Annotated in this window: 58 protein-coding genes and 1 other annotated feature (1 of these 59 only partly in view); of the genes, 49 read left to right on the forward strand and 9 right to left on the reverse strand. The window is 52.0% G+C overall.

The window, feature by feature from the left end; genetic code table 11:
- The first annotated feature begins 95 nt into the window (after positions 1-95).
- The 7 genes from speD to hemB all read left to right on the forward strand — a co-directional run bounded on the left by speD (position 96) and on the right by hemB (position 7,242).
- Positions 96-494, forward strand: a complete 399-nt coding sequence (speD, locus tag AC0YNX_RS01220) for an adenosylmethionine decarboxylase (RefSeq protein WP_090572841.1) — start codon at positions 96-98, stop codon at positions 492-494.
- A gap of 279 nt (positions 495-773) precedes the next feature.
- The gene (hemA, locus tag AC0YNX_RS01225; protein WP_475813837.1) at positions 774-2,162 is read left to right on the forward strand and encodes a glutamyl-tRNA reductase; all 1,389 of its coding nucleotides are present in this window, start codon (positions 774-776) and stop codon (positions 2,160-2,162) included.
- Between the two features lie 26 nt (positions 2,163-2,188).
- The gene (locus AC0YNX_RS01230; protein ID WP_475813838.1) at positions 2,189-3,007 is read left to right on the forward strand and encodes a cytochrome C assembly family protein; all 819 of its coding nucleotides are present in this window, start codon (positions 2,189-2,191) and stop codon (positions 3,005-3,007) included.
- A gap of 51 nt (positions 3,008-3,058) precedes the next feature.
- Positions 3,059-3,709 carry a precorrin-2 dehydrogenase/sirohydrochlorin ferrochelatase family protein gene (locus tag AC0YNX_RS01235; RefSeq protein WP_475813839.1) on the forward strand — a complete coding sequence of 217 codons (651 nt, stop codon included), beginning with the start codon at positions 3,059-3,061 and terminating at the stop codon, positions 3,707-3,709.
- A gap of 1 nt (position 3,710) precedes the next feature.
- The gene (gene hemC / locus AC0YNX_RS01240; protein WP_475813840.1) at positions 3,711-4,676 is read left to right on the forward strand and encodes a hydroxymethylbilane synthase; all 966 of its coding nucleotides are present in this window, start codon (positions 3,711-3,713) and stop codon (positions 4,674-4,676) included.
- A gap of 6 nt (positions 4,677-4,682) precedes the next feature.
- Positions 4,683-6,245: a uroporphyrinogen-III C-methyltransferase gene (gene cobA / locus AC0YNX_RS01245; protein ID WP_475813841.1), complete on the forward strand. Its 1,563-nt coding sequence runs from the start codon at positions 4,683-4,685 to the stop codon at positions 6,243-6,245.
- Between the two features lies 1 nt (position 6,246).
- Positions 6,247-7,242, forward strand: coding sequence for a porphobilinogen synthase (gene hemB / locus AC0YNX_RS01250; protein WP_475813842.1), 996 nt, complete (start codon positions 6,247-6,249; stop codon positions 7,240-7,242).
- Between the two features lie 43 nt (positions 7,243-7,285).
- Here the strand turns inward: hemB and AC0YNX_RS01255 are convergent, their stop codons facing one another.
- Positions 7,286-7,948: a Crp/Fnr family transcriptional regulator gene (locus tag AC0YNX_RS01255; protein ID WP_475813843.1), complete on the reverse strand. Its 663-nt coding sequence runs from the start codon at positions 7,946-7,948 to the stop codon at positions 7,286-7,288.
- Positions 7,949-8,060: 112 nt separating this feature from the next.
- On the opposite strand from AC0YNX_RS01255, the gene hemL reads away from it, so the two are divergent.
- The 6 genes from hemL to murC all read left to right on the forward strand — a co-directional run bounded on the left by hemL (position 8,061) and on the right by murC (position 17,699).
- On the forward strand, positions 8,061-9,362 hold the full coding sequence (gene hemL, locus AC0YNX_RS01260) for a glutamate-1-semialdehyde 2,1-aminomutase (protein ID WP_475813844.1): 1,302 nt from the start codon (positions 8,061-8,063) through the stop codon (positions 9,360-9,362).
- Positions 9,363-9,377: 15 nt separating this feature from the next.
- On the forward strand, positions 9,378-10,370 hold the full coding sequence (locus AC0YNX_RS01265; RefSeq protein WP_475813845.1) for an RluA family pseudouridine synthase: 993 nt from the start codon (positions 9,378-9,380) through the stop codon (positions 10,368-10,370).
- Between the two features lie 97 nt (positions 10,371-10,467).
- Positions 10,468-11,724 carry a LysM peptidoglycan-binding domain-containing protein gene (locus AC0YNX_RS01270; RefSeq protein ID WP_475813846.1) on the forward strand — a complete coding sequence of 419 codons (1,257 nt, stop codon included), beginning with the start codon at positions 10,468-10,470 and terminating at the stop codon, positions 11,722-11,724.
- A gap of 165 nt (positions 11,725-11,889) precedes the next feature.
- Positions 11,890-12,131 (forward strand) — a binding site (T-box leader).
- Between the two features lie 77 nt (positions 12,132-12,208).
- A complete protein-coding gene (locus tag AC0YNX_RS01275; RefSeq protein WP_475813847.1) occupies positions 12,209-14,866 on the forward strand; it encodes a valine--tRNA ligase in 2,658 nt (885 codons plus the stop codon).
- 63 nt (positions 14,867-14,929) lie between these two features.
- Entirely contained in the window at positions 14,930-16,297 is a 1,368-nt protein-coding gene (locus tag AC0YNX_RS01280) for a bifunctional folylpolyglutamate synthase/dihydrofolate synthase (RefSeq protein ID WP_475813848.1), read from the forward strand.
- 7 nt (positions 16,298-16,304) lie between these two features.
- Positions 16,305-17,699, forward strand: coding sequence for a UDP-N-acetylmuramate--L-alanine ligase (gene murC / locus AC0YNX_RS01285; RefSeq protein WP_475813849.1), 1,395 nt, complete (start codon positions 16,305-16,307; stop codon positions 17,697-17,699).
- 160 nt (positions 17,700-17,859) lie between these two features.
- On the opposite strand, the gene AC0YNX_RS01290 is transcribed toward murC, so the two are convergent.
- The 3 genes from AC0YNX_RS01290 to AC0YNX_RS01300 form a co-directional block, all read right to left on the reverse strand.
- A complete protein-coding gene (locus AC0YNX_RS01290; RefSeq protein ID WP_475813850.1) occupies positions 17,860-18,297 on the reverse strand; it encodes a VOC family protein in 438 nt (145 codons plus the stop codon).
- A gap of 300 nt (positions 18,298-18,597) precedes the next feature.
- Positions 18,598-19,122 carry an SRPBCC domain-containing protein gene (locus tag AC0YNX_RS01295; protein ID WP_475813851.1) on the reverse strand — a complete coding sequence of 175 codons (525 nt, stop codon included), beginning with the start codon at positions 19,120-19,122 and terminating at the stop codon, positions 18,598-18,600.
- Positions 19,123-19,163: 41 nt separating this feature from the next.
- On the reverse strand, positions 19,164-19,493 hold the full coding sequence (locus tag AC0YNX_RS01300; RefSeq protein ID WP_475813852.1) for an ArsR/SmtB family transcription factor: 330 nt from the start codon (positions 19,491-19,493) through the stop codon (positions 19,164-19,166).
- A gap of 160 nt (positions 19,494-19,653) precedes the next feature.
- Between AC0YNX_RS01300 and AC0YNX_RS01305 the strand changes: the two genes are divergently transcribed.
- The 13 genes from AC0YNX_RS01305 (at position 19,654) to AC0YNX_RS01365 (ending at position 31,387) form a co-directional block, all read left to right on the forward strand.
- Entirely contained in the window at positions 19,654-21,102 is a 1,449-nt protein-coding gene (locus AC0YNX_RS01305) for an SPOR domain-containing protein (RefSeq protein WP_475813853.1), read from the forward strand.
- Between the two features lie 61 nt (positions 21,103-21,163).
- Entirely contained in the window at positions 21,164-21,406 is a 243-nt protein-coding gene (locus AC0YNX_RS01310) for a DUF4321 domain-containing protein (RefSeq protein WP_090573494.1), read from the forward strand.
- Positions 21,407-21,439: 33 nt separating this feature from the next.
- Entirely contained in the window at positions 21,440-22,072 is a 633-nt protein-coding gene (locus AC0YNX_RS01315) for a Maf family protein (RefSeq protein ID WP_475813854.1), read from the forward strand.
- A gap of 40 nt (positions 22,073-22,112) precedes the next feature.
- On the forward strand, positions 22,113-22,802 hold the full coding sequence (radC, locus tag AC0YNX_RS01320) for a RadC family protein (protein WP_475813855.1): 690 nt from the start codon (positions 22,113-22,115) through the stop codon (positions 22,800-22,802).
- A 45-nt stretch (positions 22,803-22,847) separates the two neighbouring features.
- Positions 22,848-23,876, forward strand: coding sequence for a rod shape-determining protein (locus tag AC0YNX_RS01325; RefSeq protein WP_475813856.1), 1,029 nt, complete (start codon positions 22,848-22,850; stop codon positions 23,874-23,876).
- A 71-nt stretch (positions 23,877-23,947) separates the two neighbouring features.
- A complete protein-coding gene (mreC, locus tag AC0YNX_RS01330) occupies positions 23,948-24,859 on the forward strand; it encodes a rod shape-determining protein MreC (RefSeq protein ID WP_475813857.1) in 912 nt (303 codons plus the stop codon).
- On the forward strand, positions 24,856-25,380 hold the full coding sequence (gene mreD, locus AC0YNX_RS01335) for a rod shape-determining protein MreD (RefSeq protein ID WP_475813858.1): 525 nt from the start codon (positions 24,856-24,858) through the stop codon (positions 25,378-25,380). Before mreC ends, mreD begins: the two co-directional genes overlap by 4 nt.
- Positions 25,381-25,454: 74 nt before the next feature.
- Entirely contained in the window at positions 25,455-26,114 is a 660-nt protein-coding gene (locus AC0YNX_RS01340) for a septum site-determining protein MinC (RefSeq protein WP_475813859.1), read from the forward strand.
- A 23-nt stretch (positions 26,115-26,137) separates the two neighbouring features.
- Positions 26,138-26,929: a septum site-determining protein MinD gene (gene minD / locus AC0YNX_RS01345; protein WP_475813860.1), complete on the forward strand. Its 792-nt coding sequence runs from the start codon at positions 26,138-26,140 to the stop codon at positions 26,927-26,929.
- A gap of 7 nt (positions 26,930-26,936) precedes the next feature.
- A complete protein-coding gene (locus tag AC0YNX_RS01350) occupies positions 26,937-28,085 on the forward strand; it encodes an FtsW/RodA/SpoVE family cell cycle protein (RefSeq protein WP_475813861.1) in 1,149 nt (382 codons plus the stop codon).
- Positions 28,086-28,236: 151 nt separating this feature from the next.
- Positions 28,237-29,262, forward strand: coding sequence for a peptidoglycan DD-metalloendopeptidase family protein (locus AC0YNX_RS01355; RefSeq protein ID WP_475813862.1), 1,026 nt, complete (start codon positions 28,237-28,239; stop codon positions 29,260-29,262).
- Positions 29,255-30,142 (forward strand): site-2 protease family protein, encoded by an 888-nt coding sequence (locus AC0YNX_RS01360; RefSeq protein ID WP_475813863.1) that lies wholly within the window; start codon positions 29,255-29,257, stop codon positions 30,140-30,142. The genes AC0YNX_RS01355 and AC0YNX_RS01360 overlap by 8 nt, the downstream gene beginning before the upstream one ends.
- A 45-nt stretch (positions 30,143-30,187) precedes the next feature.
- On the forward strand, positions 30,188-31,387 hold the full coding sequence (locus AC0YNX_RS01365; protein ID WP_475813864.1) for an Rne/Rng family ribonuclease: 1,200 nt from the start codon (positions 30,188-30,190) through the stop codon (positions 31,385-31,387).
- A gap of 4 nt (positions 31,388-31,391) precedes the next feature.
- Here the strand turns inward: AC0YNX_RS01365 and AC0YNX_RS01370 are convergent, their stop codons facing one another.
- The gene (locus tag AC0YNX_RS01370; protein WP_475813865.1) at positions 31,392-32,768 is read right to left on the reverse strand and encodes an arsenic transporter; all 1,377 of its coding nucleotides are present in this window, start codon (positions 32,766-32,768) and stop codon (positions 31,392-31,394) included.
- Between the two features lie 45 nt (positions 32,769-32,813).
- On the reverse strand, positions 32,814-32,972 hold the full coding sequence (locus AC0YNX_RS01375; RefSeq protein ID WP_475813866.1) for a hypothetical protein: 159 nt from the start codon (positions 32,970-32,972) through the stop codon (positions 32,814-32,816).
- Positions 32,973-33,260: 288 nt separating this feature from the next.
- On the opposite strand from AC0YNX_RS01375, the gene rplU reads away from it, so the two are divergent.
- The 22 genes from rplU to AC0YNX_RS01485 all read left to right on the forward strand — a co-directional run bounded on the left by rplU (position 33,261) and on the right by AC0YNX_RS01485 (position 53,777).
- Positions 33,261-33,572 (forward strand): 50S ribosomal protein L21, encoded by a 312-nt coding sequence (gene rplU, locus AC0YNX_RS01380; protein ID WP_475813867.1) that lies wholly within the window; start codon positions 33,261-33,263, stop codon positions 33,570-33,572.
- Positions 33,573-33,583: 11 nt separating this feature from the next.
- Positions 33,584-33,925, forward strand: a complete 342-nt coding sequence (locus tag AC0YNX_RS01385) for a ribosomal-processing cysteine protease Prp (protein ID WP_475813868.1) — start codon at positions 33,584-33,586, stop codon at positions 33,923-33,925.
- A gap of 14 nt (positions 33,926-33,939) precedes the next feature.
- Positions 33,940-34,245, forward strand: a complete 306-nt coding sequence (gene rpmA / locus AC0YNX_RS01390) for a 50S ribosomal protein L27 (protein WP_475813869.1) — start codon at positions 33,940-33,942, stop codon at positions 34,243-34,245.
- Between the two features lie 159 nt (positions 34,246-34,404).
- On the forward strand, positions 34,405-35,145 hold the full coding sequence (locus AC0YNX_RS01395) for a Spo0B domain-containing protein (RefSeq protein WP_475813870.1): 741 nt from the start codon (positions 34,405-34,407) through the stop codon (positions 35,143-35,145).
- Between the two features lie 14 nt (positions 35,146-35,159).
- Positions 35,160-36,491, forward strand: a complete 1,332-nt coding sequence (obgE, locus tag AC0YNX_RS01400; protein WP_475813871.1) for a GTPase ObgE — start codon at positions 35,160-35,162, stop codon at positions 36,489-36,491.
- Positions 36,492-36,688: 197 nt separating this feature from the next.
- On the forward strand, positions 36,689-37,126 hold the full coding sequence (locus AC0YNX_RS01405) for an ACT domain-containing protein (protein WP_475813872.1): 438 nt from the start codon (positions 36,689-36,691) through the stop codon (positions 37,124-37,126).
- Between the two features lie 29 nt (positions 37,127-37,155).
- The gene (locus AC0YNX_RS01410) at positions 37,156-38,442 is read left to right on the forward strand and encodes a homoserine dehydrogenase (RefSeq protein ID WP_475813873.1); all 1,287 of its coding nucleotides are present in this window, start codon (positions 37,156-37,158) and stop codon (positions 38,440-38,442) included.
- A gap of 38 nt (positions 38,443-38,480) precedes the next feature.
- Complete coding sequence (gene thrC / locus AC0YNX_RS01415; protein WP_475813874.1) at positions 38,481-39,554, forward strand: threonine synthase; 1,074 nt, start codon at positions 38,481-38,483, stop codon at positions 39,552-39,554.
- The gene (gene thrB / locus AC0YNX_RS01420; protein WP_475813875.1) at positions 39,554-40,528 is read left to right on the forward strand and encodes a homoserine kinase; all 975 of its coding nucleotides are present in this window, start codon (positions 39,554-39,556) and stop codon (positions 40,526-40,528) included. The genes thrC and thrB overlap by 1 nt, the downstream gene beginning before the upstream one ends.
- The gene (pheA, locus tag AC0YNX_RS01425; protein ID WP_475813876.1) at positions 40,525-41,400 is read left to right on the forward strand and encodes a prephenate dehydratase; all 876 of its coding nucleotides are present in this window, start codon (positions 40,525-40,527) and stop codon (positions 41,398-41,400) included. Before thrB ends, pheA begins: the two co-directional genes overlap by 4 nt.
- Before the next feature lie 45 nt (positions 41,401-41,445).
- Positions 41,446-42,327, forward strand: a complete 882-nt coding sequence (ilvE, locus tag AC0YNX_RS01430; RefSeq protein ID WP_475813877.1) for a branched-chain-amino-acid transaminase — start codon at positions 41,446-41,448, stop codon at positions 42,325-42,327.
- A gap of 181 nt (positions 42,328-42,508) precedes the next feature.
- A complete protein-coding gene (locus AC0YNX_RS01435; protein ID WP_475813878.1) occupies positions 42,509-44,317 on the forward strand; it encodes a LysM peptidoglycan-binding domain-containing protein in 1,809 nt (602 codons plus the stop codon).
- A 164-nt stretch (positions 44,318-44,481) separates the two neighbouring features.
- Positions 44,482-45,126 carry a BofC C-terminal domain-containing protein gene (locus AC0YNX_RS01440; RefSeq protein ID WP_475813879.1) on the forward strand — a complete coding sequence of 215 codons (645 nt, stop codon included), beginning with the start codon at positions 44,482-44,484 and terminating at the stop codon, positions 45,124-45,126.
- Positions 45,127-45,297: 171 nt separating this feature from the next.
- Positions 45,298-45,801 (forward strand): crossover junction endodeoxyribonuclease RuvC, encoded by a 504-nt coding sequence (ruvC, locus tag AC0YNX_RS01445; RefSeq protein ID WP_474649904.1) that lies wholly within the window; start codon positions 45,298-45,300, stop codon positions 45,799-45,801.
- On the forward strand, positions 45,798-46,430 hold the full coding sequence (ruvA, locus tag AC0YNX_RS01450; protein ID WP_475813880.1) for a Holliday junction branch migration protein RuvA: 633 nt from the start codon (positions 45,798-45,800) through the stop codon (positions 46,428-46,430). The genes ruvC and ruvA overlap by 4 nt, the downstream gene beginning before the upstream one ends.
- Positions 46,431-46,449: 19 nt before the next feature.
- Complete coding sequence (ruvB, locus tag AC0YNX_RS01455) at positions 46,450-47,505, forward strand: Holliday junction branch migration DNA helicase RuvB (RefSeq protein ID WP_475813881.1); 1,056 nt, start codon at positions 46,450-46,452, stop codon at positions 47,503-47,505.
- Complete coding sequence (locus AC0YNX_RS01460) at positions 47,505-47,954, forward strand: thiol-disulfide oxidoreductase DCC family protein (protein ID WP_475813882.1); 450 nt, start codon at positions 47,505-47,507, stop codon at positions 47,952-47,954. Before ruvB ends, AC0YNX_RS01460 begins: the two co-directional genes overlap by 1 nt.
- Positions 47,955-47,977: 23 nt before the next feature.
- The gene (locus AC0YNX_RS01465; RefSeq protein ID WP_475813883.1) at positions 47,978-50,149 is read left to right on the forward strand and encodes a SpoIID/LytB domain-containing protein; all 2,172 of its coding nucleotides are present in this window, start codon (positions 47,978-47,980) and stop codon (positions 50,147-50,149) included.
- A gap of 16 nt (positions 50,150-50,165) precedes the next feature.
- The gene (gene queA, locus AC0YNX_RS01470) at positions 50,166-51,212 is read left to right on the forward strand and encodes a tRNA preQ1(34) S-adenosylmethionine ribosyltransferase-isomerase QueA (protein ID WP_475813884.1); all 1,047 of its coding nucleotides are present in this window, start codon (positions 50,166-50,168) and stop codon (positions 51,210-51,212) included.
- Between the two features lie 23 nt (positions 51,213-51,235).
- Positions 51,236-52,369: a tRNA guanosine(34) transglycosylase Tgt gene (gene tgt, locus AC0YNX_RS01475; RefSeq protein ID WP_475813885.1), complete on the forward strand. Its 1,134-nt coding sequence runs from the start codon at positions 51,236-51,238 to the stop codon at positions 52,367-52,369.
- A gap of 24 nt (positions 52,370-52,393) precedes the next feature.
- Positions 52,394-52,726 (forward strand): preprotein translocase subunit YajC, encoded by a 333-nt coding sequence (gene yajC, locus AC0YNX_RS01480; protein ID WP_475813886.1) that lies wholly within the window; start codon positions 52,394-52,396, stop codon positions 52,724-52,726.
- A gap of 187 nt (positions 52,727-52,913) precedes the next feature.
- On the forward strand, positions 52,914-53,777 hold the full coding sequence (locus tag AC0YNX_RS01485; protein WP_475813887.1) for a DUF421 domain-containing protein: 864 nt from the start codon (positions 52,914-52,916) through the stop codon (positions 53,775-53,777).
- A 93-nt stretch (positions 53,778-53,870) separates the two neighbouring features.
- On the opposite strand, the gene AC0YNX_RS01490 is transcribed toward AC0YNX_RS01485, so the two are convergent.
- Both AC0YNX_RS01490 and AC0YNX_RS01495 read right to left on the reverse strand, forming a co-directional pair.
- Positions 53,871-54,737, reverse strand: coding sequence for a phosphatase PAP2 family protein (locus AC0YNX_RS01490; RefSeq protein ID WP_475813888.1), 867 nt, complete (start codon positions 54,735-54,737; stop codon positions 53,871-53,873).
- Positions 54,738-54,846: 109 nt separating this feature from the next.
- Entirely contained in the window at positions 54,847-55,248 is a 402-nt protein-coding gene (locus AC0YNX_RS01495) for a TIGR04086 family membrane protein (protein WP_475813889.1), read from the reverse strand.
- Positions 55,249-55,411: 163 nt separating this feature from the next.
- On the opposite strand from AC0YNX_RS01495, the gene AC0YNX_RS01500 reads away from it, so the two are divergent.
- On the forward strand, positions 55,412-56,161 hold the full coding sequence (locus AC0YNX_RS01500; RefSeq protein WP_475813890.1) for a YetF domain-containing protein: 750 nt from the start codon (positions 55,412-55,414) through the stop codon (positions 56,159-56,161).
- A 70-nt stretch (positions 56,162-56,231) separates the two neighbouring features.
- Here the strand turns inward: AC0YNX_RS01500 and spoVB are convergent, their stop codons facing one another.
- Positions 56,232-57,671 carry the 3' portion of a stage V sporulation protein B gene (gene spoVB / locus AC0YNX_RS01505; protein ID WP_475813891.1) on the reverse strand. The gene runs 168 nt beyond the window's last position, so 1,440 of the gene's 1,608 nt are visible here — the last part of the coding sequence; its start codon lies off the right edge, out of view; its stop codon occupies positions 56,232-56,234.

The following is a 57,671-nucleotide window of genomic DNA, read 5'->3' on the forward strand; positions in this document are numbered from 1 at the left end:
TGTTGCGAGCGGAAAGTCCCTCGGGCAGTGAATGACGTAGGTCCTAGCGGATGAAATTACAAAACATTTTATTCCTAGGAAGGGGGAACCGAGAGATGGAATACTCAACTTTCGGAAGACACGTTGCTGTTGATACTTGGGGTGTAGATTTTGACAAGCTCAACAACGCGGAATTTTTACAAGCCCAAATGGTAGAAGCTGCGGAAGCATGCGGTGCCACCGTACTTTCGGTGCAGGCACAACAATTTGAACCACAAGGTGCAACTGTGCTCGTATTGCTGTCGGAGAGTCATCTTTCCATTCACACGTATCCTGAGAGAGGGTTCGCTGCTCTTGATTGTTATACATGTGGAGAAACAGTTGATCCGCAACTCGCGATCGACTACATGATGTCTGTATTGAAACCAAAAGTAATGCACGCTAAGAAGCTTGTTCGCGGTATGGGTGAGCTACAAGTGGTTGAAGCTGACATGAAGCAAGTTGAGCTTGTGTAGCATTATTATTTAAATAAGCAGTCCAACAAATACTTTCTTTTATTCGCTTAGCGGCGATTAGAAGGAAGTATTTTTTCATTCAAGTTTCGAAATATGGATACAGATTCGGACGAATTTATATGATATGTTGGAGATGAAGGAAGCTGAAGTAAGGCTTCTGGGGTCCACGACTGAAACAAGTGTGATTTTCAAATAATTTTCATAATTGCAGGGGTATAGCTTGCCTTCCTGTGCTATACTAAATGATGAAAAATGATGTCGAAGGGCAGGTGAACGCGCATGCACATTATCGTGGTCGGGTTGAATTATCGGACAGCTCCCGTTGAAGTCAGGGAACGCTTTACATTCTCCGAGCGAGATTTGCCAGATGCTTTGAAGCAGCTGAAACAAACGAAGAGCATTATGGAATGTGTCATCGTAGCGACCTGTAACCGGACAGAGTTGTATGCTGTTGTTGATCGACCTACGCTTTGCGGTCATTACATTCGCACATTTATGGAGAAATGGTTTAATACGCCGAGACAGCAATTTACCTCGGACTTATATATGTATGAAGATGAAAAAGCGATCGATCATCTGTTCCGTGTTACGTGCGGTCTCGATTCCATGGTTATTGGGGAGACGCAAATTTTAGGTCAAATTAAGAGCGCGTTTGCGCTTGCGCAAGAATACAAGACAACAGGTACGCTGTTCAACTCGCTCTTCAAGCAAGCCGTTACGCTTGCGAAGAAGGCGCACTCCGATACGGCTATCGGTGAAGCAGCGGTATCTGTCAGCTATGCGGCTGTCGAGCTTGGCAAACGGATTTTCGGTCAATTTAGCGGGAAGACGATTATGATTGTTGGCGCCGGGAAGATGAGCGAGCTAACTGCGAAGCATCTATATGCGAACGGTGCTAGCCGCGTCTTTGTAGTAAACCGGACCTATGATCGTGCAGTGCAGCTTGCAGATAAGTTCAACGGAACGCCTCTCTCAATGGCAGACGCGATTGCGCGTTTGCACGAGACCGATATTGTGATTAGTTCCACAGGTTCTGACGGATACGTTATTATGCGTGAACAAGTGGCTGCAGCGATGCATAAGCGCAAGTCGCGTCCGCTGTTCATGATCGATATCGCAGTTCCGCGTGACCTCGATCCGGCGATTGCGTCGGTCGACAACGTATTCCTGTATGACATCGATGATCTTGAAGGGATCGTCGAGAGCAATATGGAGCAGCGCCGTGCTGAGGCTGCCAAGATTGATGTGCTTATCCAAGCAGAACTTGAAGCTTACCGCAGTTGGTATAAGACGCTAGGCGTTGCACCGCTCATTCGGGCGCTGCAGACCAAAGCCGCAGATATTCACTCCGAGACGATGGATAGCTTGGCGAACAAGCTGCCAGATCTTGGCGAGCGGGAACTTAAGATCATTCATAAGCTAACTAAGAGCATCGTGAACCAAATGATGCATGACCCTATCCTTCGCATTAAAGAGATGGCCGGCGAGAAGAAGGCTGACGAAGCGATGGACCTGTTCGTGAAATTATTCGCACTTGAAGAAACGCTAGAACAAACCGAGAACAAAGCAATGCAGCAGAAGGCTGCCGTGCCAAGCGAAGTCAAATCTGCTGCCAAAGATATGCTGCCTACGCTTGGCGCGGGCGCAATTGCGGCGATTACAAGATAAGTTGTTCAACGTTTGCGGAGGCGCATATGGTTACCCAAAACTGGTTATTTGATGGAATGCTGTACGTCTATGCCCTGAGCCTTCTGTTTTACTTCTCCGATTTCGCTAACCGAAATCGGCAAGCGAAACAATTGGGAACAGGGCTGCTTATTTTCGTCTGGGTGCTGCAGACTGGCTTCATCGTTCATCGAATTATTTCGCACCTGGACATGACTTTTATGTCATTGTTTGAATATTTGCTCCTCTTCTCTTGGCTGCTTATCACAGTTTCTTTGGTGATGAGCCGTTTTTTTCGAATGGAGCTTATCGTGTTATTCGTCAATGTCATCGGATTTGCCGTATTGACGATCAACTTATTCGGCATCAGCTCCGGCGCTTCCATGGAGAGGTGGGAGCTGGCGCATCATATGCTTATTCTTCACGTTATTCTGATGATTCTAGCGTATACGGCGTTTACGGTGAGCGCGATTTTCTCAGGAATGTACCTATTCTTGTTCAGAAGGCTGAAGGGTAAGCAGTGGACAAAGCAGATGCAGCGGATGCCGAGCCTCGATGCAGCGGATCGGTTCATGTTCCGGGTGTCGCTGATTGGTACGCCGCTGCTCATGCTGTCGCTTGCGGTAGCAGTAGCATCCATTCTGGTTGAAGGCCGTTACAGCTTGCTTCTTGATCCGAAAGTGCTGACATCGTTCGTAGCGCTTGCGCTCTATATTTGGAATGTGATGAAGCATCAATGGTTTGACGGCGCAGGACGGAAGTTTGCGAGATTCAATCTCATCAGCTACGCGGTTCTCCTGCTTAATGTATTTATGAATGAGGCTTCGAATTTTCATAGCTGGTCATAGGCGCAAGTAAGTTGGCGTCTGTGTCAGTGAAAGGAGCGCATCGCCGGGAAGATGAGCGATTATTATCCGATGATGGTGAAGCTTCAAGGACGGCGCTGCGTCGTCGTCGGCGGAGGCGCAGTTGCACAGCGTAAGGTTCGAGGCCTATTAGACGGCGGGGCAGACGAGGTTATCGTCATCGCGCCCCATATAACTGAAGAGCTGAAAGTGCTCGCGGATAGCGGGTGTATCGGCCTTGTGCAACGGGAATACAAAGAACAAGACCTGCACGGGGCTTTTCTTCTATTCGCAGCTACGGACTCGCGGGAAGTGAATAGGGCCATAGCCGCATATGGCGAGAGCCGCGGGGCGCTCGTGAATGTCGCTGATTCTGGTGAATCCGGTCACTTCATTACGCCATCTGCTATCAGACAAGGCGAACTGTTGATTACGGTGACGACAGGCGGAGCTAGTCCGGCGTTGACAAGCTTACTGAAGACACAGCTAGCGAAGCAGTATGGTGCAGATTACAAGGCAATTGTCGAGCGGCTTCGTCTGCTGCGTGAGCATGTGCAAGGTGAAGTGACTGACGAAAGAGCAAGGACGATCTTATTGCGCCGGGCAGCGGAAGAGTTTTCTGATCCTGGGATTGAATATGATCGCAATGAACCAATAGATGAGTGGATGAGCAGGCTGCAGCAGGCAGCCGAGAGGAGACAATAATATGCCTTATATCGTAGATGGACGCCGCGTGATCGTTGTCGGAACACGTCAAAGCGCACTTGCCTTAACGCAAACGGGCCAAGTCATTGATCAGCTGAAAGCCATTTGTGTGGAGCAAGGGCTTCCATATGATTTTGAAATTCGCAAAATTGTGACGAAGGGTGACCGCATTCTCGACGTAACGTTGTCCAAAGTCGGCGGTAAAGGTCTATTCGTGAAGGAAATCGAGCAGGCGCTGTTCGATCAAGAGATCGATCTTGCCGTTCACAGCATGAAGGATATGCCATACGAGCTGCCGGAAGGTCTTATGAACGGCGCTGTTCCGAAACGGGTCGATCCGCGTGATTGCTTGATCACAGCGAATGGCCAGTCGCTTGAAGAGTTGCCGCAAGGCGCTAAGGTGGGCACGAGCAGCCTGCGCCGCTCCAGCCAATTGAAGAATGCGCGCCCTGACTTGCAGATCGAGTCGATTCGCGGCAATATAGATTCCCGCATCAAGAAGCTCGAAACAGAAGGTTTTGATGCCATTGTGCTTGCAGCAGCAGGCTTGCACCGAATGAGCTGGGACGGGAAGATTTCGTCCTACCTCTCGGAAGAACTGTGCGTTCCGGCGGTTGGTCAAGGCGCACTCGGCATTGAGTGCCGCGAGGATGACGCGCAGGTGCGCGAGCTGCTTGCGCTGCTGAATGATCCGCAGACAGCGACTACTGTGTCAGCGGAGCGCAGCTTCCTTGGCGCGCTGAACGGCGGCTGCCAAATCCCGATTGGCGCGCACGCGACAATCGTTGGAGAAGCAGAGGGTGGCTCCGCACTGCTGGAACTGACGGGTATCGTTGGCTCTGCAGACGGCAGCGTGCTACTGAAAGAAACTTTGCAAGGAAATGATCCAGTTGCGCTCGGCATTGAAGTCGCAGAACTGCTTAAAGCAAGAGGAGCAGACCGTATATTAGCAGAAGTTAGGGGATGAGCGACTGTGCTACAGAGAAACGGCAAGGGGAAGGTCTATCTCGTAGGAGCGGGTCCTGGCGATCCAAAGCTCATCACGATTCGGGGAAGAGAATGTATAGCATCTTGTGATGTCATCGTCTATGATAGGCTCGCAAGTCCGCGGTTGTTGAAGTTTCTGAAGCCGGGAGCCGAGAAGATCTACGTCGGCAAGCTCCCGGATCGCCATACGATGAAACAAGAAGAGATTAATCAATTGCTTGTGGATCTCGCTTTGCAAGGGAAGATCGTTACTCGTCTGAAGGGCGGCGATCCAAGTGTCTTCGGACGCGTCGGCGAAGAGGCAGAGCTGCTGGTGAAGAATGACATCGAATTCGAGATCGTGCCTGGCATTACATCAGCGATCGCCGTTCCTGCTTATGCGGGCATCCCGGTTACGCATCGTGATTTGGCATCATCTTTCTCTATCATTACCGGGCATGAAAGTCCGGACAAGCTTGATCATTCCATTCATTGGGACAAAGTAACCCTTGCGACGGGCACACTGGTATTCCTGATGGGCGTTGCGAAAATCGGCTACATCGCAGAGCAGCTTATCAAGAATGGCAAGCCTGCGGATACGCCTGTGGCACTAATTCGCTGGGGCACGCGTGTGGAGCAGCGGACCGTAACAGGGACGCTTGAGACGATTGAAGCGATCGTGGAAGCGGCGGGCTTCAAGCCGCCAGCGGTCATCGTCGTCGGCGATGTTGTGCGCCAGCGCGAGAAGCTGATGTGGTACGAGCGCAAGCCGTTATTCGGCACGCGCGTGCTTGTGACTCGCGCGAGAGCGCAGAGCAGCGACCTTGTCGAGCAGATTGAGGAGCTTGGCGGCGAGCCATGCGAATTCCCGGTTATTGAGACAAGGGAGCCTGCAGGAGATGAGGCGGTGGCAGAGCTTACGGCTGCGCTGCAAGCTTCGGAGCAGTACGAGTGGCTCATGTTCACGAGCGTCAACGGTGTCGATTATTTCTTCAGCTGGCTGAGCAAGCTGCGCATTGATATTCGCCGGTTCCACCGCGCGCGCATTGCCGCGGTCGGCCCGAAGACGGCAGAAGCGCTGGAGAAGCGCGGCATGTTGGTCGATGTGCTGCCTGTAAAGTTCCAAGCAGAGGATCTGCTTGATAGCTTGTCCGAATATCTCATAGAAGGCCAGCGCGTACTTCTGCCTCGGGGCGATCTCGCTCGGGAAGTATTGCCGCGTGAGCTGAAGGCAAGAGGGCTTAAGCCTGTCGAGATCGACGTGTACGAAACGGTGCTTGCGGATGATCAAGACGAAGAGACGCTTGAGCTGCTCCAGACGGGCAAAGTGGATGTAATTACATTCGCAAGCTCCTCGACGGTAACGAATTTACTCGAAGTGCTGCGGCGTATGGGCGTAGAACAGCCTGTAGAGCTGCTGCAAGGCGTAGATATAGCATGTATCGGTCCTGTGACGGCGCAAACTGCTGCTGAGGCAGGTCTTAAAGTAACGATTCAGCCTGAAGAGGCTACGATAGACGGACTTATTGAGGCGATTGCTACGAATCGCAAGCTGAAGGGAGCATACTAACATGGCATTTCCAATTACGAGAAATCGCAGATTGCGCGGAAGCGCTGGATTACGCAGCTTGGTGCGCGAAACACAATTGACGGTGGATGATTTGATCTATCCGCTGTTCGTTACAGTCGGCACAGGGATCAAAGAAGAGATCGCTTCGATGCCGGGTGTCTATCATCTGTCGATGGATTTGCTCAAGCAAGAGATCGATAATGTAGTCGCTAGCGGTGTGAAAGCGATTCTGCTGTTCGGTGTTCCTGCAACGAAGGATGCGGTCGGCACATCGGCATACGATCATAATGGAATCGTGCAAGAGGCAACGCGTGCGATCAAAGAATGGGCGCCTCAGCTGCTCGTTGTTGCAGACACTTGCCTTTGCCAATTTACCGATCATGGCCATTGCGGCATGATCCACCACGATCCTCGTACAGGGAATGCGGTCGTAGACAACGATTCTTCGCTCGAGCTGCTCGTGAAGACAGCTGTCTCGCAAGCGGAAGCCGGCGCAGATATTATCGCGCCTTCCAACATGATGGATGGCTTCGTTAGCGCAATCCGTGAAGGATTGGATGCGGCAGGCTTTGAGTCCGTGCCAATAATGTCGTACTCCGTTAAATATGCCTCTGCATTCTATGGACCTTTCCGTGATGCGGCCCACTCCGCACCGCAGTTCGGCGATCGCAAGACCTATCAGATGGACCCGGCAAACGCACGTGAAGCGCTTCGCGAAGCAGAGGCGGACATCATCGAAGGCGCGGACATGCTGATGGTGAAGCCAGCGCTTGCTTATCTCGATGTTGTTCGGATGCTGAAGGAAACGTTTGACTTGCCGGTTGTTGCTTATAATGTTAGTGCGGAATATTCGATGGTGAAAGCTGCGGCTGCTAACGGCTGGATTGATGAGCGTGCGATTGTGCTGGAGACACTAACGGGCATGAAACGCGCGGGGGCGGATATCATTATTACATATCATGCGCTTGATGTGGCACGCTGGCTGCGCGGAGAATAATTAGGCATGGAGGCAGGCCTAGGCGTAAAAAAGCCTGAACGGATTAACCGTTCAGGCGCGCGAGGTCGAGCTTATATTCATTGAGGCCGAACCTCAGGATATTGCGGTCTTCGAGATCGCGAAGCACCTGGGATAATGCTTGCTTCGTGACGCCAGCCATCTGGGCGAGCTCGTCGTAGTTCAGCGCAACTCTTATGGTGATGAGGTTACCTGAACGCGAGCCATGGCGGTTCGCGAGAAGAATGACGTTCTTGAGCACGCGGGTGCGGGCATCAACGAAGGTTAGGTCGTAGACATGCTGATTCGTGTCACGCAGTCTGCGGCATAGCTCAGCCATGATTTGACGGGTAATCTCAAACTGACTGCGGAGCAGGTCATTGAACGCTTTGCCAGCGATGACGAGGATTGTCGTCGATTCTAGCGTCTGTGCGGAAGCCGAGCGAGGCCTGCCGTCAAGAAGCGACAATTCGCCGAAGCTTTCGCCGGATTGGATGAGAGAAAGCACCTTTTCTTCACCGGAAGTACTGCGCGTATAAATTTTCACAGAACCTTTTAACAGGATATAGAAAGCTGAACCGTGATCATTTTCCTGAAACAGCACGGTTCCGGCAGGAAATGATTGTTTATTGGCAATCGACAAAATATGATGGAGCTGTTCATCGCTCAAGCTTTCAAATAGCTGTACGTTCTTCAATAGTTCGATCAATGCAATCAGCCTCTCCATCTGAATTACCAGGCTTTTTAGAGTCAAGCGGCCTGTACGATCTCATCAGAAGTGTACCACAAGATTGTCACTAATTAACAGGCAGGTGTCACAAATGAACGTTAAGAGTCAGAAAAGGTCGGATGATCGTTCCAAAGCTGCTTTCGCCAAAGCGAAGACGGTTATTCCAGGCGGCGTTAACTCTCCGGTTCGCGCTTTCAAATCGGTTGGACTAACGCCGGTATATATGGAGCGCGGCGAAGGCTATCGCGTATACGACATCGATGGCAACAACTATATCGACTATGTCGGCTCGTGGGGACCGCTCATTATGGGCCATGCTCATCCTGAGGTTATTGAAGTGATCAAGAAGACAGCGGAGAAAGGGACAAGCTTCGGCGCTCCGACTGAGCTTGAGACACAGATGGCAGAGCTTGTCTGCGATCGCGTTCCATCCGTTGAAGTTGTTCGTATGGTAAACTCCGGCACGGAAGCGACGATGAGCGCACTGCGTCTTGCACGCGGCTATACGAAGCGCAGCAAGATTCTGAAATTCGAAGGCTCGTACCACGGTCATGCGGACAGCTTGCTCATCAAGGCAGGCTCCGGCGTAGCAACGCTTGGCTTGCCAGATAGCCCTGGCGTGCCAGAGAGTGTAGCGACGCATACGATTACCGTTCCTTATAACGATCTGAATTCTGTAAAGCTGGCTTTCGAGCAATACGGCGAGCAGCTCGCTTGTATTATCGTGGAGCCGGTTGCCGGCAACATGGGCGTTGTTCCGCCGCTGCCTGGCTTCCTGCAAGGGCTGAGAGACATTACGACGCAATATGGCAGCTTGCTTATCTTCGACGAAGTCATGACAGGCTTCCGCGTTCATTACAACTGCGCGCAAGGCTTGTACGGCATTACACCGGATCTGACTTGCCTGGGCAAAGTTATCGGTGGCGGTCTGCCAGTCGGCGCATACGGCGGTAAACGTGAGATTATGGAGATGATGGCGCCGAGCGGCCCGATCTATCAAGCGGGCACATTGTCCGGCAACCCGCTAGCGATGGCTGCTGGCTATACAACGCTGAGCCTTCTTACACCGCAAACCTATGAGCAGCTTGAGCGGCTGAGCGTTCGCTTGCAGCGCGGCTTCGAGGCGAATGCAGCGAAGCACGGCGTACCTGCAACGATTAACCGTGTTGGCTCCATGGTTTGCCCGTTCTTCACCGAGAAGCATGTCATCAATTACGACACGGCAAAGACTGCAGATCTGGATCGGTTCAGAGCCTATTTTGCCTCGATGCTGGATCTCGGCGTAAGCATTGCTCCGTCCCAGTTCGAAGGCATGTTCGTCTCTGGCGTGCATGACGAAGCGGCAATTGATGCAACGATTGAAGCACACGATGAGGCGCTTCGCCGTCTCTAATAGGAGCTGAGAGTCGTGGATAATAAGCATAACTTGTTAAAATATGAACGTAACGGGGAGTGGCTCAGCTTGTCAGCAGACGCGCTGGCGAGCCGGGCAGCACATGCTTCCGTTCAGCAGATAGAGGCCGGGAGCCATCCGCACCATGTGCGGCAATGGCTGCTGGCCCTTGGTTTGTTTCCGGAGCGTTATGTGAATCGCCTCTTCTCGGTTGGCGGCATCCAAATGGACGGGGGCACAATTCGGCTTCGCACCTTTGTTCCGGCTGATCCCGCGAAGGATGCGGTATATCGGATGGCGCTGCAGCAGCGCGAGGAATCGGCTGCCGAGCGGTCCTTCAAAGTGCGCGCACAAGTTCTCTATCAAGACGACTGGTGCCTCGTCATGGACAAGCCGGCTGGCATGCCGGTTCATCCGAATGCGCCTGGCCAGCGCGGAACGCTCGATGAGGAGGCCGCACTCGCGGGAATCGAGCGGGGCGATCTTCAGCTTGCGAAGCATATCCATCGGCTGGACGATGATACAGCCGGACCGGTGCTCTATGCGCGCAATGAGCTGGCGCAGCTGCACCTGGATGAGGCGATGCGCGAGAAGGCAATCGGAAGGCAATATGTCGCCCTCGTGCAAGGCGTGCTTCGCAAGCCTGCAGGGACAATTGATGCGCCGATTGGCAAAGACCGCCATCATCGTGCCCGCAGACGCGTGTCCCCAGCCGGGGATCATGCGATCACGCATTACGAGACAATCGCCTCCTATAGCCGCGCTACCCTCGTGCGCTTGTGGCTAGAGACCGGCAGAACGCATCAAATTCGCGTTCATATGAGCCATCTCGGTCATCCGCTCGTTGGCGATACGTTGTACGGCGGCAGCGATGCCAAGCTTCGCCACCAAGCGCTGCGGGGCGAGCAATTGACGTTCGTCCATCCGTGGAGCGGTGAAGATATGACGGTGCGTGCGGATGAGCCTGAATGGTTTCGAGAAGTGCGCGAACGCTACGCAATACTGTGAAAATCGTAGTCATGCCTACCCTGCCCTTGCCATATAGATAAATAGGGAAGAAAGCTGTAACCAAGCTTTGGTGAGAGGGGAAAGGAGGACGACAACCGTGCCCAGTCAGTCAAACGGTTTACGATTTGACATTTATGAACGGGTTCATTTGCCTGATGAAGTAGCGGCGATCGATGAGCTGGAAGAAATTGAGCTTGTCCCTCGTATCGGGATCGTTCAGCAAGACGAGCAGGTGTTGTTAAAAGGACATTTGCTCCTGACCGGCGTGTACCGCGCTCAGGATGAGCCTTTAGCTGAACAGTCATTGGAACACTGGATTCCTGTCGAAATTACGCTTCCTATGAATCGCATTCATCGGCTCGATGACATCTCCGTAGAGATTGATAACTTCGACGTTGACCTGCTGTCAACGCGAACGCTCAACATTACGGGAGTGCTGTCGCTGAGAGGAATTGAGCTAGGCCAGTCAAGCCCTCAGGAAGAGTGGCAGCGGGAAGAGCCTTTTACGGTCGTGCATAAGCGAGATCCGGTAGAGGTGCCGAATTACGAATCATTGTTCGAGCAGCAGACAGGTTATGCGGAGCCGCAGGCCATCCGTAACGAAGGTTGGGAGACAGCGAGCAACCCGCAAGCCTACAATGATGCGTTCAATCGTGATGCGGCGGCTCAAGCGGCGCAGGCGGCCTTCGAACAAGAGGAGATCGCTCGCGCGGCTGCAATCGAGAGGCTGCGGCAGCTGGAAGCGGAAGCTCGCAATGCGGAAGCTCGGGAAGCAGAAGCAGCGCTTCAGGCAGCAGAGCCGGAAGTGTCGGACGAAGCAATCGAGGCAGCTCTAGCTGGACCTCCTGCGGAGAATCCGTTTCTTGCTGATGCAGCAGAGCGCGAGTCCAAGATACGCCAGCAAGGCGCTGCTAACGCAGATGCGCCGGCTGCGCAGCAATTTGGCGATATCTCGGCTTTCGAAGCGGAATCAGCGCGTAAATTGAAAGTCGCAGTCGGGGGCAAGCCGGCTGAGGAAGAAGCGGAGGCTGCACAGCCTAACGTCGGCTTCCGGTCGTTGCTGCAATCGAGCCGCAGGGAGCAGGAAGCAAGGGCGGCTGCGGAACAATCGGCTGAAGAGGCAGCGAAGGAAGCGCGCAAGTCGAGCGGAGATGACATCGAATGGAAGAACCTGTTCTTCAGCCGTTCCGGCGAGGATCAGTCCTTCCGCAAGGTTCGTATCTGTATCGTGCAGCGCGAGGAGACGCTTGACGTCATCGCAGGTCGATACCAGCTGCAGCCACGCGAGATTGCACTCTATAATCGGCTGTCGGATCAGAGCGTGAGCGAGGGCCAAGTACTATATATTCCATAATGCACGCATGGATGCAAATAAGCCTTTCGAAGAGGACTGCTATCAGACCTTTTCAAGAGGCTTTTTTCCTGTTGTTCCCAAAACTCTGGATGTGTGGGCGGCTGTGGGATTGACGCGGGCAAATAATAACGTGTATGATAGAAAAAATAGGGTTATACTCTTATTATAATAACGTTGATGGGGAAGAGTAACAGGAATGCCTTCAGAGAGCGGAACCAATACGCTGAGAGGTTCTGCAGGCAATGAACTGCGACAGGTCGCCCCGGAGTTGCTGGAATGAAACGGTGCTAACCGTTAGTTCAAGCCGGCTGCAGCCGTTACCTGTTATCAAGTTGTCGAATGAAGCCGTTATTGGCTTGTTCGGAACAAAGGTGGTACCGCGGAAGCTAGAACCTTTCGTCCTTTGCTATTAAGGGCGATAGGTTTTTTTTGCGTTTAACCAGTTTATTACGTTTTTGAAATACATTGGAAGCGAGGAATAGTGATGTCACAGAAACAAGCAATGACTGAGATGCCGACGACGTATGATCCGAAGGCTGCCGAATCCAAATGGTATCCGTATTGGATGGAGGGCAAATTTTTTGAAGCTGGCAAGCGTCCAGATGCAGAAGCGTATACGATTGTAATTCCTCCTCCGAACGTAACGGGTATGCTGCATATCGGGCATGCGCTCGATTTTACGCTGCAGGATATTCTGATCCGTACGAAGCGGATGCAAGGCTATGACGCTCTGTGGCTGCCAGGCAGTGACCATGCAGGTATTGCGACGCAGACAAAGGTTGAGCAGAAGCTACGCGAGGAAGGCGTATCCCGTTACGACCTCGGTCGTGAGAAATTCCTCGATAAAGTATGGGAATGGAAAGAGCTCTACAATGAGACGATCCGTGAGCAATGGGCGAAGATGGGATTCTCGCTCGACTACTCGCGCGAACGTTTTACACTGGATGAAGGGCTGTCCGCAGCGGTACGCGAAGTATTCGTTCGCCTCTACGAGAAGGGCCTCATCTACCGCGGCAAAAAAATCATTAACTGGGATCCGGCTGCGCGCACCGCATTGTCCGATATCGAGGTTGAGCATAAAGAAGTGAACGGCCATCTGTACCACTTGCAATATCCGCTGAAGAACGGATCTGGCTTTATTACCGTTGCGACGACCCGTCCAGAGACGATGCTCGGCGATACAGCGGTTGCTGTACATCCAGAAGATGAGCGTTACAAGCACCTGATCGGCGAATTGATCGTTCTGCCTATCATCGGCAGAGAGATTCCGATTATTGCTGACGAATATGTGGAGAAAGAATTCGGTTCCGGCGCGGTGAAGATTACGCCAGCTCATGACCCGAACGACTTCGAAGTTGGTCTTCGCCACAACCTGCCGCAGATTGTTGTGATGGACGAGAGCGGTACGATGAATGCAGAAGCTGGCCCGTACAACGGCATCGACCGTGCGGACTGCCGTAAGCGCATCGTTGCAGATCTGCAAGAACTCGGCGTATGCATCAAGATCGAAGATCACGTTCACCAAGTTGGTCACAGCGAGCGCAGCGGCGCGGTTGTTGAGCCATATTTGTCAACGCAATGGTTCGTAGAGATGAAACCGCTCGCCGAAGCTGCGATTGAAGCGCAGAACGCCGGAAAAGGCGTTAACTTCGTTCCGGATCGCTTCGAGAAAATCTATCTGCAATGGATCGAAAATGTTCGCGACTGGTGTATTTCCCGCCAATTGTGGTGGGGCCACCGCATTCCGGCTTGGTACTGCGACTCTTGCGGCGCGATGCATGTTGCGCACGAAGAGCCAACATCCTGCGCATGTGGCAACGAGTCACTTCGTCAAGACGAAGACGTACTCGACACTTGGTTCAGCTCGGCGCTCTGGCCGTTCTCGACGCTTGGCTGGCCGGAACAGTCTGACGACCTAAAACGCTACTACCCGACGAATGTTCTAGTAACGGGTTATGATATCATCTACTTCTGGGTTGCCCGCATGATCTTCACGGGTCTTGAGTTCACAGGTGAGATGCCGTTCAAGGATGTTCTCATGCACGGCCTCGTTCGAGACGAGAACGGCAAGAAAATGTCCAAATCGCTCGGCAACGGCGTCGATCCGCTTGAAGTGATCGAGAATTACGGCGCTGATGCGATGCGATTCATGATTTCGACGAGCAGCACGCCGGGGCAGGATCTGCGTTTCCGCTGGGAGCGCGTTGAGCAAGCGCGCAACTTCGCGAACAAGATCTGGAACGCTTCGCGCTTCGCACTCATGAACCTTGAAGGCGTAACAGCAGCTGACATTGACATCAATGTGAAGCTGGGTACGGCAGATCGCTGGATTCTTCACCGTCTGAATGCTGCGGTTGCAGACGTAACGCGTCTGATTGACAGCTATGATTTTGGCGAAACCGGCCGTGTGTTGTACAACTTTATCTGGGATGATCTGTGCGACTGGTATATCGAATTCGCGAAGCTGAACCTGAACGGACAAGATGCGGAAGCGAAGCGCGCGACGCAATCCGTACTTGCATACGTACTGGATCGTACTCAGCGTCTCATTCACCCGTTCATGCCGTTTATCAGTGAGGAAATATGGCAACACTTGCCGCATGAAGGCGAGACGATCACACTTGCTCCGTGGCCGGTTTACGATTCAGCGCTGGAAGCGCCGGAGGCTGTTGCGGAGATGGAGCTTCTGATGGATATGATCCGCGCGGTTCGAAATATCCGTGCTGAGGTTAATGTACCGATGAGCAAAAAAGTCGAGCTGCTCGTGAAGCCGTCGAGCGATAGCATTGCTGCCATCCTGAAACGCAATGAAGAGTTCATTGTCCGCTTCTGCGGCACGTCGAAGCTTGAGATCAGCGAAGATCTCGCGTCTCCGGATAAAGCGATGACTGCAATCGTTACAGGCGCTCAGATGTACTTGCCGCTGGCAGGCCTTATCGACATCGAGCAAGAAATTGCCCGCTTGAACAAAGAGGTTGCGAATTTGACTAGCGAAGTTGAGCGCGTAGAGAAGAAGCTTGGTAATGTTGGCTTCGTTGCGAAAGCGCCGGCGAAGGTCATTGAGGAAGAACGCGCGAAAATGGCTGACTATGCGGAGAAACGCGAGAAAGTGCTTGCGCGCATTGAGGAGCTGAAGGGCTAGTACAGCCCTTCTAGGCTTTTTCAATTCGCAGCATTTCGCTGCAGAAGGAAGAAGGAAATCATAATGACTGAACAACAGTTACCGGCACCGCTTGCTAGCTATGAGGAAGCAAGAGATTGGATTGTAGGCCTCGTCCCGTTCGGCATTCGCCCAGGCATGGAGCGAATTCTGAAGCTGATGGAAATATTCAATCACCCGGAGCGCCGGCTTAAATTTATTCATGTAGCGGGCACGAATGGCAAAGGCTCGGTTTGCGCCTATCTGACTAGTGTGCTGCTGCGCTGCGGCTATGATGTGGGGACGTTCACGTCTCCTTACATAACGAGTTTTACGAATCGTTTCAAGTACAACGATACGGACATTCCCGAAGAGACGCTGCTCATGCTTGCGAACAAGCTGAAGCCGCATGTCGAAGCGATTGCGCAGACCGAGCTTGGCTCGCCTACGATGTTTGAAGTTTCGACGGCGCTGGCGATTTTGTATTACGGCACTGTGGCATACCCTGATTTTGTCGTGTGGGAAACTGGGCTTGGAGGGCGTATGGATGTGACGAATATCGTGACACCGATTGTATCGGTTATTACGAATGTTGGTCATGATCATATGGATATTCTTGGCGATACGCTTGAAGCTGTGGCAACTGAGAAGGCGGGTATCATTAAGGCTGGCGTTCCGGTTGTCAGTGCAGTGACGCAGCCGGAAGCGGTAGCCGTTGTTACTTCGACGGCGAAGGAGAAACGCAGCTCGCTTTATCTATTGGGAGAAAAGTTTCATGAAACAGCGCTTCAAGTAGCGGAGAATGAGCAATCGTTCCGTTTTGACGGGATGTTCCGTTCGCTTGAACCGCTGACGATTACACTGAATGGCGCACATCAACGGACCAATGCGGCAGTTGCCGTCATGACGCTCGAAGTCATGCGGCAGTATTACGCAGCTATCATTGAGGATGAAGATCTGCGTGTTGGGCTTCGCACAGCAGCTTGGCCGGGACGCCTCGAGATGGTCCAGCAGTCCCCGAGGCTGCTGATCGACGGCGCTCATAATCCAGAGGGTGCTGAAACATTAGCGGCGGCGCTACGAGATACGTATTCGTACGAGCGTTTGCATCTCATGATGGGGATGCTATCGAATAAGAATCATCGTGACACGCTCAAGCATATACTACCTCTAGTGGATACGCTTATCGTGACTGAGCCTAATTTCCGCAAGGCGCTGCCTGCTGCGGAACTGGCTGAGCTCGTCAGCGAGATTCGTGAATCAGTGGACCGTCCTTTCGAGCTCATCGTTGAACCGGATTGGAAGCAGGCGCTTGAAAGACTGCAAGGTTTAACACGTAATGCTGATTTGGCGGTCGTTTCCGGAACGCTCTACTTAATTGCAGACGTCCGCTCCCAATTGCTCTACAATAAGGATTCTGAAAAAGGTTGGTGAACCGTCTTTGAACACAGCAGAACACGTTCATTTCATCGGTATTGGCGGTTACGGCATGAGCGCGATCGCGCGCGTTATGCTGGAGATGGGCTATAAAGTGACCGGCTCGGACGTTGCCCGGCAAGAGCTTACGGAGAAGCTTGCTGCCAAGGGGGCGCGTATTTACATCGGTCATGAGCCGGAGCATGTCAAAGGGGCGGACTTGGTCGTATACTCGACGGCGTTATCCCGTGATAATGTCGAACGCAAAGCGGCGGAAGATTTGAATATTCCGATTCTTCACCGCGCTCAAATGCTTGCAAGATTGATGAATTACGGCAAAGGTGTCGCTGTCGCTGGCGCGCACGGCAAAACAACGACATCCTCAATGATCGCTCTGGTCATGGAAACTTGCCAGCTTGATCCGACTTATATCATTGGCGGTGAGATCGTCAATGTTGGCACGAACGCCAAGGCCGGAAAAGGCGATTATGTCGTTGCGGAAGCAGATGAGAGCGACGGCTCGTTCCTGCAGTACCATCCTGCAATTGCCATCGTGACGAATATCGAACCTGATCATCTCGAAAACTACGACGGTGATTTCAATAAATTAAAAGAGGCTTACGTGCAGTTTCTAAGCCAAGTGAAGCAAGACGGCAAAGCAATCGTCTGTGCGGACGATGAGAATATGCAGGGCATGCTTCCTGAGCTTATTGCAGGTCCTCTTGGGCATGAAGGCGTACTTACGTACGGTATTGACCATGAGGCGGTATACCGTGCGACCAACATTACGCTTGGCGATCGCAAAGCATCGTTTGATATGAATCGTCATGGCCAACTGCTTGGCCGCATTGAGCTGTCCGTTCCAGGGCGCCACAATGTGTACAACGCGATGGCGACGGTCATTACATGCTTGGAAGCGGGCGTATCATTCGAAGCGATTGCACAAGCTATCGTAGATTTCCGCGGCGCGAAACGCAGATTCCAGGTGCTCGGCGAAGTGAATGATATTCTCGTTATTGATGATTATGCGCATCATCCGACAGAGATTCAGGCTACGATCAGCGCTGCCAAGTCGACGGGCAAACGGATCGTTGCGGTGTTCCAGCCGCAGCGTTATACGCGCACGTTCTTCTTGCTGGAGCAATTCAGCCGTGCGTTCTCGGAAGCGGATGAGGTGCTCATCACGGATATTTATTCTCCTGCAGGCGAGCAGCAGATCGAGGGCGTTCACTCCAAGAAGCTCGTGGAGATGATCATCAAGAACAGCAACGCGAATACGTCATACTATCCGACCAAAGAGGAAGTGCTGGTGGTGTTGACGGACCAAGTGAAACCGGGCGATCTCATTATTACAATGGGCGCGGGCGATATTTGGAAGGTTGCGGATTCCCTTGCCAAGACGCTCCGCGGGAAGGCTTGAGGGAGAAGTCTCTAAATCCCTTTGGACACCAGAATGGTCTGACGTTTGAGGGGCAGAGGCACGTGTGGAGATTCGTTTGGCGGATCATATTACTGGAAGAATTAAAAGAAGCTGAGAATCGGAGTTCCGATTTCTCAGCTTTTTTTTGCGCTCAGCGTCACTAACTTAGGTGATCCTGCCACGCAGCAAACTTGTTGCCATCGGGATCGTAGAAATGGAAAGACAATCCGCAGCCGCCGTTATCTTTGAGCTCTGAAACATTCGCTCCTTCGTCTCTCATTAGTTGATAGAGTTCCTCGATCTGTGTGACTTCGAAACAAGCCGCTTCCATCACATGCTGATCATCCTGTTCGTCCCAATCGTGCGTCACGAAGTTCGACGTTTGCGCAAGCTTAGTCTCTAGGAAGAAGATCCCTTGTCCGGAGGCAAGCTTCACATTGCCTTGAGGAGATAGGGTAACTAGACCATATTTCATAAAAAACGTTTTTGCAGTTTCAGTGTTAGTCACTGGAATATAGATGCATTCAATCCGCTTTAACCGTGCTTCCTTATGGGGATGCTTGCGCTCTAGTTCATGCTTCAACTCTAACTTATTCATTGAAATTCCCCCTTAGTGATATGAGGTACTTATTCTGGATTTATTAAGGGGATTCCTTCCATTTCGAGAGCTTGTTTTATCCTGTTTTTGACCGAATAGCGTTACTGGAATTCGCTAGAATTCGAGAGGCTGCTATTTTCACCTAATAGCGCGTCTATGGTTCGTTAGAACAAAAAACTAAAAAAGGATAGGACGGCGCACGATCAATGACTTTGACCTCAAGTGAGCTCCCTCCGGACCTACCAAAGCCCACAAAAAAGCTGAGAATCGCTCACCCGATTCTCAGCATTCCTACTAGATTTATACGATTGTTGCGAGGTACGCATCGAGCTGAGCCAATGTGCCTGCCAGTCCGCCTTGTACGAGGTGATGCGATTCGGTGAACGTCTGGATTTCTTCGATGGAAGCGTTGTATGGCTTGCCGCGCATGGTCAGCAGCGTTTTGCCGTCTTCCTGCTCTTCGAATACAAGCTCATTCCAAACCTCTATCGGCCAAGTGGGCGCCATGGGATGGCGGTGGCTGTTGCCCTCTTTGTCCGAGAAGGAAGTAATGTAGACGAGGCGATTAGGCTCATCGATCTCTCGATACTCGAATTTGCCCCACATTTCCTGGCCGTCCGGTGTCTTCATGCTGTAGTGGAACAGGCCGCCTGGCTTCAGGTCCACGGAACACTCGCTCATTGCAAGCCCTGCCGGACCCCACCAATGCTTCAAATGTTCGGCTTGTGTGAACACTTTAAATACAAGCTCGCGAGGAGCGTCTACAACACGTGTAATAAGCAATTCTTTCGTGTTCTCGCCAACAGTTGTTTGGTTATCTGCCAAGTTGATTTCCTCCCGAAGTATCATTTTTGTACATGGTTCTCCTACTCATCTTTATTCGGTTCCTTCGCCTGCAGCTTGCGCAAATAATCTTCCAAATCATCGAACTTCCCTTCCCAGAAGCGGCGGAATGAACGAACCCAGTCATCGAGCTCCTTAAGCGGCGCCGTTCCCAGCTTGTAAATCCGCCGATTGGCAACCGGATGAACTTCGACGAGTCCTGCTTCCAGGAGCACGCGCAGATGTTTGGATACTTGCGGCTGATTCAGTTCAAGCCGCTCGGCGATTTCACCAACCGTGAGAGGGCCGTCTCGCAGAAGCTCGACAATTCGTAATCGGTTAGGCTCAGCAAGAGCGCTCATAGTCGAATTCATGGTTCGAATATACCTCACAAGGAATATTCCTGTCAAGGAATGCAAATCTAAGCGATCCATGGCCGCTCTATCCATAACGGTATAACGGATTTCAGAAGTCATAATTCTCTCAACTTTTTCATAGACTCGTACTAGAGTATGTGGACAAGGAGAGAGTGCGATGAACAATAAAGGACGCATCACCTATCGTTTCGATCAGCGCAGCGGAGCACGGATGGAGCCGAAGCAGGAAGAGAAACAGCGCGAGAACTCCGCGAATGTCGTGCCATTTTTTCAAGAGGAAATTAAATTCACTTCCGATATAGGTCCATGGAACAGCTCCTTCCAAAATGATGCCCAAGCGCTAGAGCAGCTTATTCGTGAGGCAGATGGGCAATACTCAAAGCAGAAGCCGCGCCAACCGGAACAAATGAGAGAAACAGTTGAACCTGCAGTGCAGCAGCCTGTCTCTAAGCACCAACAACAGCGACTTCATACTGAATTCCAGCCCTATCCAGAGACGGACGTCCTTGAGCCGATTCTGCTCGGCGATGAATACGAAGAAGAAGCACCCATCAAGAGAAAGGCGCAACCTCCGCAGGTTATTGATATGTACCCGATCATCGACGTAGAGGAGGAAGAACGCTATCGCCGTGCGAACAGCAATGACCTCAACGCTCGTTCATCCTTGGGCTCTTATCTATCGGGATCCTCACAACGGCCAAGCAGAGGACCGTCATGGTACAAAGTATTTGCTTCGGTCACTGGGGCGATAGCGACCGGCGCATTATTTGGTTATTTTGTACTTACACTGTTTACTGGCGGCGGCGCGACCGGCAATGAAGCTGCGCCAACAACTAGCAAGCCTTCTACCGAGACGAGCGCGGACGCTGCGACATCGGGTACGGACAAGAATGCCGCTTCAACGAAGGATTCGAATGCAACGAGCGGCGCATCCAGCGGTGCTGTCAACAGCAGCAACCAAGCGAATTCGCAATCTGCATTGGTGCAAGTGAAAATCCCTGCCTCCACGTACTATATGCTCCAGTTCGGCGTATTCAGCAACAAGGAGGGGCTTGACGCAGCGGTGAACGAGCTGAATGAGAAGGGGCTTGCAGCGGCTTCGTTAACGTCCAGTGAGGACTACCGCGTCTACGTGGGCATGTCGACGGACAAAGACAATGCACAGCTGCTCGGGCAGCTTCTGACGGGCATGGACGTCTATGTGAAGCCGATTGAACTGCCCGCCGTTTCCTCCATTCCTTTCAAAGGCGACAGATCTGTCGTAGAAGCGTTCTTCTCGCAGACGAATGAGCTGATGGCGAAGCTCGATTCATTAACTTTGGAGCAATTAAGCGGTGGCAGCAGCGCAGGCGGTCTGGCAGCAGGAGATTGGAAAGGGCTGCATGAAACTTGGACACAATCCGCTTCGCTGATGGAAGCGGGCATGACGGATAAAGTGAATAAGAACGCCCTGCTGAAGCTTGTCCAATCCATGAATACGGCGGCGCTGGCTGCAGATGCTTATGTGAAGAAACCATCGGAGGCTTACTTGTGGTCGATGCAAAAAGCGTTGATGGAAGCCGTGTTCACACAGAAAGGTTGGTTTGCTTCCATGGATGCATTGTAATGCGTTACGTCCCCGCGTATAATAAAGGTACGTGTCAAATTATGGCGAGGGACGTAACTTCATGAAGAAAAATTTCTGGGTATTTTTATTATTTCTGCTTATTGGATTATTGACAGGCGCACTGCTTTCACGGTGGCTGTCGGAAGTACCAGGACTTTCGTTCCTCACGAAAACAACTACAATTAAGTGGGCGCCTGCAGCGGATTTACTCGTGCTCAGCTACAACTTCTCACTTCGAATTGAGATCAGCCTCCTTAGCATCGCTGGATTAATTGCAGCGATATGGGTTTACCGCAAGCTGTAATCGGGTATTTAAGTATGCGTAAGGAGCGTCATCATGAATGTGAGATCTTCTTCGAAACCTTCTTCAACGATACGCCAGCTCGTGCTGGCTTCATCTTCTCCCCGCCGGCAGGAATTGGTCGCGTCACTCGGCCTTTCCTTGCCGGTTCTCATTTTGTCCAGCGATGCCGATGAAAGTACGCCACAGAACTGGTCTCCGGCAATGATCGTGGAGCAGCTCGGCCTGCGCAAAGCTAGAGCTAGCGCCGAACTGCTAAGCAGCGAAACTGCCGTAGGCTCGCTTATTATTGGCTCAGATACGATTGTCGTACTTGATGGCCAAGTACTTGGCAAGCCAGCCGACAAGAACGACGCGATTCGGATGTTGACGGCTCTCGAAGGCCGGCAGCACGAGGTATATACCGGCGTTGCTCTCATTGAGCCTGGCACCGGTCGCGAGCTTGTCTATCACCGGATGACGCTTGTGACAATGAAGCAGCTTGGCGAGGAGCGAATTCGACGTTATGTCGAATCTGGCGAACCGCTCGACAAGGCAGGCAGCTATGGTATACAAGGACTTGGCGCGACATTGGTGGAGCGGATCGACGGCTGTTATTTTAACGTTGTCGGGCTTCCGTTATCGCTACTGTCGGACATGCTAGACGAATTCGGCATCAACGTGATTTAAGCAGCTTAGAGACGAATCTCGCACAAAGGCAGGGATGTCTATGGAGGCAACGCCACTTGTTTTGAAGGATTTACCGCACAGCGATAGACCTCGCGAACGGATGATGGCTGTTGGAGCTGAAGCGTTAAGCCATGCAGAGCTGCTGGCGATTCTGCTGCGAACCGGAACGAAGCGCGAATCCGCGGTTCTGCTCGCTTCACGAATCTTGAGTCAATGCGGCGATCTGCGCGGCTTAGTGGATATGAGTATTGCGGAGATGACGAAGATTCGCGGCATTGGGACGGCGAAGGCGATACAGCTTCGGGCGGGCATTGAGCTCGGCCGCCGGCTTGCCAGAAGTCAGCAGGGTGAACTCCCTACCATACGAAAACCAGCCGATGCCGCGAACTTATTAATGGAGGAGCTTCGCTATCTGAAACAAGAGCATTTTGTCTGCTTGTTTTTAAATACGAAGAATCAGGTTATTTTAAAAGAAACATTATCCGTCGGCACCCTCAACGCGACCTTAGTGCATCCGCGCGAAGTGTTTCGAGCAGCTATCAAGTGCAGCAGCGCTTCGCTGATTTGCGTACATAACCATCCAAGCGGCGATCCAACGCCGAGTCCTGAAGATATAGCGCTTACGAGGCGTCTGATCGATGCGGGCGAGCTTGTAGGTATTGATGTTCTCGATCACTTGGTAATAGGTGACAATCGCTTTATCAGTTTGAAGGAGCGAGGTCATATGTAATATAATAAGAGGGATTGTCTGAAAGCAGAAAGGAAGTATACAAACATGTTTGGAACGAAAGATCTAGGAATTGACCTTGGCACAGCTAACACACTCGTCTATCTAAAAGGAAAAGGGATTGTCGTGAGAGAACCGTCCGTGGTTGCTCTTCGTACTGATACAAAAACAATCGAAGCTGTCGGTGAGCAAGCGAAGAAGATGATCGGCCGTACGCCGGGCAATATTCGTGCGATCCGTCCGATGAAAGACGGCGTTATTGCTGACTTTGATACAACTTCGACGATGATCAAATACTTTATCCGACAGGCGCAGAAGCAGCGCGGCTTTTTCTCGCGCCATCCGAATGTAATGGTGTGCGTGCCATCGGGCATCACTGCGGTTGAGCAGCGCGCCGTGAAGGATGCAACGGAACAAGCAGGAGCTCGCGAAGCATTCACGATCGAAGAGCCGTTCGCGGCAGCAATCGGTGCGGATTTGCCAGTATGGGAGCCGACAGGCAGCATGGTTGTTGATATTGGCGGCGGCACGACGGAAGTTGCGGTAATCTCGCTTGGCGGTATTGTAACGAGCCGTTCGATCCGCATTGCCGGCGACGAAATGGACGAAGCTATCATGCAGTACATCAAGCGTATGTACAACCTGATGATCGGTGAACGGACTTCGGAGCAGTTGAAGATGGAGATCGGCTCTGCCCTGACGCTGGACCGCTCAGAGACTATTGAAATTCGCGGCCGTGACCTGGTGACAGGTTTGCCGAAGACGCTTCCGATCTCTTCTGAAGAAATTTGCGATGCTTTGTCGGATACGGTTAACGCCATCGTCGAAGCAGTGAAGGTTACGCTTGAGAAATGTCCGCCGGAGCTGTCTGCGGATATTATGGACCGCGGTATCGTTCTGACAGGCGGCGGAGCGCTCCTCAAGAACCTCGACAAGCTGCTGGCCCGCGAAACCGGCATGCCGGTTATTGTGGCGGAGAATCCGCTTGATTGCGTAGCAATCGGGACAGGCCGAGCACTCGACAATATTGATATGTTCAAAACACGCGGAGGCCCGGTTTCCCGTTCCAAACGATAATATCCGGCGCGTGTATAGATGGGGAAAACGGATGAGCACGCTGATTGGTTTGAACGAACCAAAGAGTTCGTTTGGCAATCGGCGCGGAATGGGCAGGTGTAAAGAAGTTGTTTAATTGGATGCGCAACAGACGGATGTTCGTCTTAATGATTGTGTTTATATTGTTCGTTGCGGTAATGGGCTTCTCCATCGGAGACCGGAAGAAGCTGACTTGGCCGGAGAACTTTGCGCTCGATTCCACCTCATTTGTGCAGCAATGGTTGTACAGGCCCGCTGGTTATGTAGCGGGCTTGTTTCAAGATTTGTCGAACTTGCACAATATCTACAAGGAGAATGAAGAGCTTCGCATAGCAGCTGCGGCTTATGCCAGAGACAGCATTAAATTTAACCGAATCGACGCCGAGAATAAACGGCTTCAAGAGAAGTTGAATTTCACGGAACGACAGAAGAAGCTCTATGACTACAACTACTTGATTGCACAAGTCGTGGCAGTCAATCAAGATCCGTATGATGATACGATTCGAATCAACTTAGGTTCCAAAGACGGAATTAAACCGAATATGGTCGTCGTCACCGATAAAGGCCTTGTCGGCCTTGTCAGCCGAGTGGATCCATTCTTCTCGTCGGTTATGCCGATTACGAAACTTAGTGATACGTCGCCGGATACGAAAGCTATCGCAGCTACCGTATATGGCAAGGAGACAGATTCCTTCGGTATCGTGGATACCTATGATCCGGAGACTGGCAAGCTGTACATGTCGAAGATTTCCGAGCATGATCCGCTCACCAAGGGCGATACGATCATTACATCGGGTCTTGGCAATGTCTTCCCGCGCGGTATGGTTATCGGTACGGTGGATTCCAGCCAGGTTGGCGACTTCGGCCTTACGTATACCGCGACGATTACGCCGGCAGCGGATTTTGACCATTTGACAGAGGTGTTTGTCGTACAGCCTGCGGATACGGGGGAGAGCGAGAAATGAGCATGCAGCGTATTGTTGGCGTAATGCTGCTGTTCTTCCTCGTACAAGGCACCTTGTTCTATTGGCTTGTGCCTAGCAGCATGGTAGGACGGATCGTCCCGCATTTCACGCTCGCTTTTGTTCTCTTTGCCGCTCTCTATCGCGGCAGACACTCCGCCTTGATCCTCGGAATGGCCTTCGGCTTATTGCAGGATCTCGCGTTCTATGGACGCATCATCGGCATTCATTCGTTCACAATGGGACTTGTCGGTTATATGACAGGACTGCTCTTGGAGCGCAGAAAGAGCACGCTTCTAATGGCCCTGACGATGATCGGCATATCCACGCTTGTATATGACACAATCGTTTACTTTATCTATCGTGTATTTCGGTTAACGAGCGAGACCTATGAATGGGCATTGTCTCAGCATATGGTTCCGAGCTTGTTCCTGCAGCTGCTGTTCTCACTGGCGATCTACGTGCCTGCGCGCAGATGGTTTGAGGGCAGCTTTGTTGCGAAGACCGATGAAGAAGAAACTTGACGAAAGTTGACGTACCTGCCAGGCAGGAATCTGCACAGTTTCAAAGAATCGTATAGAGAAGGGGTGGGACGAGCGTGACCGAGAAGCAGCATATTACGATTAAAGGCGTCAAGGAAGGTCTCATCTTCCTTCTTGACGATAATTGCGAATTTTCCGCGCTTATGGATGAGCTGCAATTCAAATTGGAAAAATCGCACCAACAGCTGCTGTCAGGTCCTATCGTTCACGTTCAGGTGAAGCTCGGCACCCGCCAGGTAAGTGAAGAGGAGAAGGAGCGCATCCGCACGGTGATCAAGCAGCAGGGCAATCTGCTTGTTCAGTCCGTCGAGAGCGATCCACCGATCATTCCTCAGCTAGAGGATGGCAACAATTTGAAAGTGCTGACAGGTATCGTTCGCTCAGGCCAGACGCTTGAGCATGACGGCAATTTATTGCTAATGGGTGATCTGAATCCAGGAGGCACGCTGTTATGCACAGGTGACATCTATGTATTGGGAGCGCTGAGAGGCTTAGCGCATGCAGGCTTCAAAGGCAAAGAAGAGGCGATTATTGCAGCCTCGTTGCTGAAGCCGACGCAGCTACGTATTAGCGGCGTCATCAGCAGGCCACCGGATGAATGGATGACGGGCGATGCAGCAATGGAGTTCGCCTATCTAATCGAAGGCGTTATGAAAATTGATAAAATGACACAGCTGCAGCGATTGCGTAAGCTGCCGGTATTGTTTAGAGCGTAAGTAGTAAGCGGGGAGTGTTGATCATGGGAGAAGCGATTGTAGTAACTTCAGGCAAAGGCGGCGTCGGCAAGACGACGACATCAGCCAATATAGGCACTGCGCTTGCTTTGCTGGGGAAGAAAGTATGCATGGTGGACACGGATATCGGCCTTCGCAATTTGGATGTCGTGATGGGGCTGGAGAATCGGATTATTTATGACTTGATTGATGTGGCGGAAGGTCGCTGCAGATTGAATCAAGCGCTAGTAAAGGACAAACGTTTTGAAGAGCTGTATATGCTGCCAGCTGCTCAAACAAAAGATAAATCAGATGTATCTCCAGAGCAAGTGAAAGAAATGGTGCTTGAGCTGAAGAAGGAATTCGATTATGTCATTATCGATTGTCCTGCAGGCATTGAGCAAGGCTTCCGGAACGCGGTTGCCGGCGCAGACCGGGCGATTGTCGTGACAACGCCGGAGAATGCGGCTGTTCGTGACGCGGATCGGGTTATCGGCTTGCTGGAGAAGACGCAAATTCCGTCGAGACTTGTCATTAACCGCATTCGCGCGAACATGGTTCGCAGCGGCGAAATGCTCGACATTGATGAGATTTGCCAAGTATTAGCCATTGATTTGCTAGGTATCGTGCCGGATGATGAGAAGGTAATCCGTTCCGCCAATGCAGGCGAGCCGACGGTGATGGACCCGTCATCGCGTGCGGCGATCGCTTATCGCAATATTGCGCGGCGGATGCTTGGCGATATGGTGCCGCTTATGCCGCTCGAAGAGAAATCCGGCGTGATCAAGCGGTTTCGCAAGTTCCTTGGAATAGGATGATAGCGCAGTGCTAAATAAACTTAAAAAAGTGGACCTCGGCATGATTCTTATCCTGCTTGCCTTCATGGTCGTCAGTACGCTTCTGGTCCACAGTGCTACTTATGGCAACCCCGATTACGCCAATTACGATCTGAAGACGGTGATTTTCTACGGCTTGGGATTCACTGTTGCGCTTGGTTCTACGTTCTTCGACTATCGTTTATTTCTCAAAGCATGGTGGGTATTATATGCGATCGGCGTAATCCTGCTTGTTATCGTTTATTTCACCGCTCCTGAGATCAACGGTGCGAAGAGCTGGTTCATGTTGCCAGGCGGTCTACAATTCCAGCCAGCTGAGATGGTTAAGATCATTCTGATCATCACGGTTGCTTTCTTGATGGGAAGAAGGCAGGGAGATCCGCTGCGAGTTAGGCAGGATCTGCTGGTTATTGCTGCATTCTCGTTCTTGCCGTTCATGCTCGTTATGATTCAACCTGACCTTGGCAACGCGATTATCTATCTAATCATCGTTCTCGGCATGCTCTGGATCGGTAATGTGCGATATAGCCATGTATTGCTCGGAATCACGATTATTGCGGGTGGACTTGTCCTGTTTGTCTTCTTGTTCAACACCTACAACAAGCAGATTCATGATTATCTGGAAGATGCCCACAAGCTGCACTGGTATGAACGGATTAACGGCTTTATTAATCCAGAGACGGCGTCGGAGAAAGAGATTTACCAAGCGAGCAAAGCGAAGATTGCGATTGGCTCAGGCGGACTCACCGGCGATGGCTACATGAAGGGTGAATCGAAGAACCGGAAGTTCATCCCGTATCCATATTCGGATGCGATCTTCGTCGTAATTGGCGAAGAGTTCGGCTTCCAAGGGGCCGCCGTCGTGCTCATGCTCTATTTCTTGTTGATTTATAGGATGATCATAATCGCGTTCCAATGTTATGACTTGAAGGGCTCTTTTATCATCATCGGGATTGTCTCGATGTACGTCTTTCAAGTCTTCCAGAATATTGGCATGATGATCGGTCTGATGCCGATTACAGGCATAACGCTTCCATTCATAAGCTACGGCGGTACATCGCTGCTACTCAATATGCTTTGTATCGGTCTTGTTTTCAGCGTCAAAGCACATCAAGAGAAATACCAAATGGCTACTTAACCGTGGCTTTCGCCTAAACCGTCTTGCGTTCGCGCAAGGCGGTTTTTTGTGTTTGGTCCCGAGTGGAGCTTGGCCATATGCTCCAACATAACTGTACATGCCCCCACATATACATAAGCGAACAAGCTGCCAAAATGTTGGAGGGATAGCTATGGATACGAAAAGCAGTATTCGCGACCGCAGAGCCGAGCGGATCAGGCGAATAATGGAGGAGAACCGTCATGCCAAGCCGCAACAGCCATTACCGCAGCTGAAGATGCTGCCCGGACCGCAGCAACCGCAGCAGTACGAGCTGGACGATCGGTATCAGCAGCAGCAATATCAACAGCAGCAATCGCATCCGCTTCAGAATAATAAGCTGCAGGCATTACCGGCGAAGACAGCTGGGGCGTCATCCGAGCACAAGCCGCAGAATGAATATGATGATCCGGAGCAGCTGTGGAAGGCGAATCCGAACCCGTGGGAGAGCGCCGGGTGGCGTATCGCGCCGCTGCCGAGCAAATATGATCGGGACGTCAAATCGGGAGGACCGAAACCGCCTCAGCCGCAGAGGTTTGCTTTTATCGCCAGAGGGTTATTTATTCAGTCTGCAATCTCTGCTGCACTATTTGTAATCGTCTTCGGCATGTTTAAGCTGGACGTGCCTGTCGCGAAGAAAGGGCAGGAGGTCGTAACCGCCGCCTTAACGGAGCAGATGGACTTCGATGCCGCAGCGCGTTTGTACAAGGACATGTTTGCCGGTGCTCCGTCATTCATCCCGCTGTTCGGCAGCCATGAAGATCCCGAGACCCGGGTCACGGAAGGCGCTGTGGAGCTGCCCATTGTCGCGCCACTTATCAATGGCAGTGTGGTAAGGTCATTCGCAGAAACGTTAAGCGGCGTAGAGATTGCCGGTCAACCGTCCCAAGAGGTGCTGACGGCTGAGACCGGCAGAGTCATTAATGTGACCAAAGATGGCGAGACAGGTGAGACCGTCGTCATCCAGCACGCGAATAACCGTGTGACCTTATATGGCCATCTCGGCATTGTTGCAGTCTCCGTCAATGATTGGCTTGAAGCTGGAACGAAGCTTGGCCAGCTTCCTGCAGCACAGGAGGGGCAGCAAAGCCTGTTATTTTTTGCGGTGAAGGAGAAAGGCAAGTACGTCAATCCCGCTGACGTCGTTCCGCTTGATTAAGCTTGGAGGCATCCGGTGGTCCGTTCATCCGCTGTTCGTGCTCGTCATGATGGCGTCGGTGATTACGGGGTATTTTGTCGAACTGCTAACCTTGTTTGTCATCGTACTTGTGCACGAACTCGGGCATGTCATAACGGCTAAAGGCTTTGGCTGGAATGTGCGTGAGATCAAGCTGCTGCCGTTCGGCGGAGTTGCTGAGGTTGAGGATGGAAGCGGGCTTCCGGCGAAGGAAGAGGCAATTGTGGCGATTGCCGGACCGCTTCAGAACGTCTGGATGGCTGGTATCGCATATCTATTTGGCCGATTCGGCCTATGGAGTCATGAATGGGCCGACTATGTGTGCCAAGCAAACTTGATGATCGGACTATTCAATTTACTGCCGATATTGCCGCTCGACGGAGGCAAGCTTATGCAGGCGGCGTTCAGCCGGACGCTTACCTTCCACAGCACATTGGTATGGGGCGCGCGCATTAGCCTGCTCTTCAGCGCACTCATGCTCGTCTACGCGATTATTCCGGCGATTCTAAGCGGCAACGCCATTCACCTGCATATGAACCTGATCGCTGTTGGCGTATTTCTGCTGCTGACGAATTGGACCGCATATCGGAACATTCCTTTTCTGTTCATTCGATTCCTAACGAACAGGGCAGTCTCTTCATCACGATCCATTGCGCGCGGCGTGTGGGCGCTGCCCATTGTCATTCCGAAGGGCTATACCATATTAGCTGCGCTTCGTTTGTTCAAGCGTGACAGCTATCATCTCATCGTCGTCATGGAGGATAAAGGGGATGTTATCGGCGTTCTGCCCGAGCAGCGACTTGTGAACGGATTTCTCTCTGATGGCCGGGCTGACCGTGCAGTGCTCGAGCTTTTCATGTAGAATAGAGTATCAGTAAAAGACCGACGTCAATGGGAGGTCGTTCACATGAAACGAATGCTGGTACAGAAACAGAAAGAGTCGTTGCAGATCGCCGTTGTGGATCAAGAACGCCTGTTTGAATTTTATATGGAAAAGAGCGAGAGCGTAGGTCAGCTGGTCGGCAGTGTCTATAAAGCGAAAGTCGTCAATGTGCTGCCAGGCATGCAAGCGGCATTCGTCGATATTGGGCTGGCGAAGAATGCGTTCCTCTACATTGATGATTTGCTTCATCCCCACCTCGAGAAGCAGAGCAAGGAGAAACCGCTGATTAACCAGCTGCTTCGTGTTGGACAAGAACTTACCGTTCAAGTGATCAAGGAGCCGCTTGGCGGAAAAGGCGCGCGGGTTACGACGCATTTCTCGCTGCCGGGCCGTTTCCTTGTGTATATGCCGATTGCCGATTATGTAGGCGTATCGAAGAAGGTGTCATCAGACGCAGAGCGCCATCGGCTGCGCGTCATCGGCGAGCAGATTCGGAAAGCGGAGGAAGGCGTCATTATGAGAACCGCAGCTGTTGGTGAAAGCAGCGATTCTCTCGCGAATGACGTTCGGTTTCTGCGTGAATTGTGGCAACAGATCGAAGGGACTGCGAAGGAAGCTTCGGCGCCTGCATTGCTCCATCGCGAGGCAGACCTCGTGCACCGGCTCGTGCGAGACTTGCTCACATCGGAGATGGACGAGGTATGGATCGACGATAGGACGGCATATGAGCAAACCGAATCGATAATGAAACAAATGGCTCAAGCGATGCTGCCGAGGCTAAGATTGTTTGAGAAGCAAGCAGCATCGCTCTTCCAGCAGTACCGAATTCATGTGCAACTGCACGAAGCGTTTGAGCGGCGGTACCGGTTGAAATGCGGCGGCGACCTGGTCTGGGATCAGACCGAGGCGCTTACGGTTATTGATGTGAACACAGGTAAATTCGTAGGGACAAGCGACCTGGAGGATACCGTCTTCCGCACGAACCTGGAGGCGGCAGAGCAGATTGCGAGACTGCTGCGCATTCGCGATGTCGGCGGTATTATTATTGTTGATTTTATTGATATGGAGAAAGAAGAGCATCGCGACCAGGTGATGCATCTGCTTGAACGCCATGTGAGGGCAGACCGGACCAAGTGCCAGGTTGTAGGCTGGACAAGACTCGGCCTGCTGGAGATGACGAGGAAGAAAGTACGAGAGCAGAGCAGTTATCCGGTCGGCAAATGAATGCTTAAAATAACCAACTTACCCAGTAATACAGAACGACTAGCGTGAAAAGTACTGTTGGAGGGATGACGAGAATCGTCACCTTCGTGTATTCCTTCCAGGGAAGCTTTACTTTATGTTTGCGAAGGATATGCAGCCAAATTAGCGATGCCAGCGTACCGATTGGCAGCAAGAGCGATCCGATATCGCTGCCGATGACAGTCGCGAGATACGCGATCTTGAGGGTCAGGGGATCGAGGTTCATCTCGCTTAATGTGAGCGTTCCGATCATCAGAGCAGGATGGTTATTGAATAGCGTAGCCATTGCGCTCTGAATGGAACCGAGCACGAGACTGGCATTGAGCAGATTGCCGCTGACAATCGGCTCAAATAGGATGACGAGCTTACTCGTGAAGCCAATGTTATGGATGCCATAAATGATCACATACATGCCGAGTGCGAATACGAGGATGTGCCAAGGGGTCTTGCGCAGCATATCCGATGGGGAGATGTGCAAGTAATACCATCGCCAGGCGAGCAGAATGACGGACCCTATCACGGAGACGATTGCGATCGGAATGCCATAGTAAGAAGCAACAAACAGGCTGATTCGGACGACGAATACAAACAGAAGCACTTTCTGCATGAAACGAGTGCGCTGATCGGTCGTCAACTCACCTAGCACCGGTGCAGGCGTTGGCTGCTGTAGCGGATGTTGACCAGGCAGGTGCATTCTGTCTCGGCCTTGGAAGCGATGCATCGCCGGCAGACGCTTCGGCAGCACGCGGTAGTTGACCAGAAACAACAGCAGAACCATGAACAGCAAGCCAAGCGTGGCAGGCACAAACATCATTAGCGTGTTCATGTACAAGCTCATGTTGACCATTTTTAATGCGATCAGGTTGATGATGTTGCTGACGCCGATTGGAGCACTGGACGCTGTTGCGACTAGTGCGCCAGAGAGCAGATAAGGAATTTTCTGATGCGGTTTAAGCCCCAGGTTTTGCAGCAAAATAAGCAGAATCGGTGTTGTGATGAGAATACTGCCGTCATTGTTGAAGAACAGGGTCATCAAGAAACAGAGCAGGTTCACATACCAGAACAGGCGGATTCCGGATCCTTTCGCCCGAGCGGCTAGTCCTTCCGCGGCCCAAACAAAAAAACCGAAGCTCTCCAAGACGACGGCCATGACGATGGTCGCCATAATGGTAATTGCTGCACCGCTAACCGTTTGGCTGATGTGTGCTAAGTCCGATAAGGAGACCGTTCCGCTTAGCAGCACGAGCACAGCTCCGATTGTTGATGGGATCGCTTCATTGATTGCTTTCGGCCGCCACAGAATGAGGATTACGGTCATGATGAAAGCGAAGATCGTCACGGTGTTCGCTAATGTACCGTACATGCGTTTGTTATCACCTCTGACTGGTCGTGGTCATCATCAGCCTGATTAGAGCTGTGATTTGGTGAAGACTGCGCCTTCATGCAGTTTCTGAATTTGCTCCTTCTCTGTACCCCCATGAATGACTACTTCCTGTTTTGCAGCAGACGGAGTCAGCACATAGAATACACCGGCTCCTGCGAGCACAATAATGAACAGCACGAGCATCTCATTCGCCTCCCTTGGCATCTATAGATATCTAGCAGCTATCATTGATAGATACGTATACACCAACATATGATAGTTTGCGAGCATCGGTGTAGTTGATGAGCTAAGGTTTCTAAAAAAAAATTGCCTTTTCTTTATTGGATGTGCTATTATCTTATGGTGCCTGTGAAAGCTGAGGCTTTTACACGCATGTACCGCACAGAACAGGTACATAAGCTCAGTTTGAGCTCATGGCTCGAGCCGACACCTGCATCAGGCGAGTCTTCGATATAAGGAGGTGCAACACACATGTTCGCGATTATTGAAACTGGTGGTAAACAGTACAAAGTACAAGAGGGCGACGTTCTTTTCATCGAGAAATTGGACGCAACTGAAGGTCAAGAGGTAACTTTCGACCGCGTACTGGCTGTTTCCAAAGGTACAGAGCTCGTAACAGGAACTCCGGTTGTTTCCGGCGCTACTGTAACAGCGATTGTTGAGAAACACGGCAGAGGTCAAAAAATCATCGTTTATAAATACAAAGCGAAGAAAAACTACCGCCGTAAGCAAGGTCACCGTCAACCGTACTCCAAAGTAACGATTGGCAAGATCCAAGCTTAAGAGGTCCCATTATGATCACGATCACAATTGAGCGCCAGTCGGCTGCTAATGCACAGATCGTATCGTTTGCAATTGAAGGACATGCCAAGTTCGCGAAGCCCGGCAAAGACATTGTCTGCGCAGGCGTATCGGCTGTATCAGTCGGTACCGTGAACGCGATTGAGGAGCTGGCGGGCATCGAGCTCCCGGCTTCCATGAAGAGTGGCTGGCTCCGGTCTGATATTCCGGTTACGGCTGACGCATCCTCGAACGAGAAGGCGCAGCTGCTGCTGGAAGGTATGATCGTGATGCTGAATTCAATTGCAGCCTCATACGGGAAGTATGTTGATATTCGTCAACAATATCGGGAATAAAGGAGGGAAAATCCATGTTGAAACTGAATCTTCAGCTCTTCGCTTCGAAGAAAGGTGTAGGTTCCACGAAGAACGGACGCGACAGCCAATCGAAACGTCTCGGCGCTAAACGCGCTGACGGCCAAACGGTAACTGCTGGCAGCATCTTGTTCCGTCAACGCGGAACGAAAGTTCACCCGGGCAACAACGTTGGTATCGGTAAAGACGACACACTCTTCGCGAAAGTCGAAGGCGTTGTGAAGTTTGAGCGTTGGGGACGCGATCGCAAGAAAGTTAGCGTGTACCCGGTTGCAGCTGCTCCTGTAGCGGCAGCAGAATAATAGTTCTCCCTGGTCTGCTTGCAGACCAGGGTTTTATTTTTTTTGCTTCACTTTCCAGCGAATTTGAACAAAAGTTTTTTAGAAGCCTGAGACGGCAAAAAGGTACAGCTTGTGCTATACTGTTTAAGCTAGGAAAGAATAGGAAAGTAGGCTCGGTTCATGAATCGGATCGGATTGACCAAACAACTTGCGGCTGCATCGTCAGTTGTGGTGCCTGCGGCTGCAGTGCTCATCTGGCCGTCACAGCTGTGGCTGCTGGCTGTGTTCGTACTCTGGCTTACACTAGCTTCCGTATACTGGATATGGACAGAGCGCAAAGCGAATGAAGTGCGGATAGAGAGGTCAATTGAGGCTGTGCAGCAGACCGCAATTCGTACCTTGAATCATCATCGACATGACTGGATGAACGATCTGCAAGTAATTTATGGCTATATTCGGATGAACAAAACGGATAGAACCGTCCAGTACGTGGAACAGATAAGAGATAGAATGTTGACGGAGAGCAAGATCGCGAAGCTCGGCGTGCCGTCGCTTGTCTTATTTATTCAATCCTTTCGCACGTTGACGCACTCATTAATCATCGATTGGGATATTGACGGAGAATTGAATATGGCGGACCTGGATGTGGACAGCGAAGCCTGTGCGAAGACGATAATGGAAATGATCAACGCCTACCGGTTCGCAGTCCGACCGGGAATGGGAGATGCGGCAAGGCTCGAAATACAGTTGTCCGAGAATGAGCAGAAGCTCCTAGTAACGTTCAGCTGCGAAGGGCATGTAGGCGAGCTTGACGATTGGAAATTGAAATGCAATGAGGCGCTGGAAGGGTCGCCGCTGAAGCTAGCGGAGAACGAGCTCAACAGCAGATACATGAGGCTGCAAGCGCAGCTGGGGAAATAAACGGAGGCTAATACATGTTTGTCGATAAGGCGAAGATTTTTGTAAAAGGCGGCGACGGCGGCAACGGGATCGTCTCGTACCGCCGGGAGAAATATGTGCCGAACGGAGGGCCTGCCGGCGGTGATGGCGGCCATGGCGGTGACGTTATCTTTCGTGTAGACGAAGGACTTCGTACACTGATGGATTTCCGTTACCAGAAGCACTTTAAGGGCGAGAAGGGCGAGCGCGGCAAAGTGAAATCGATGCACGGCGCGAACGCAGAGGATACGATCATTCGCATCCCGCCGGGAACGGTTATTCTTGACTCGGATTCGGAAGCGATATTGGCGGATATGACGCAGCATGGGTCTGAGATCATTGTTGCGAAGGGCGGCCGCGGCGGACGTGGCAACTGCCGGTTCGCAACGGCAGCGAACCCTGCGCCTGACTTTGCCGAGAATGGCGAAGATGGCGAAGAACGCTGGATTACGCTTGAGCTGAAAGTAATGGCTGACGTCGGTCTTGTCGGCTTCCCGAGCGTAGGCAAATCGACATTACTGTCCATCGTATCGGCTGCTACGCCGAAGATCGGAGCGTACCACTTCACAACGTTGACGCCGAACCTTGGCGTTGTTGATGTTGGCGATAGCCGCAGCTTCGTGATGGCGGATCTGCCTGGTTTGATTGAAGGCGCATCTGAAGGCGTCGGACTTGGCCATGATTTCTTGCGCCACGTCGAACGTACGCGCATAATCTTGCACATTCTCGATATGTCCGGCTCCGAGGGCCGCGATCCCTATGAGGATTGGGTGAAGATCAACGAAGAGCTGAAGATGTACAATCCGCTCCTCGCTGAGCGCCCGCAGATTATTGTGGCGAACAAGATGGACATGCCGGATGCCGAAGAGCAGCTCGCACTGTTCAAAGAACAGTTGGAAGCGGCTGGGCTTGCGGAGAACCATAAGCTTGTAGCCATGTCTTCCTTAACGAAGAAAGGGGTTCAGGAGCTGCTGTATAAGGCAGCTGACCTGCTGGAGACTGTTCCAGAAACCCGGACGATCGAGGAAGTCAAGGACGTTGCCGAGCGCAAAGTATATACCCTCGATAAGGCAGAGGACCGTTCGTTCAAGGTTGGCAAGGAGAACGAAGGCTTCTACGTGGAGAGCGCCTATATCGAGAAGTTCATGAAGCGCGTCAACTTGAACAACTCCTACGATGCGATCATGCGTTTCGCACGGACGCTGCGGATGATGGGTGTCGATGCGGAATTGCGGAAGATCGGAGCGAAGGACGGCGATCTTGTCAGAATCGGCGACTTTTCGTTCGAGTTCTTCGAAGGAAGCGACTTCTATTATCACGAAAAATAATGCGTATCAAGCTGCTTTGGCCGAGCTTGCAGAATATCTGCAGGCTTGCATGCTGAAGCGGCTTTTCTTTTACTCAAAGAGGGAATTTCAGGTATAATAGAAAAGTTGTAGATGTCAATTCCCTATTGCCGCTTTCGTTGTTTTTCGATATAATGTCCTCTATGGAAGAACAGATGTCTTTTGTAGGAGGACGGCGAGTGGAGGAACGATATTTTGTCGTCCGTGAGGATATGTTGCCGGAAGCGATCGTGAAAACGATCCAGGTAAAAGAAATGCTCCGTCGCGGGGAAGCGGCTACCGTTCATGAAGCAGCTGAGCGGGTTGGCTTAAGCCGAAGCGCTTTCTACAAGTATAAAGACGGTGTATATACGCAGAATCAGCTGCAGCGTGAAGCCATCGTCACAATCTCTATGGATTTGGATCACCGTTCAGGCGTGTTGTCCAAAGTGCTTGGCCTTGTGGCCAGTTCGGAAGGCAATGTGCTGACGATCCACCAGACGATTCCGCTGCAAGGATTAGCAAGTGTCATTATTTCGGTCGAAACGTCGATGATGACAAAGCCGATGTCTGAATTGATGGATGCCATTCGCAAGCAGGACGGTGTCCGCAAGGCATCGATAATAGGACAGGGATAAACTGAATTTTCATACATGGAGGAACTGGAATGAAACCGATTAAAGTAGGATTGCTCGGCCTTGGAACGGTCGGAACTGGCGTTGTTCGCCTGGTGGAAGGCCATCAGAGCGATTTGGAGAGCCAAGTCGGCTCACCGATCGTCATCGAGAAAGTGCTCGTACAGAATACGAGTAAAGCGCGTTCGATCAGCATTGATTCGAGCAAGCTGACAGAAGATGTTTGGGAAATTATCCATAACCCTGATATTGACGTTATCGTGGAAGTAATGGGCGGCATTGAATTGACGCGCAGCTATATCCTTGAGGCGCTCTCTCGCGGTAAACATATCGTAACAGCGAACAAAGATTTGATGGCGCTGCACGGTCCTGAGATCCTGTCCAAAGCACAGGAGCATGGCTGCGACGTCTTGTATGAAGCTTCCGTAGCTGGCGGCATCCCGATTATCCGTACGCTGATCGAAGGCTTCTCCTCCGACCGCATCACGAAGATTATGGGTATCGTAAACGGTACAACGAACTACATCCTGACGAAGATGAGCCAAGAAGGCGCAGATTACAGCGATGTGTTGAAGGAAGCGCAGGAGCTTGGTTATGCAGAATCAGATCCAACTTCTGACGTCGAAGGACTTGATGCAGCACGCAAGATGACAATTCTCGCGACACTTGGTTTCCGTGCCAACGTTGCGCTTGAAGATGTAGATGTAAAAGGGATTTCGTCGATTTCCCGTGAAGATATTCTCTATGCGAAGCGTCTCGGCTATGAAGTGAAGCTGCTCGGTATCGCAGAGCGCCAAGATGACTACATCAGCGTAAGCGTGCAGCCTACGATGGTGAAGCGTTCGCACCCGATCGCATCGGTAAACGGCGTGTTTAACGCCGTTTATGTGTATGGCGAAGCGGTAGGCGAGACGATGTTCTATGGCGCAGGCGCAGGCGAGCTGCCGACGGCAACTTCCGTCGTTGCTGACCTTGTTGCGGTTGTGAAGAACCTCAAGCTTGGCGTGAACGGCAAGCAAGAGAAGCTCGCATACAAAGAGAAGAAGCTCAAGACTGACGAGCAGATCGCATCGAAGTACTTCCTGCTGCTGCATGTTGCGGACCGTGCCGGTGTACTGGCGCGCATCACGCAAGCTTTTGCCGAGTTTGAAGTAAGCCTTGAGTCTGTCTTGCAGCAGCCGAATCCAAGCAATCCGGAAGCGGAAATCATCATCATTACACATGATGCGAACAAAGCGGCTGTGAAGAAAGTGCTCGGCGCACTCGACAAGATGGATGTCGTGAAAGTCATCAAGAGCGTTTACCGTGTAGAAGGCTAGTAAGCTAATCTTATAGACATAAAGGAGCATTACCTACGATGAGATACCTTGGCTTGATTGAAACGTACAAAGAATATTTGCCTGTAACTGACAAAACTCCCATGCTCACGCTGCAAGAGGGCAATACGCCGCTAGTTCGCGCGGAAAACTTGTCCAAGGAGCTTGGGCTGAACCTGTTCTTCAAGTATGAAGGTTTGAATCCGACTGGCTCGTTCAAGGACCGTGGTATGGTAATGGCCGTTGCCAAAGCGATAGAGGAAGGCAGCACGACAATTATGTGTGCTTCGACAGGCAACACGTCTGCAGCAGCGGCTGCTTATGCGGCTCGCGGCGGACTGAACTGCATCGTCCTCATTCCGAATAATAATATTGCGCTTGGCAAGCTTGCTCAAGCGGTTATCTATGGCGCGAAAGTCATTGCGATTAACGGCAACTTCGACCGTGCGCTCGAAATCGTTCGTGAAATTACAGCTAAACATCCGATCACGCTTGTGAACTCGGTTAACCCATACCGCATTGAAGGCCAGAAGACGGCAGCGTTCGAGGTTGTCGATCAACTTGACGGCGTAGCGCCGGACTACTTGGCAATTCCAGTTGGTAATGCAGGCAACATCTCTGCATACTGGAAAGGCTTCAAGGAGCTTCACGCACATGGCAAAATCACTAAGCTGCCGAAGATGGTTGGCTTTGAAGCGGAAGGCGCGATGGCGATTGTAAAAGGCGAGCCTATCGCTGAACCAGAGACGATTGCGACTGCAATCCGTATCGGCAATCCGGCTAGCTGGAAGACTGCAGTTGCGGCTGCGGAAGAATCCGAAGGCCAAATCAACTACGTGACAGACGAAGAGATTCTTCATGCGTACAAGCTGATTGCAAGCCGTGAAGGTATCTTCGCAGAGCCGGCGTCAGCAGCATCGATTGCAGGCGTACTGAAGCTGAAGCGTGAAGGCAAGTTCCAAGGCGGCGAGACCGTTGTTTGCGTGCTCACAGGCCATGGTTTGAAAGATCCGAACATCGCGATCAAGAGTGTACAAGCTGAGCCGATCGTCGTAGATGATACGGAAGAAGCGGTAATGAATGCCATCCGCCAGCTTGAAGGAGCGGCACAGTGATGAATCGCCGGGTAATGGTGAAGGTTCCGGCCAGCACGGCGAATCTCGGACCTGGCTTTGACGCGCTTGGCATGGCGTTGTCACTATATGCCTGGATTGAGATGGCTATTCCCGAGGATGGCAGAACCGTAATCAACCTGCATGGAGATGGACTGAACGGGATCCCCGTTGATAAATCCAACCTTATCTATAAAGTGGCGCAGCTTGTGTTCGAGAAGGCTGGCGTATCTGTTCCAGAAATCGCGATTGACATGTATATCGAAATTCCGCTGACGAGAGGACTTGGCAGCAGCGCATCCGCTATTATTGGCGGACTCGTTGCCGCGAATGCCCTCATCGGAAGCCCACTCAGCGAGGATGAGCTGTTCCAGCTCTCAACGGAGCTTGAAGGTCATCCGGACAATGTCGGAGCATCGCTCTTCGGCGGTATCGTCGTTGCTTCATGGGACGGCACGCGTGCGGAGAAGGTGACAATCCAGCCTCCAGCTGATCTGGAAGTGCTCGTAGCCATTCCTCAGTTTGAACTGGCGACAGAGAAAGCGCGCCATGCGCTTCCTGCACAGCTTAGTATGAAAGATGCCGTCTTCAACGTAGCTAACAGCTCCTTGCTCGTTGCTGCGCTTGCAAGCGGTCAGCTGAACCTTATTCCGCATGCGATGCGGGATCGGCTCCATCAGCCTTACCGGGCGCCTCTTGTGCCGGGTATGGCCGAAATCCTCGAGCATGCCACAGAGCATGGCGCTCTAGGCGTTGCTCTTAGCGGAGCAGGACCGACGCTGCTGACGCTCGTACACCGCGGCAGTGAGCGTAAGGTGGAGCTTGAAACCTTCCTCATTGATACGCTGAAAGGGCACGGCATAGAAGCGGAAACAATGTGGCTAGAGCCATGCAGCGGGGGCCCAGAGCTCACGATTGTAAGGGAGCCAGATGGACAATCGTTCATGGAACGGGTTAAAGGAGAAGTCAGGGCATGATAAGCGTAGCATGTTTGACAAAAGGCTCCACCTCGGATGAGGCGGCAAAATATTTATTCGGTGCGCATAACGATTCCGTTCAATATAAGTACCACCGTATGATTGCAGATGTATTTCTGGCGACGGCGGAAGGCAGAACGGACTATTCCATTATTCCGATCGAGAATACGATTGACGGCTCGGTTAGCTTACATACCGATTGGCTCGTTGATGAGGTTAATTTGCCGATTCAAGCGGAGTGGGTCTATCCGTCCATTCAGAACTTGATCGGTGCAGCGTCTGAGCTGCTGGATGATGCCGGTGGTCTTGCTTACGAACGTATCACGAAGGTTATGAGTCATCCTGTGGCTATGGCACAGTGTACGCAATATCTGAAGCGCCATCTTCCGCATGCGGAGCTAGAGCATGTTGGCAGCACGTCCGAAGCCGTCCGTATTGTAAGAGACAATCCGGGCCGCGGCTGGGCTGCGATTGGCCAAGTTTCCGCAGCGGCTGACAACGGCTTGTCCGTACTGGAATCCGCGGTGACCGATCATGATAACAATTTCACCAGGTTCCTTCTTGTCGGCAGCAAGCCATTTACTATTCGTGAATCGGCAGCCCATAAGACGAGCATTATGATTACGATGCCAGAGGATTATCCAGGCGCTCTGCATCAGGTGCTGTCGGCATTCTCTTGGCGGCGAATCAACTTGTCCCGCATTGAATCACGACCGACGAAGAAGAAGCTAGGCAATTATTATTTTCTGATCGATATCGAGATGTCGCTGGATACCGTGCTGCTTCCATCGGCAATTGCTGAAATTGAAGCGATCGGCTGTCAGGTTCGTGTATTAGGAAGCTATCCTAGCTTTAAATATGTAACTGCGTAAGCCATATATGCGATAAGCAAACATTTCGGAGGTGCAGGAGTAGTCATGGCAGAGCAAGTGATCTATTTAAACGGTGAGTATGTAAGCAAAGAAGACGCAAAGATTTCCGTATTCGACCACGGTTTTCTATACGGAGACGGTATCTTCGAAGGAATACGAATCTACGGTGGCAATATCTTCAAATGCAAAGAGCATCTAGACCGTCTCTACGACTCGGCAAAATCGATCATGCTAGACATTCCGCTAACCCAAGATGAGATGGAGCATGCCCTGGTTGAGACGATTCGCCAGAATGGCCTGCGCGATGGCTATATTCGTTTGGTCGTATCTCGTGGTCCCGGCAACCTTGGTCTCGATCCGAAACGCTGCCCGCAAGCTTGGGTGATCATCATTGTGGAACAGCTGGCGATTTACCCTGCAGAAGCTTACCGGGATGGACTTGTTTCAGTATCGGTATCGCAGCGCCGTAACATTCCGGATGCGCTGAATCCGAAGATCAAGTCGCTGAACTATTTGAACAACATTCTCGTGAAGATACAAGCGAATCTTGCGGGCGTTGGAGAAGCGATTATGCTGAATTCCCAAGGTTATGTTGCCGAAGGCTCCAGCGACAATATCTTCATTATCAAGCGCGGAGTCGTCTACACACCGCCTTGCTACGTTGGTGCTCTGGAAGGCATTACTCGTGCAACAATCATGGAGCTGTGTGCAAAGTTTGGCTATACGCTGAAGGAAGAGCCGTTCACGCTGCATGATGTGTATGTCGCCGACGAAGTGTTCTTCACAGGTACGGCTGCAGAAGTCATAGCGGTTCGCGAAGTCGACGGGCGTACGATCGGCAGCGGCAAAGCGGGCCCGATTACGACGCATCTGCTTGAAGAATTCCGTAAGACGGTTGAAGTGGACGGCGTTAAAGTTTACGAATAGTAGGATGAAACACGGACAGTTGAAGCTCCCTTCGCGCGAATTGCGCTTTGGGGGCTTCAACTTTTTTTTGTGGGCATGGGTGACACTCGCCTAGCTGATGCATAGGATGTAGGGATTGATAACGGGCGTTTGCCGCGTCTTCCGCGTAAGGCGTACGAACGTGACAGGAGGTATTAAGCGGGTGAAGATTCATATTGTAAAAAAAGGCGATACCTTATACCTAATTGCACAAAAGTACAACGTATCGTTGGAAGAAATCATTAAGCTCAATCCGGACATTACGAATCCGGATCAAATCAGCATCGGCATGAAAGTGAAAGTGCCGACGGGCTCGCATCATCATGGAGGCCAAATGGACATCATGCATCAGCATGTTGTGCAGCAAGGGGACACGTTATGGAAGCTGTCGAAGGCTTGGGGCGTGCCGCTCGGCGATATGATTAAGGCGAATCCGCAGCTGAAGAATCCGAACGTGCTGCTGACCGGAGAAATCGTCAACATTCCGACGCCTGGCTCCTCGGGTATGATGCATGACATGAGCGAGAGTAGCGGCAACGGCAAAGGAACAGGCCACCATCTCTTGTCGCCGACATCGGTGATGCAAGGCGTTCAAGGCTTGATGGGCAAAATTCCGACTGGCAAGAAACCAACGGGGCAAAAACCGAGTACAATGCCAATCCCGGAAGTGCTCCCGGAATCGGTCGAGCCGACTCCGACTCCGATTCCTGAACCAGTACCTACACCGCTGCCAGCGCCAGTGCCGGTAGTGGAGAAGAAGTATCCGGTGTACAATGCGCAGCAGCACGTCGATCTGTTCAAACAATATGGCGTACCGGCAACAGAGGTCATGTCGCTCTATGATATGCCGAAGATGCCTGAAGCGGTATCGCCCGCATCGCAAGGCCCGATGAAGCATGGCTATGGGTTCAGCAACCCGACTGTCGTATCCCCTGAGATGACGGGCGGTTACGGGATGCACCCAACAGCAGTATCGCCAGCATCGACAGGCAGCGGCTACGGATTCCCAACAGCGGTATCGCCAGCGTCGACAGGCGGCGGCTACGGATTCCCAACAGCGGTATCGCCAGCGTCGACAGGCGGTGGCTACGGGTTCCCAACAGCGGTATCGCCAGCATCGACAGGCGGCGGTTATGGCTTTAATATGGGACCGACTGCTGTTAGCCCTGCGGAAGAGGGACCAGAATGGGGACCTCCAATGACATTGCCATGGGGCGCGCCAAGCTATGGTTTCAACCCGTCGATGGTTTCTCCTGCAGAAATGGGGCCTCAAGGCGGCTATGGCTACGGCGGCTTCGATCCATCGATGGTATCGCCAGCTGAGATGGGCCCACAAGGTGGCTATGGTTATGGCTATGACCCATCCATGGTATCGCCAGCAAACGTAGGTCCACAAGGCGGTTATGGCTATGATCCATCGATGGTATCGCCAGCAAACGTAGGTCCGCAAGGCGGTTATGGATTTGATCCGTCGATGGTTTCCCCGGCAAACGTAGGTCCACAAGGCGGCTATGGATATGGTTATGATCCGTCGATGGTATCTCCGGCAAACGTAGGTCCACAAGGCGGCTATGGATATGGTTATGATCCGTCGATGGTATCTCCGGCAAACGTAGGTCCGCAAGGCGGCTATGGATATGGTTACGATCCATCGATGGTATCTCCAGCAAACGTAGGTCCACAAGGCGGTTATGGATATGGTTATGATCCATCGATGGTATCGCCAGCAAACGTAGGTCCATCTGGATACACGTATATGGGCAATGGTCAAGTTTCTCCAATCGTAGCAGGCGCGCAAGATAAGAATTGCAACTGCGGCTGCCGCGAAGACGAGGGACCCCACATTGACGAAGAGAGCATTGCACTGAACGAGCCGAAAGCCAAGGTTGCCCGCAAGAAAAAGCCGGTTATCCGTACTGCGCGTACAACGAAACCGAAACGCCGCGGCAGCTATCCGTGGATTAACAGATAATCGTTTGCTTCTTGTTTCGAGAAGCCCCGCTCTTGCTCCTGGCACATTGCTGCCGGGCGCCGGACGGGGCTTTTGGCAATGGGAGGACTTTATTAGAAATCCGTGCATATTTCTCCAGCAACGATGAGACACTAGCAAAAAAGGAAAAAAGGGGAGTTCCCGCTATGGAATTCAGCCTGTGGAAAAAAATAAAACAGAAGCTTCGCCGCTCCCGCCGTCCCATGTGGCAGCTTGGCAGCATCATCGCAGCTGTCATGCTTCTCTTCAGATGCACGGTGATCGATGCAGCTGCGGCTGAGCCGGACAAGCCTCAGAGCGGTAGTCCGAGCAGTGTTATTGAGACACTTGCCGGTCAGTCTGAGCAGGTTAATGTGAAGCTGCGTCTGATTTACTTGTGCGGAGATGAAATGAAGACGCTTGGCAAAATGAGTGCCAAAGCCGCGCTTAGCATGTTGGCGCAGCACCCGGAGTGGAACGCGGTTATGCATCCGAGCGGCGCGGTCGTCATGGAACAGCGGGTTGATGATCTCTCTGAGTCGTGCAAGCGCAACGGCTACATCAGTCTCGATAGGTCGGGCAATTTGACCATGTTTGATGGATCGCCGAAGGAGAAGAAGGTGATGCGTACCTTCTTTCAGCTTGATGTCCGCTATATGGAGAGCAGCTTGCCTAAGGAGCGTATTGATCAGCTGATGAACGGCATCCGCATAACCGATAAAGACGAGTTCAACAGCGTCATCTCGACGTTCAGCGATTATGCGATCGACCGCAATGAGAAGGTACAGAAAGTCATGAAACGGTCATTTTGACCTGTATACGAAGCTTGAGAGGGCGGCCCGGAATTACGGTCCGTCCTTCTTCTTTGCCCGCTGGCTGAACGGAAGACAAAACGCGTGTTCTCATCCTGCTCATCATTTGGTATAATGGGAGGAAGCCAATTTTTGATAGAAGCATGAAGTTGGCCTGGGGAGAGAATTGCATTGCGTGTTTTAGGTATCGATCCGGGGATAGCCATTGTCGGGTTTGGATTTATTGACAAAATCGGGAGCAAGCTCGTTCCCGTTCAATACGGCTGCATTCAGACGGAGGCACACACGCCTCAAGAGGAGCGGCTCAAGCAGGTTTACGAATCCACCTGTTCGCTTATTGACCGTTACAAGCCTGATACGGTAGCAGTCGAGAAACTGTTCTTCAACAAGAACGTTACGACCGCTTTCTCAGTCGGGCAAGCGCGCGGTGTCATGATTCTCGCAGCGGCACAGCGCGGACTGCCAGTCACGGAATATACGCCGCTTCAAGTGAAGCAAGCCGTTGTCGGCTACGGCAAAGCCGAGAAACGTCAGGTGCAAGAGATGGTGAAGATGTTCCTGAAGCTCTCTGCCATTCCCAAGCCCGATGACGTTGCGGATGCGCTTGCGGTGGCGATTTGCCATGCCCATTCGTCGGTTCTGACGCAAAAAATTAACGAGGTGAACCGAGGATGATCGATTATATTCGCGGACGTGTCGTCCATTTGGATACCGAGTATGTCGTTGTAGATGTACGTGATATCGGTTATCAGGTGTTCACTCCGAATCCGTATGCTTTTGTGAAGAGCGATGATACGGTTACGATTTATACGCATCACCACGTGCGTGAGGATGCGAATCTGCTCTTCGGCTTCTCCAATCGGGAGGAACAAGCGATGTTCCGCAAGCTGCTTGATGTCTCAGGCATCGGTCCGCGTGTTGCGCTTGGGATTCTCGCAGGCGGCAAGCCGGAGACGATTGCTGCGGCAATTCAGCAGGAGAATTTGACGTTCTTGACGAAGCTGCCAGGTATCGGTAAGAAGACCGCGCAGCGGATGGTGCTGGATCTGAAGGATAAGCTTGATCATATCCCAGGCGGGTTCAGCTTTGCGGCGGCGAGCGTCGTACTTGATGATGCAGGTACAAGCGGAACGTTGTTCGAAGGCGGAGAAATGTGGCGTGAAGCGCGTGAAGCGCTCATGGCGCTTGGTTATACGGCTGCTGAGCTTGACCGCGCATGGCAGGGCATGAAGAATACTGAAGTGCCGAATGAGAGCGTGGATTCGCTCATGAAGCGGGCATTGCAGCAACTGTTTAAAGGCTGATTGAAGGAGGTAAGCGTAAATGGACGATCGGATAATTTCCGCCAACCTCATGATGGAAGATCAAGCGGTGGAGTATAGCTTGCGTCCCCGCTATTTGTCTGAGTATATCGGCCAATCGCAAGTCAAAGAGAATTTGAAAGTATTCATCGAAGCGGCGAAGCTGCGCAAGGAAGCGCTGGATCACGTGCTGCTGTATGGGCCTCCAGGACTTGGCAAGACGACGTTGTCGAACATTATTGCCAATGAGCTTGGCGTCAATCTGCGCACGACGAGCGGTCCGGCGATCGAGCGTCCTGGTGATCTTGCCGCGCTGCTCACGAATTTGCAGGAAGGCGATGTCCTGTTCATCGACGAGATTCACCGGCTGCATCGGACGGTTGAGGAAGTGCTGTACCCGGCGATGGAGGACTTCGCTCTCGATATTATGATTGGCAAAGGACCAAGCGCGAGATCAGTGCGCCTTGACCTGCCGCCGTTCACGCTCATCGGGGCAACGACGCGGGCAGGACTGTTGTCCGCTCCGCTTCGTGACCGCTTCGGCGTTGTGAGCCGCTTGGAGTTCTACTCGGTTGATGAGCTGGCATTCATCGTTTCGCGAGCTTCGGAGATCCTTGGCGTGAGCATTATCGGGGAAGCGGCGCAAGAGATTGCAATGCGTTCGCGCGGAACGCCGCGGATTGCGAACCGGCTCTTGAAGCGGGTGCGCGACTTCGCTCAAGTGCGCGGCGACGGCATTGTGACGCATGAGCTAGCGCGTTCCGCGCTTAGCCTTATTCAAGTAGATCCGCTTGGCCTTGACAGCATCGATCATAAGATGCTTCGCGCGATGATTACGATATATCGCGGCGGTCCTGTCGGGCTTGATACGATTGCGGCGACCATCGGCGAAGAAGGCCAGACGATTGAAGATGTATATGAACCTTATCTCATGCAGATCGGCTTCCTGCAGCGCACACCGCGCGGCCGGATGGTGACGCCGCTCGCTTACCGGCATCTGGGGCTTCCTGTTCCGGAGCAGAAAGGCGGCGCTGCTGATCAAGCAGGCGATTCCGATGAAGGAGGCGTCATCCTCTAATGGCCCGAACATCGAAGCAGTCAGAGGAACGAAGTCGCGAGAAACTGATTGTGTTGTATGATGGTGAATGCAATTTATGTATGGCAAGCGTGAAGCGCTTGAAGGAGCTGCAATCGACCGCAATTCTTCGCTTTATTGCCGTGCAGGCATTGGATGAGACGTACGAGACCGTTCCCGGTCTTGATCATGTAACGACGGAGCAGCTGCTTTCGAAGATTCATGTCGTGGAGATGAACGGGACGCTGCATGCCGGAGCGGCAGGCATTGTCCGAATCTTGCGCACGACGAGAGGGCTTCGCTGGTTAGCGTGGTTGTATCGAGTACCAGGCCTACACCTTGCCGCAGACGGCTTATACCGAATCATTGCGGCAAAACGCTATGATTGGTTTGGCAAAGCGGATCAAAGCTGTCATGAAGGGGCTTGTTCGCTGCCGCCGCGAAAGGAATAGTCACGAGGGGGATAATGAAGCCAATGAGTGGCGTTAACGTTCATACGAACGAGACGATGGAACCGGCACGAAAGCTGTTTCGGATGCCGAAGACGATGCGAACGGTTACCGCGATATTGGCTGGCGTAATTGGATTATCTGTGTGGACAGCTCTTCCTTCTAACGGAGCGGCTGTCCCGTCTCTAGATACGATACGCGTTGGCATATTCCTAGACACGAGCAAATATAAGCTGAATACAGCTGCAGCCTCGTTCGGTTCGACTGCAGCTCTGCAGGTTGGCCTCAGATTGCCTTCTGGCGTCATTCCTATGTTTCAGACAGGCAGCGGTGAGATGATCCGGTTCACGCTGGATGATTATAAGCCGATGCTGCTTGAGACGTCCAACTATCAGACGGCGCTTGCCTTACTAAAGCGGCTGAAGGCGATGGGCGGCTCTGGGATGATGACGACAACGAATGATCCACGAGGGAAAGTGTATCAGATCGTTGAGGGCTCTTACGCTACGGTTGCCGAGGCGAAAGCGGCAGGCGACCGTTGGCTTAAAGATGGTACGGTTGCAGGCTACACCGGCAAGTCGAGCAATGCCAGCTTGATCGGACCGCTGCATCTCGAGACAGGCATGTCCTATGCCTCGAAGAGCGAAGCTGTCAAAGCAGCGCAGTCGCTCAGTGCGAGCGGCGCTGAAGCGTATGCGGCGCTGAAACAGTCCGGCAGTGCAGCAGCGGTATACACGGTGCTGATCGGAGCGGAGAGCGATCAAGCGGCGCTTGGTAAAGTGAAGGCAGCGGCGCTGCAAGCGAATCCTGCGCTTGCGCTTCGTCAGACGGATACGGCGAACGTCTACACGCTTATCCGTGACGATTATACGACGGCGGAATCAGCATCCAAGCCGCCAGTCGCGCTTTACTCCATTCCAGCTGCTGGCGCGAAGCTGTGGGTAACAACAACTGCAACGAATGGCATTAAGCTAACCGAACGCTACAATCGCAGTTACCGGGGAAGCTTCGAAGTGAGCGGCTTGAACAACAAGCTTGCTGTTATTAACGAGCTGCCTTTCGAGCAATACGTATATGCGGTTGTCGGCGCGGAGATGCCCGCATCCTGGCCAGCGGAAGCGTTGAAGTCGCAAGCAATTGCAGCGCGTACATATGCCCTCTATCAAGGGTTCGGCTTTCAAGTCGCACATGTCGTCGATACGACGCTCAGTCAAGCTTATGGGGGCATCGGTTCCGAGAAGCCGACGACAATCGCTGCTGTCGACGCGACCAAGGGCGAAGTGGCGATGTATAACGGCAAGCTAATTGAGACGGTCTTCTCTTCAAGCGCAGGTGGGATGACGGCGGATTCCAAAGAAATTTGGGGGAGCGACATTGCGTATCTGAAGAGTGTCTCGAGTCCAGACAGCTCATCCGAGAAGGGGCTTTACAAGTGGTATCGGGTAGTAACGCCAAGTGGGGCTGTTGGTTATATACGAGAGGATCTGGTTGATGTTACGGATCAGCTCTCGCCGGCAGGACAACCTCTGCTGCGGGTGAAATCCAGCGGCTCGAAAGTGCGTCCAATCCCGCTCGTCCAGGACGATGTACCGGTTGTAGATTCGGTGGGAAGCGGCTCGCTTGTTGTTCAATTGGACAAGGTAACCCAGTCCAATGAGATGTCATGGGTTCGTGGTACGTATTCTGCAGATGCGCTGCTTAAGCTTACGCAAGGCAAGTTGCAGAAGCCGATTAGCGGGCGGATATCGACACTTGAAATCAGCCAGCGCGGCCCCTCGGGTAGACCGACCGAAATTCAGGTTAATGGCCAGAAGCTGCAGGTCAAGAATCCTGATGGATATCGTTCCGCATTCGGCGGCTTACCGAGTACGTTCTTTACGATTGATGAGACAGCGAGGGTAACGATGGCAGGGGCGAATAATGCCCTTCGCGACCTACCGGCAGACAGCGGCTCAGTCTCTATACAAGGTGGAGACGGTTCCGCTCGTGAATTGAAAGAGTCGAACTATTTCATCCTTGGCGGAGACGGGCAGGTTCGGGCTGCGACCAAGGATCCAGGCTTCCGCTTTGTAGGCGGCGGCTACGGCCATGGCGTCGGCTTATCCCAGTATGGGGCTCGCGGATTGGCAGAGCTTGGGTATGACTATAAATATATTATGCAATACTACTACAAAGACGCGAAGATCGTTAAGGAATAAGGACTGACTCTAAACTATGAATGTAAATGATTTTGATTTTGAACTGCCCGAGCAGCTCATCGCTCAGACGCCTCTTGCCGATCGAACGGCTTCACGTCTACTGACATTAAACCACGTTACCGGCGAAGTCGGTCATCATTCGTTCCCGCATCTTGCGGAGATGCTGCAAGAAGGCGATACGCTGATTCTGAATGATACGCGCGTCATGCCAGCAAGGCTGATGGGCGTAAAGTCAGACACTGGCGCAAAGGTGGAGCTTCTGCTGCTCAAGCAGCTTGAAGGCGACCGCTGGGAGACGCTTGCTAAGCCAGGCAAGCGGCTGAAGGTTGGCGCACAGCTCTCCTTCGGTGACGACGGCAACGGCGAACCGCTGCTTCGGGCGACTGTTGTCGCTGAAGGCGATATGGGCGGACGCGAGATTGAGTTTCACTATGAGGGCATATTCAATGAACTGCTTGACCGCCTCGGCGAAATGCCGCTGCCGCCTTATATAAAGGAACGTCTGGATGACCGGGAGCGGTATCAGACGGTTTATGCGAAGCATGAAGGCTCAGCAGCAGCGCCGACAGCGGGGCTGCACTTCACGAAGCCGTTTCTCAAGCAGCTGCAAGACAAAGGCGTACAGATCGGCTATATTACGCTGCATGTTGGGCTTGGGACGTTCCGTCCCATGTCAGTTGATACGATCGAAGAGCATACGATGCACTCCGAGTATTACGAGCTGAGCGAAGAGACTGCCGCAATGCTGCGTGCAGCGAAGGAGAGAGGCGGCCGAATTGTTGCCGTTGGCACAACTTCTTGCCGAACACTTGAAACCGTTGCATCCCGTTTTACGTATGAAGACATACGGGCATGCAGCGGCTGGACCGACATCTTTATTTTTCCGGGCTATGAATTCAAGCTTGTTAATGCACTGCTGACCAACTTCCATCTGCCGAAGTCGACGCTTGTGATGCTCGTTAGCGCCTTGGCTGGACGTACAGCTGTGATGAAAGCGTACAATGAAGCGATCGAACAGGAATACCGGTTCTTCAGCTTCGGAGACGCGATGTTTATTTACTAGGAATAGAAAGAGGACGTGCTGCAGTGGCAATCACCTATGAATTAATTAAAACATGCAAACAAACAGGAGCACGGCTGGGCCGCGTACACACGCCTCACGGTGTCATTGAAACACCTACGTTCATGCCAGTCGGCACGCAGGCAACAGTCAAGACGATCAGCCCGGAAGAGTTGAAGACGCTTGATGCTCACATCATTCTAAGCAATACATACCATCTGTTCATCCGCCCAGGGCATGAGATCGTCCGCCAGGCTGGAGGGCTGCATAAGTTCATGAACTGGGACCGTCCGATTCTGACGGACAGCGGCGGTTTCCAAGTGTTCAGTCTCAGCAACATGCGCAAGATCAGCGAAGAGGGTGTTGAGTTCCGCAGCCATTTGAACGGGGATAAGCTGTTCATCTCTCCGGAGAAGGCGATGGAGATTCAGAACGCGCTCGGCTCCGACATCATGATGGCGTTCGATGAATGCGCGCCGTATCCAGCTGAGTACGACTATGTGAAGAAGTCTCTGGAGCGGACGACGCGCTGGGCTGAACGCTGTCTGGCTTCACATGCCCGTCCACAAGACCAAGCATTGTTCGCTATCGTACAAGGTGGCATGTATGAGGACCTGCGCCGCCAGAGCGCGCTGGAGTTGACTTCCATGGATTTCCCGGGGTATGCTATTGGTGGATTGAGCGTCGGAGAACCGAAGGATCTTATGTACAATGTGCTCGAATGTACGGTTCCGCTGCTCCCGACCAACAAGCCGCGTTATCTGATGGGCGTTGGCTCGCCTGACGCACTGCTTGACGGCTCAATTCGAGGTATCGACATGTTCGACTGCGTCCTACCGACGCGTATCGCCCGCAATGGGACAACGATGACCAGCCAAGGACGCCTTGTCATCCGCAACGCGAAGTTCGCTGATGATTTTGGCCCGCTAGATCCGGAATGCAGCTGCTATACGTGCACGAACTACTCGCGCGCGTATATTCGCCACCTGATTAAAGCGGATGAAACGTTTGGCATCCGGTTAACGACGATTCACAACCTGCACTTCCTTATCGAGCTTATGCGTGGTGTGCGTGGAGCGATTATGGAAGACAGACTGCTTGACTTCCGCAACGAGTTCTTCGATAAGTATGGCTTGAACGAGAGCAATAAAGGCTTTTAATTTGAGGAAAGAGGTGAATCCATTATGACAGCAGCATCCTTACTCCCATTTGTACTCATGTTTGCGGTATTCTATTTCCTATTAATTCGCCCGCAGCAGCGCAAGTCGAAGCAACGTAACTCCATGCTTGGCTCGCTGAAGAAAGGCGATAAGATCGTAACGATTGGCGGTATGCACGGTACGATTCTGGAAATTTCCGACGACACGGTTGTATTGCGCGTGAACGACTCCACGAAGATTACGTTTGACCGCAGTGCAATCAATAACGTCACTTCTGCAAGCGCAGCGACTTCTGCCGTACAAGCAGCGCCTGTTGCCGAGAAGAAGGAAGAGAAGGCAGACAACATTAAAGCCTAACTCATAAGTGAAACGTATGATCGAAGACGGCATCTCCAGTTCACACTGGCGGGGCCGTTTTTTTCTGTTTTTGTAGAATTTACTTTTGCCAAATGGACAGCGACGCCGTTTACACATGTTGCTCATAATTTCCAGCCCATGCGCCCATACTAAGCCCTACAACTGGAAAAATGGGGTGTAGGAACAAATGTCTTCTTGGATTGAGATTGCCCTTCGAACGTTGTCAGCTGTAGCATTCCTGCTTCTGATGACGAAATTGCTAGGCAAGAGACAGGTGACCGAGTTGTCCGTGTTCGAATATATAACAGGGATCACGATTGGGAATGTCGCTGCATATATATCGCTTGACACCGATGCCAAGTGGTATCTGGGATTTCTCGCACTTGGCGTGTGGGTTGCGGTCTCGCTTGGCATGGAGATGATGCAATTAAAGAGCAAACGAGTACGGGACTGGATTGATGGAACGCCGACCGTTCTTATTCAGAAAGGCAAAATATTGGAGAAAAACTTGAAGAGAGAGAAACTCACGACCGATGAGCTGCTGCAGCAGCTGCGTACGAAGGACGTGTTCAACGTTGATCAAGTTGAATTTGCCGTAATGGAATCAAGCGGTGCAATCAATGTGCTGCTCAAGTCGGAGTATCAGCCACTTACTCCTAAGACATTAGGCCTGCGTGTGCCTGCGGAGCATGAGCCGAAGCCGGTCATTATGGACGGGAAGGTGCTGCTCGATTCACTCACCCAGAGAGGCTATGACGTGAATTGGCTGGAGAAGGAATTGAAGAAGTCTGACCTGCGCATCGAGGACGTGTTCCTGGCGCAGCTGGACGATTACGGATCGCTCTATATTGATTTGTATGATGATCAGGTTAAAGTGCCCAAGACCACGCAGAGCCAAGCGGCGTTGCTTGCTCAGTTGAAGAAGTGCGAAGCAGACATGGAGATGTATGGCATGTTGACCGCTGATGAGAGCGAGAAGCTCAAATACGCGGCATGCTCGAAGCAGCTCAAGCATCTTATTGACGAAGTGCGGCCGCTCATTTATCAGTAATATAAAAAAAGACCGTCTTTCTTATGATCCAGCATGGTTGATCGCCAGCTGCGCCATAAGAGAGCACGGTCTTTCTATTGTTAAGGATGAACCTTATTTAGCGTCTTCGCGCAAGTACTGAACTTGTGCCGGTGTTGTTAATGCTCTGCCTCGGCGGCTGCGTTGTGCGAGTGTCAGCCTGCTCAGCTTCATCCCTACGGTGGATGCGACAGTAGCGAGAACGAGTCCGCCGCACATATCGATCAGCCAGTGGATGCCCATGTAGAAAATCGTGAAAATGATGACTGCAGCGCTAATCGAACAGAACCAAGCCCAACGTTTGATGCCGGAGCGAATAGCGAGAATTGCGAGCGTAACAGAGATCGATGTGTGCAAGCTCGGGAAGCAGTTATCAAGGCCTGATAGCGCGCGATATTGGCTCTCAAAGTTAGGGAACACATCAAGCATCAGGAATCTCACATGCTGCGGGTCATGGTACCACACTTCGCTGACCGGGAAGAACAGATAGAACGGAATAGCCACGAGATAGTTGATCATGATCGCGTAGCAGACTGCATAGAACATCCCTCTGTCCTTGCTGCGGTTCGTATAGATGGCGATGGATGCAATCAACATCGCTTGGAAGACGACGACGTACATGAAAGCAAGAATCGGTGTCAAGTATTTGTTCTCGAACATGTGCTGGAGATTACTGACGAAATTGCCTTCAATGGACTGGAACAAAGTAGCGAAGTCATGTGTCAGGTTAAGATTGCTCTCGATGCGAAGCTCGAATTTATTACAAACCAGAATTAACATGAGAGCGACGAAGTGAAGCATATATTTGCGATTGAAAACTAACTCTCTTAAAAATAACCCTGCGACGGTGAATGGATTGCGAGCAGCTCCAAACCAGATCAGCAGCGTCACGGTAATTGCCGTGTAGACTGCGACCGTCGTCATGTTGTCAAACAAAGTCATATTACTTCCTTGCCTCCTAAAGGACTCCCGTTGTTGCGATTCGATCTAGTATAGCATATATAGCATGTCAGATGATATTCCAAAAGTGTTCATATTCGGGACATGCTGCCTATGAGCGTTTCGCATTTACGCCGATCATACCGCCAAGCGCGCCGCTGAGCAGCGTTTCAACCAACATCGTGAAGGTGCGGCCGCTGAAGCCGGTGTTAGACGCAAGGAAACTGACAATAAGGATGAGAATGCCATAGGCGATGCCAAGCAGACCTCCATAATACCAGCCACGCGAACCAGAACGCTTGCCTGCTACGAAGCCGCCTGCAAGGGATGAGCAGCCGTGGACGATCAAGCTGTACATCGGAAGCTGGGTTTCCTGCATGCTGCCGAAGCGCAGCATGGCGGACAGAAGCAGAGCGCCGAGTGCAAGCCATACAGAAGCATACAGGATGCCGGATAGCATCGGTGAAGCCATGTGAACTTTCGGAACATTTTTCATGGCATTAATCGGTTTCATATACCTATCCCTCCAATTATTTACGAACCTGTTCTCGATTATTACAACATATGGTCAAGCTCTTATGATTTATTACCATAAATTCGAATATCCCCCTTCGTATGATGGGATGTGCATCAGGTGACAATAGTTGTACTTTGACGGAAGCAGGAGGGCGATGACTATGGAATACATGGAATTAACGTTCCGTACGCTACTCATCTACGTTGTTGTTTTTCTCATCATGCGCTTGATGGGGAAGCGGGAAATTGGCAAGCTGTCGGTGTTTGATCTTGTCATTTCAGTCATGATCGCCGAAATTGCGGTCTTTGTTATTGAGGATACGGATCGGCCGTTGCTCGACGGTATTCTGCCGATGGTTGTGTTGCTTGTGGTGCAAATCGGAATTGCGCTCGTATCGCTCAAGAGCCGGAAGTTGCGTGTGTGGTTTGACGGCAAGCCGACAGTACTAGTGGAGAGAGGGAAATTGAACCGGGAAGCGATGCGTAAGCAACGCTATAATCTGGACGATCTGCTGCTCCAGTTCCGGGAGAATAAGACGAACATTGCCGATGTGGAATTCGCAATTCTGGAAACGACCGGTAAGCTCTCGATTATCCAAAAGGATGTCAAAGCGCGTGACAGCGCAGAGAACAGAGGATCACAGGGCACGAATCCGAATCTGAATTCGGGATCGGCGTTTCCGAAGCCTTTTCCACGAAACTATAAGTTTGAATCGCTGCCGGTTCCGCTCATTATGGACGGTGAAATTCAGAAGACGAATTTGGAGCAGCTCGGCAAGGATCGGTTCTGGCTGAACAATCAGCTCCGGCAGCGGGGGATTATTGATGTCAAGCAAGTATTCCTCTTAACGATTGACCACCGCGGCAAGCTCTTTCTGGATGCAAGACGAACACGAGGACCGCGTAAATAGAGTAGAGTAGGATGAAATCAGAAGTAAGTAGACAGCATCGGCCAAGCGAGGTCGGTGCTGCTTGTGCGATTTAAGGACGGAACCAGCGGCCAAGAAAGGGGATACGCGCAGCGTCATAGCGGTCAACGATTCGCATCATTACCATGAGGATCATGTAAATAAGCGCTCCGGTGAAACATGCCATGATAAGGTTCTGCCATAATGCTGGCAATGCTTGCAAATTCATGATCCATAGCGAAGCGGCGCCCATGATGAGCATGGCGGAGCCGACTTTCAGGAAGTCCATCAGCTGCATGCTGAAACCTGTTGCTCGCACAACGCTGATCCAGTGGAGCACCGTGACGAGCACAATGTTGACATTAATCGCGATGAGTGCGCCATAGATGCCAAGTGACGGCTGCGAAGCGAGTTCCATGATCAGGACGAGCTTCACAACCGCGCCTATGAAGGTATTCATGAGTGCTGTCGCAGGCTTGTCAAGCGCTTGAAGCGCTGCCTGCAGCGGTGCTTGCATGTAGATAAACAAACCGACAGGCGCAATCCACTTCAGCATAGGAGCGATCTCGACATGGTTGTACAGCACACGGCAGATGGGCTCTGCGAACAGAATCATAATGACAATGAACGGTGCGCCAGTGACGAGCGAGAGGCGCATGGATTGGTGGAGCCGCTTGTGGATAGTCGTCTTGTCCCCTTTGGCAGCAGCTTCGGAGAGCGTTGGAACAAGGGAGACCGCAAGCGAGTAGGTCAGCGCAGTCGGAAGGAGCAGAATAGGAATGATCATCCCTTGGAGCGCGCCATATTGTGCGGTTGCAGCGCTTGTTGCAATGCCGGCAGCAAACAGTGCGCGAGCGGTTAGAATCGATTCAAGCAGATAGGAGAACGAGCCGATCATTCGGCTGCCGGTGACAGGAACCGAGAGATTGATTAATTTGCGCATAACCGGCTCACGCTTGGAAGGTCGAAGCGATGACCCAGTAGCGGGAGCATCGGATGCTTCACCTGCATTCTCCTCGCGAATGATCGCCAGCTTCACGCGCTTACGGTCTCTAGCATATTGCCACAGTAGAATGGCGAAGCCGCCAACCTCGCCTACGACAACGCCGAGCATCGCGCCTGCCGCGCCCCACTCGAGCCCATAAGGCAGGAGCAGCTTCGCAAACAATAGCGCAAATATAATGCGGATAATCGTCTCGCATATTTGGGAGAGCGCTGTCGGAATCATATTTGCTTTCCCTTGGAAATAGCCGCGATAGACCGAGGAGATGCCGATAATGATTAGCAGCGGGGACATCATCCGCAGCGTCTGATAGACTCGGTGATCCGTCATGAGGCGCGTAGATATCCAGGGGGTAAGCACGATAAACAACAAAGTGAGCACCACCGACAAGCCGATTGTGAGCGCCATCGCCGCGCGGAAAACCTGCTTCACGCGCTTCGAATCGCCGATTGATTCCGCTTCCGCGATCCATTTCGCAACTGCGAGCGGGATTCCTCCCGTAATAAAGGT

This window comes from Paenibacillus sp. J31R98, assembly GCF_056269245.1.

Bases quoted from the DNA above. Each gene is read 5' to 3' on its own strand.
- AC0YNX_RS01310 (WP_090573494.1), top strand. From the start codon at position 21,164: ATGAAGAAAAATTTCTGGGTATTTTTATTATTTCTGCTTATTGGATTA.
- AC0YNX_RS01495 (WP_475813889.1), bottom strand. From the start codon at position 55,248: ATGAAACCGATTAATGCCATGAAAAATGTTCCGAAAGTTCACATGGCT.
- AC0YNX_RS01275 (WP_475813847.1), top strand. From the start codon at position 12,209: ATGTCACAGAAACAAGCAATGACTGAGATGCCGACGACGTATGATCCG.
- ruvB (WP_475813881.1), top strand. From the start codon at position 46,450: ATGGACGATCGGATAATTTCCGCCAACCTCATGATGGAAGATCAAGCG.
- AC0YNX_RS01325 (WP_475813856.1), top strand. From the start codon at position 22,848: ATGTTTGGAACGAAAGATCTAGGAATTGACCTTGGCACAGCTAACACA.
- AC0YNX_RS01355 (WP_475813862.1), top strand. From the start codon at position 28,237: ATGGATACGAAAAGCAGTATTCGCGACCGCAGAGCCGAGCGGATCAGG.
- radC (WP_475813855.1), top strand. From the start codon at position 22,113: ATGGAGGCAACGCCACTTGTTTTGAAGGATTTACCGCACAGCGATAGA.
- hemB (WP_475813842.1), top strand. From the start codon at position 6,247: ATGGCATTTCCAATTACGAGAAATCGCAGATTGCGCGGAAGCGCTGGA.
- AC0YNX_RS01410 (WP_475813873.1), top strand. From the start codon at position 37,156: ATGAAACCGATTAAAGTAGGATTGCTCGGCCTTGGAACGGTCGGAACT.
- thrB (WP_475813875.1), top strand. From the start codon at position 39,554: ATGAATCGCCGGGTAATGGTGAAGGTTCCGGCCAGCACGGCGAATCTC.
- obgE (WP_475813871.1), top strand. From the start codon at position 35,160: ATGTTTGTCGATAAGGCGAAGATTTTTGTAAAAGGCGGCGACGGCGGC.
- queA (WP_475813884.1), top strand. From the start codon at position 50,166: ATGAATGTAAATGATTTTGATTTTGAACTGCCCGAGCAGCTCATCGCT.
- AC0YNX_RS01300 (WP_475813852.1), bottom strand. From the start codon at position 19,493: ATGAATTCGACTATGAGCGCTCTTGCTGAGCCTAACCGATTACGAATT.
- pheA (WP_475813876.1), top strand. From the start codon at position 40,525: ATGATAAGCGTAGCATGTTTGACAAAAGGCTCCACCTCGGATGAGGCG.
- speD (WP_090572841.1), top strand. From the start codon at position 96: ATGGAATACTCAACTTTCGGAAGACACGTTGCTGTTGATACTTGGGGT.
- ilvE (WP_475813877.1), top strand. From the start codon at position 41,446: ATGGCAGAGCAAGTGATCTATTTAAACGGTGAGTATGTAAGCAAAGAA.
- AC0YNX_RS01235 (WP_475813839.1), top strand. From the start codon at position 3,059: ATGAGCGATTATTATCCGATGATGGTGAAGCTTCAAGGACGGCGCTGC.
- AC0YNX_RS01290 (WP_475813850.1), bottom strand. From the start codon at position 18,297: ATGAATAAGTTAGAGTTGAAGCATGAACTAGAGCGCAAGCATCCCCAT.
- AC0YNX_RS01460 (WP_475813882.1), top strand. From the start codon at position 47,505: ATGGCCCGAACATCGAAGCAGTCAGAGGAACGAAGTCGCGAGAAACTG.
- rpmA (WP_475813869.1), top strand. From the start codon at position 33,940: ATGTTGAAACTGAATCTTCAGCTCTTCGCTTCGAAGAAAGGTGTAGGT.
- AC0YNX_RS01305 (WP_475813853.1), top strand. From the start codon at position 19,654: ATGAACAATAAAGGACGCATCACCTATCGTTTCGATCAGCGCAGCGGA.
- AC0YNX_RS01375 (WP_475813866.1), bottom strand. From the start codon at position 32,972: ATGCTCGTGCTGTTCATTATTGTGCTCGCAGGAGCCGGTGTATTCTAT.
- AC0YNX_RS01315 (WP_475813854.1), top strand. From the start codon at position 21,440: ATGAATGTGAGATCTTCTTCGAAACCTTCTTCAACGATACGCCAGCTC.
- minD (WP_475813860.1), top strand. From the start codon at position 26,138: ATGGGAGAAGCGATTGTAGTAACTTCAGGCAAAGGCGGCGTCGGCAAG.
- AC0YNX_RS01490 (WP_475813888.1), bottom strand. From the start codon at position 54,737: ATGACTTTGTTTGACAACATGACGACGGTCGCAGTCTACACGGCAATT.
- AC0YNX_RS01465 (WP_475813883.1), top strand. From the start codon at position 47,978: ATGAGTGGCGTTAACGTTCATACGAACGAGACGATGGAACCGGCACGA.
- AC0YNX_RS01395 (WP_475813870.1), top strand. From the start codon at position 34,405: ATGAATCGGATCGGATTGACCAAACAACTTGCGGCTGCATCGTCAGTT.
- mreD (WP_475813858.1), top strand. From the start codon at position 24,856: ATGAGCATGCAGCGTATTGTTGGCGTAATGCTGCTGTTCTTCCTCGTA.
- hemC (WP_475813840.1), top strand. From the start codon at position 3,711: ATGCCTTATATCGTAGATGGACGCCGCGTGATCGTTGTCGGAACACGT.
- hemA (WP_475813837.1), top strand. From the start codon at position 774: ATGCACATTATCGTGGTCGGGTTGAATTATCGGACAGCTCCCGTTGAA.
- thrC (WP_475813874.1), top strand. From the start codon at position 38,481: ATGAGATACCTTGGCTTGATTGAAACGTACAAAGAATATTTGCCTGTA.
- hemL (WP_475813844.1), top strand. From the start codon at position 8,061: ATGAACGTTAAGAGTCAGAAAAGGTCGGATGATCGTTCCAAAGCTGCT.
- yajC (WP_475813886.1), top strand. From the start codon at position 52,394: ATGACAGCAGCATCCTTACTCCCATTTGTACTCATGTTTGCGGTATTC.
- AC0YNX_RS01370 (WP_475813865.1), bottom strand. From the start codon at position 32,768: ATGTACGGTACATTAGCGAACACCGTGACGATCTTCGCTTTCATCATG.
- AC0YNX_RS01440 (WP_475813879.1), top strand. From the start codon at position 44,482: ATGGAATTCAGCCTGTGGAAAAAAATAAAACAGAAGCTTCGCCGCTCC.
- AC0YNX_RS01230 (WP_475813838.1), top strand. From the start codon at position 2,189: ATGGTTACCCAAAACTGGTTATTTGATGGAATGCTGTACGTCTATGCC.
- AC0YNX_RS01280 (WP_475813848.1), top strand. From the start codon at position 14,930: ATGACTGAACAACAGTTACCGGCACCGCTTGCTAGCTATGAGGAAGCA.
- AC0YNX_RS01500 (WP_475813890.1), top strand. From the start codon at position 55,412: ATGGAATACATGGAATTAACGTTCCGTACGCTACTCATCTACGTTGTT.
- ruvA (WP_475813880.1), top strand. From the start codon at position 45,798: ATGATCGATTATATTCGCGGACGTGTCGTCCATTTGGATACCGAGTAT.
- rplU (WP_475813867.1), top strand. From the start codon at position 33,261: ATGTTCGCGATTATTGAAACTGGTGGTAAACAGTACAAAGTACAAGAG.
- AC0YNX_RS01485 (WP_475813887.1), top strand. From the start codon at position 52,914: ATGTCTTCTTGGATTGAGATTGCCCTTCGAACGTTGTCAGCTGTAGCA.
- AC0YNX_RS01385 (WP_475813868.1), top strand. From the start codon at position 33,584: ATGATCACGATCACAATTGAGCGCCAGTCGGCTGCTAATGCACAGATC.
- AC0YNX_RS01365 (WP_475813864.1), top strand. From the start codon at position 30,188: ATGAAACGAATGCTGGTACAGAAACAGAAAGAGTCGTTGCAGATCGCC.